Origin of the sequence: Phycicoccus sp. Soil803, from assembly GCF_001429685.1 — a bacterium.
In the GTDB taxonomy this organism is placed as follows: domain Bacteria; phylum Actinomycetota; class Actinomycetes; order Actinomycetales; family Dermatophilaceae; genus Pedococcus.
Genome location: NZ_LMST01000001.1, coordinates 2,299,753 through 2,355,853, shown reverse-complemented (window position 1 = coordinate 2,355,853; position 56,101 = coordinate 2,299,753). Strand labels below are relative to the sequence as shown.

55 protein-coding genes and 1 pseudogene (2 of these 56 running past the window's edge) are annotated in these 56,101 nt (G+C 71.5%); 21 read left to right on the top strand and 35 right to left on the bottom strand.

The features are described from left to right. Positions 1-633, bottom strand: partial view of a sensor histidine kinase gene (locus tag ASG95_RS10730; RefSeq protein ID WP_057377445.1) — the 5' portion only. Its footprint begins 330 nt before the window's first position; the window shows 633 of its 963 coding nt (coding positions 1-633); the start codon lies at positions 631-633; the stop codon falls past the left edge of the window. Between the two features lie 194 nt (positions 634-827). Between ASG95_RS10730 and ald the strand changes: the two genes are divergently transcribed. The 7 genes from ald to ASG95_RS10695 all read left to right on the top strand — a co-directional run bounded on the left by ald (position 828) and on the right by ASG95_RS10695 (position 6,753). Further along, positions 828-1,949 carry an alanine dehydrogenase gene (gene ald, locus ASG95_RS10725; RefSeq protein ID WP_056921046.1) on the top strand — a complete coding sequence of 374 codons (1,122 nt, stop codon included), beginning with the start codon at positions 828-830 and terminating at the stop codon, positions 1,947-1,949. Positions 1,950-1,999: 50 nt separating this feature from the next. Then, positions 2,000-3,532: an ATP-dependent DNA ligase gene (locus tag ASG95_RS10720; RefSeq protein WP_057377444.1), complete on the top strand. Its 1,533-nt coding sequence runs from the start codon at positions 2,000-2,002 to the stop codon at positions 3,530-3,532. A 101-nt stretch (positions 3,533-3,633) separates the two neighbouring features. Further along, complete coding sequence (locus tag ASG95_RS10715; RefSeq protein WP_056921048.1) at positions 3,634-3,822, top strand: hypothetical protein; 189 nt, start codon at positions 3,634-3,636, stop codon at positions 3,820-3,822. A gap of 57 nt (positions 3,823-3,879) precedes the next feature. Further along, positions 3,880-4,314, top strand: coding sequence for a MarR family winged helix-turn-helix transcriptional regulator (locus tag ASG95_RS10710; protein ID WP_057377443.1), 435 nt, complete (start codon positions 3,880-3,882; stop codon positions 4,312-4,314). A gap of 35 nt (positions 4,315-4,349) precedes the next feature. Further along, complete coding sequence (locus ASG95_RS10705) at positions 4,350-5,564, top strand: MFS transporter (protein WP_057377442.1); 1,215 nt, start codon at positions 4,350-4,352, stop codon at positions 5,562-5,564. A 29-nt stretch (positions 5,565-5,593) separates the two neighbouring features. After that, entirely contained in the window at positions 5,594-6,361 is a 768-nt protein-coding gene (locus ASG95_RS10700; RefSeq protein WP_057377441.1) for a HipA family kinase, read from the top strand. Then, positions 6,358-6,753, top strand: a complete 396-nt coding sequence (locus tag ASG95_RS10695; RefSeq protein ID WP_056921052.1) for a DUF3037 domain-containing protein — start codon at positions 6,358-6,360, stop codon at positions 6,751-6,753. Before ASG95_RS10700 ends, ASG95_RS10695 begins: the two co-directional genes overlap by 4 nt. Before the next feature lies 1 nt (position 6,754). Here ASG95_RS10695 and ASG95_RS10690 read toward each other — a convergent pair whose 3' ends face one another. Beyond that, positions 6,755-7,567, bottom strand: coding sequence for an RNA methyltransferase (locus tag ASG95_RS10690; RefSeq protein WP_056921053.1), 813 nt, complete (start codon positions 7,565-7,567; stop codon positions 6,755-6,757). Between the two features lie 132 nt (positions 7,568-7,699). Between ASG95_RS10690 and ASG95_RS10685 the strand changes: the two genes are divergently transcribed. Further along, on the top strand, positions 7,700-9,466 hold the full coding sequence (locus ASG95_RS10685; RefSeq protein ID WP_157581956.1) for an Ig-like domain-containing protein: 1,767 nt from the start codon (positions 7,700-7,702) through the stop codon (positions 9,464-9,466). Between the two features lie 24 nt (positions 9,467-9,490). On the opposite strand, the gene ASG95_RS10680 is transcribed toward ASG95_RS10685, so the two are convergent. From ASG95_RS10680 to ASG95_RS10665, 4 genes are all read right to left on the bottom strand, one after another. Then, positions 9,491-10,279, bottom strand: a complete 789-nt coding sequence (locus tag ASG95_RS10680; RefSeq protein ID WP_056921055.1) for a sulfite exporter TauE/SafE family protein — start codon at positions 10,277-10,279, stop codon at positions 9,491-9,493. Between the two features lie 90 nt (positions 10,280-10,369). Beyond that, entirely contained in the window at positions 10,370-11,527 is a 1,158-nt protein-coding gene (locus ASG95_RS10675) for an SPFH domain-containing protein (RefSeq protein ID WP_056921249.1), read from the bottom strand. Between the two features lie 11 nt (positions 11,528-11,538). Continuing rightward, positions 11,539-12,006 carry an NfeD family protein gene (locus tag ASG95_RS10670; RefSeq protein ID WP_056921056.1) on the bottom strand — a complete coding sequence of 156 codons (468 nt, stop codon included), beginning with the start codon at positions 12,004-12,006 and terminating at the stop codon, positions 11,539-11,541. Positions 12,007-12,053: 47 nt separating this feature from the next. After that, complete coding sequence (locus tag ASG95_RS10665) at positions 12,054-12,872, bottom strand: ABC transporter ATP-binding protein (protein ID WP_056921057.1); 819 nt, start codon at positions 12,870-12,872, stop codon at positions 12,054-12,056. A 32-nt stretch (positions 12,873-12,904) separates the two neighbouring features. Between ASG95_RS10665 and ASG95_RS10660 the strand changes: the two genes are divergently transcribed. Further along, the gene (locus ASG95_RS10660) at positions 12,905-13,672 is read left to right on the top strand and encodes a hypothetical protein (protein ID WP_057377439.1); all 768 of its coding nucleotides are present in this window, start codon (positions 12,905-12,907) and stop codon (positions 13,670-13,672) included. Between the two features lie 31 nt (positions 13,673-13,703). Continuing rightward, the gene (locus tag ASG95_RS10655) at positions 13,704-15,413 is read left to right on the top strand and encodes an FAD-dependent oxidoreductase (RefSeq protein WP_057377438.1); all 1,710 of its coding nucleotides are present in this window, start codon (positions 13,704-13,706) and stop codon (positions 15,411-15,413) included. Between the two features lie 17 nt (positions 15,414-15,430). On the opposite strand, the gene glgA is transcribed toward ASG95_RS10655, so the two are convergent. Beyond that, a complete protein-coding gene (glgA, locus tag ASG95_RS10650) occupies positions 15,431-16,621 on the bottom strand; it encodes a glycogen synthase (RefSeq protein ID WP_056921059.1) in 1,191 nt (396 codons plus the stop codon). Between the two features lie 76 nt (positions 16,622-16,697). Here glgA and glgC point away from each other — a divergent pair, with 76 nt between their 5' ends. Together glgC and ASG95_RS10640 are read left to right on the top strand one after the other, a co-directional pair. Beyond that, positions 16,698-17,951: a glucose-1-phosphate adenylyltransferase gene (gene glgC, locus ASG95_RS10645; protein WP_056921060.1), complete on the top strand. Its 1,254-nt coding sequence runs from the start codon at positions 16,698-16,700 to the stop codon at positions 17,949-17,951. Next, complete coding sequence (locus ASG95_RS10640; protein ID WP_057377437.1) at positions 17,948-18,763, top strand: LLM class F420-dependent oxidoreductase; 816 nt, start codon at positions 17,948-17,950, stop codon at positions 18,761-18,763. The genes glgC and ASG95_RS10640 overlap by 4 nt, the downstream gene beginning before the upstream one ends. A gap of 608 nt (positions 18,764-19,371) precedes the next feature. Here ASG95_RS10640 and ASG95_RS22415 read toward each other — a convergent pair. Then, positions 19,372-19,500, bottom strand: a pseudogene (locus tag ASG95_RS22415) (hypothetical protein); the annotation flags it as partial. 253 nt (positions 19,501-19,753) lie between these two features. Between ASG95_RS22415 and serB the strand changes: the two are divergent. Genes serB through cphA form a run of 3 tightly spaced genes read left to right on the top strand, consistent with a single transcriptional unit; the run spans position 19,754 to position 24,757 of the window. Further along, positions 19,754-20,977 carry a phosphoserine phosphatase SerB gene (serB, locus tag ASG95_RS10630; RefSeq protein ID WP_056921064.1) on the top strand — a complete coding sequence of 408 codons (1,224 nt, stop codon included), beginning with the start codon at positions 19,754-19,756 and terminating at the stop codon, positions 20,975-20,977. Positions 20,978-20,993: 16 nt separating this feature from the next. Then, positions 20,994-21,863, top strand: a complete 870-nt coding sequence (locus ASG95_RS10625) for a cyanophycinase (RefSeq protein WP_056921065.1) — start codon at positions 20,994-20,996, stop codon at positions 21,861-21,863. A 38-nt stretch (positions 21,864-21,901) separates the two neighbouring features. Beyond that, positions 21,902-24,757 carry a cyanophycin synthetase gene (gene cphA / locus ASG95_RS10620; RefSeq protein ID WP_057377435.1) on the top strand — a complete coding sequence of 952 codons (2,856 nt, stop codon included), beginning with the start codon at positions 21,902-21,904 and terminating at the stop codon, positions 24,755-24,757. Between the two features lie 7 nt (positions 24,758-24,764). On the opposite strand, the gene ASG95_RS10615 is transcribed toward cphA, so the two are convergent. The 3 genes from ASG95_RS10615 to ASG95_RS10605 form a co-directional block, all read right to left on the bottom strand. Beyond that, entirely contained in the window at positions 24,765-26,984 is a 2,220-nt protein-coding gene (locus ASG95_RS10615; protein ID WP_056921067.1) for a tetratricopeptide repeat protein, read from the bottom strand. A gap of 41 nt (positions 26,985-27,025) precedes the next feature. Beyond that, on the bottom strand, positions 27,026-27,784 hold the full coding sequence (gene fabI / locus ASG95_RS10610; RefSeq protein WP_057377434.1) for an enoyl-ACP reductase FabI: 759 nt from the start codon (positions 27,782-27,784) through the stop codon (positions 27,026-27,028). A 64-nt stretch (positions 27,785-27,848) separates the two neighbouring features. Continuing rightward, positions 27,849-28,559, bottom strand: a complete 711-nt coding sequence (locus ASG95_RS10605) for a beta-ketoacyl-ACP reductase (RefSeq protein WP_056921069.1) — start codon at positions 28,557-28,559, stop codon at positions 27,849-27,851. A 122-nt stretch (positions 28,560-28,681) separates the two neighbouring features. Between ASG95_RS10605 and ASG95_RS10600 the strand changes: the two genes are divergently transcribed. After that, positions 28,682-29,002 carry a DUF3099 domain-containing protein gene (locus ASG95_RS10600; RefSeq protein ID WP_057377433.1) on the top strand — a complete coding sequence of 107 codons (321 nt, stop codon included), beginning with the start codon at positions 28,682-28,684 and terminating at the stop codon, positions 29,000-29,002. Beyond that, a complete protein-coding gene (locus tag ASG95_RS10595; RefSeq protein WP_056921071.1) occupies positions 29,002-29,211 on the top strand; it encodes a hypothetical protein in 210 nt (69 codons plus the stop codon). The genes ASG95_RS10600 and ASG95_RS10595 overlap by 1 nt, the downstream gene beginning before the upstream one ends. Before the next feature lie 31 nt (positions 29,212-29,242). Here ASG95_RS10595 and moaA read toward each other — a convergent pair whose 3' ends face one another. Continuing rightward, on the bottom strand, positions 29,243-30,289 hold the full coding sequence (moaA, locus tag ASG95_RS10590) for a GTP 3',8-cyclase MoaA (RefSeq protein WP_082592490.1): 1,047 nt from the start codon (positions 30,287-30,289) through the stop codon (positions 29,243-29,245). Positions 30,290-30,321: 32 nt separating this feature from the next. Here moaA and ASG95_RS10585 point away from each other — a divergent pair, with 32 nt between their 5' ends. Next, entirely contained in the window at positions 30,322-31,119 is a 798-nt protein-coding gene (locus tag ASG95_RS10585) for an SURF1 family protein (protein ID WP_057377432.1), read from the top strand. A 13-nt stretch (positions 31,120-31,132) separates the two neighbouring features. Here ASG95_RS10585 and ASG95_RS10580 read toward each other — a convergent pair whose 3' ends face one another. The 10 genes from ASG95_RS10580 to ASG95_RS10535 form a co-directional block, all read right to left on the bottom strand. Continuing rightward, positions 31,133-33,001, bottom strand: a complete 1,869-nt coding sequence (locus ASG95_RS10580; RefSeq protein ID WP_057378857.1) for an ABC transporter ATP-binding protein — start codon at positions 32,999-33,001, stop codon at positions 31,133-31,135. A 195-nt stretch (positions 33,002-33,196) separates the two neighbouring features. Next, positions 33,197-33,988, bottom strand: a complete 792-nt coding sequence (locus tag ASG95_RS10575) for an enoyl-CoA hydratase/isomerase family protein (RefSeq protein ID WP_057377431.1) — start codon at positions 33,986-33,988, stop codon at positions 33,197-33,199. After that, a complete protein-coding gene (locus ASG95_RS10570; RefSeq protein ID WP_057377430.1) occupies positions 33,985-34,689 on the bottom strand; it encodes a sirohydrochlorin chelatase in 705 nt (234 codons plus the stop codon). The genes ASG95_RS10575 and ASG95_RS10570 overlap by 4 nt, the downstream gene beginning before the upstream one ends. Next, on the bottom strand, positions 34,686-35,978 hold the full coding sequence (cobA, locus tag ASG95_RS10565; RefSeq protein WP_057377429.1) for a uroporphyrinogen-III C-methyltransferase: 1,293 nt from the start codon (positions 35,976-35,978) through the stop codon (positions 34,686-34,688). Before cobA ends, ASG95_RS10570 begins: the two co-directional genes overlap by 4 nt. Further along, complete coding sequence (locus ASG95_RS10560) at positions 35,978-37,336, bottom strand: sulfate adenylyltransferase subunit 1 (RefSeq protein ID WP_057377428.1); 1,359 nt, start codon at positions 37,334-37,336, stop codon at positions 35,978-35,980. The genes cobA and ASG95_RS10560 overlap by 1 nt, the downstream gene beginning before the upstream one ends. Continuing rightward, complete coding sequence (gene cysD, locus ASG95_RS10555) at positions 37,336-38,265, bottom strand: sulfate adenylyltransferase subunit CysD (protein WP_056921079.1); 930 nt, start codon at positions 38,263-38,265, stop codon at positions 37,336-37,338. Before cysD ends, ASG95_RS10560 begins: the two co-directional genes overlap by 1 nt. Continuing rightward, positions 38,262-39,029, bottom strand: a complete 768-nt coding sequence (locus ASG95_RS10550; protein ID WP_082592489.1) for a phosphoadenylyl-sulfate reductase — start codon at positions 39,027-39,029, stop codon at positions 38,262-38,264. The genes cysD and ASG95_RS10550 overlap by 4 nt, the downstream gene beginning before the upstream one ends. Then, positions 39,026-39,229, bottom strand: coding sequence for a hypothetical protein (locus tag ASG95_RS10545; RefSeq protein ID WP_057377427.1), 204 nt, complete (start codon positions 39,227-39,229; stop codon positions 39,026-39,028). The genes ASG95_RS10550 and ASG95_RS10545 overlap by 4 nt, the downstream gene beginning before the upstream one ends. Then, on the bottom strand, positions 39,226-40,902 hold the full coding sequence (locus ASG95_RS10540) for a nitrite/sulfite reductase (RefSeq protein WP_057377426.1): 1,677 nt from the start codon (positions 40,900-40,902) through the stop codon (positions 39,226-39,228). Before ASG95_RS10540 ends, ASG95_RS10545 begins: the two co-directional genes overlap by 4 nt. 102 nt (positions 40,903-41,004) lie before the next feature. Next, the gene (locus tag ASG95_RS10535; protein ID WP_057377425.1) at positions 41,005-42,606 is read right to left on the bottom strand and encodes an ABC-F family ATP-binding cassette domain-containing protein; all 1,602 of its coding nucleotides are present in this window, start codon (positions 42,604-42,606) and stop codon (positions 41,005-41,007) included. Between the two features lie 152 nt (positions 42,607-42,758). Between ASG95_RS10535 and ASG95_RS10530 the strand changes: the two genes are divergently transcribed. Beyond that, complete coding sequence (locus tag ASG95_RS10530; RefSeq protein WP_056921083.1) at positions 42,759-43,685, top strand: neutral zinc metallopeptidase; 927 nt, start codon at positions 42,759-42,761, stop codon at positions 43,683-43,685. Positions 43,686-43,712: 27 nt separating this feature from the next. Here ASG95_RS10530 and ASG95_RS10525 read toward each other — a convergent pair whose 3' ends face one another. The 13 genes from ASG95_RS10525 to ASG95_RS10465 all read right to left on the bottom strand — a co-directional run bounded on the left by ASG95_RS10525 (position 43,713) and on the right by ASG95_RS10465 (position 55,020). Continuing rightward, positions 43,713-44,078, bottom strand: coding sequence for a hypothetical protein (locus tag ASG95_RS10525; protein ID WP_057377424.1), 366 nt, complete (start codon positions 44,076-44,078; stop codon positions 43,713-43,715). A gap of 7 nt (positions 44,079-44,085) precedes the next feature. Further along, positions 44,086-44,709 carry an acVLRF1 family peptidyl-tRNA hydrolase gene (locus ASG95_RS10520; protein ID WP_235543734.1) on the bottom strand — a complete coding sequence of 208 codons (624 nt, stop codon included), beginning with the start codon at positions 44,707-44,709 and terminating at the stop codon, positions 44,086-44,088. Beyond that, positions 44,643-44,972, bottom strand: coding sequence for a metal-sulfur cluster assembly factor (locus ASG95_RS10515; protein ID WP_056885213.1), 330 nt, complete (start codon positions 44,970-44,972; stop codon positions 44,643-44,645). Before ASG95_RS10515 ends, ASG95_RS10520 begins: the two co-directional genes overlap by 67 nt. Further along, a complete protein-coding gene (gene sufU / locus ASG95_RS10510; RefSeq protein WP_056921086.1) occupies positions 44,969-45,475 on the bottom strand; it encodes a Fe-S cluster assembly sulfur transfer protein SufU in 507 nt (168 codons plus the stop codon). Before sufU ends, ASG95_RS10515 begins: the two co-directional genes overlap by 4 nt. Continuing rightward, on the bottom strand, positions 45,475-46,773 hold the full coding sequence (locus ASG95_RS10505; protein WP_057377423.1) for a SufS family cysteine desulfurase: 1,299 nt from the start codon (positions 46,771-46,773) through the stop codon (positions 45,475-45,477). The genes sufU and ASG95_RS10505 overlap by 1 nt, the downstream gene beginning before the upstream one ends. Before the next feature lie 30 nt (positions 46,774-46,803). Then, positions 46,804-47,562 carry a Fe-S cluster assembly ATPase SufC gene (gene sufC, locus ASG95_RS10500; protein ID WP_056921088.1) on the bottom strand — a complete coding sequence of 253 codons (759 nt, stop codon included), beginning with the start codon at positions 47,560-47,562 and terminating at the stop codon, positions 46,804-46,806. Positions 47,563-47,619: 57 nt separating this feature from the next. Then, positions 47,620-47,976, bottom strand: coding sequence for a non-heme iron oxygenase ferredoxin subunit (locus tag ASG95_RS10495; protein WP_235543732.1), 357 nt, complete (start codon positions 47,974-47,976; stop codon positions 47,620-47,622). After that, on the bottom strand, positions 47,973-49,172 hold the full coding sequence (sufD, locus tag ASG95_RS10490; RefSeq protein ID WP_057377422.1) for a Fe-S cluster assembly protein SufD: 1,200 nt from the start codon (positions 49,170-49,172) through the stop codon (positions 47,973-47,975). The genes ASG95_RS10495 and sufD overlap by 4 nt, the downstream gene beginning before the upstream one ends. Next, on the bottom strand, positions 49,172-50,593 hold the full coding sequence (sufB, locus tag ASG95_RS10485) for a Fe-S cluster assembly protein SufB (RefSeq protein WP_056921090.1): 1,422 nt from the start codon (positions 50,591-50,593) through the stop codon (positions 49,172-49,174). The genes sufD and sufB overlap by 1 nt, the downstream gene beginning before the upstream one ends. Continuing rightward, positions 50,590-51,333, bottom strand: a complete 744-nt coding sequence (locus ASG95_RS10480; protein ID WP_369820375.1) for a helix-turn-helix transcriptional regulator — start codon at positions 51,331-51,333, stop codon at positions 50,590-50,592. Before ASG95_RS10480 ends, sufB begins: the two co-directional genes overlap by 4 nt. Positions 51,334-51,475: 142 nt before the next feature. Further along, complete coding sequence (locus tag ASG95_RS10475) at positions 51,476-54,517, bottom strand: AAA family ATPase (protein WP_082592488.1); 3,042 nt, start codon at positions 54,515-54,517, stop codon at positions 51,476-51,478. 13 nt (positions 54,518-54,530) lie between these two features. After that, the gene (locus ASG95_RS10470; RefSeq protein ID WP_057377421.1) at positions 54,531-54,725 is read right to left on the bottom strand and encodes a hypothetical protein; all 195 of its coding nucleotides are present in this window, start codon (positions 54,723-54,725) and stop codon (positions 54,531-54,533) included. A gap of 109 nt (positions 54,726-54,834) precedes the next feature. Then, entirely contained in the window at positions 54,835-55,020 is a 186-nt protein-coding gene (locus ASG95_RS10465; protein WP_056921092.1) for a hypothetical protein, read from the bottom strand. A gap of 170 nt (positions 55,021-55,190) precedes the next feature. Between ASG95_RS10465 and ASG95_RS10460 the strand changes: the two genes are divergently transcribed. Both ASG95_RS10460 and ASG95_RS10455 read left to right on the top strand, forming a co-directional pair. Then, entirely contained in the window at positions 55,191-55,901 is a 711-nt protein-coding gene (locus ASG95_RS10460; RefSeq protein WP_057377420.1) for an ABC transporter ATP-binding protein, read from the top strand. Beyond that, positions 55,898-56,101, top strand: the beginning of a protein-coding gene (locus ASG95_RS10455) for an ABC transporter permease (RefSeq protein ID WP_057377419.1). The gene runs 570 nt beyond the window's last position; only the first 204 of its 774 coding nucleotides appear in the window; it begins with the start codon at positions 55,898-55,900; the stop codon falls past the right edge of the window. The genes ASG95_RS10460 and ASG95_RS10455 overlap by 4 nt, the downstream gene beginning before the upstream one ends.

Genomic DNA, 56,101 nt, shown 5'->3' with positions numbered 1-56,101 from the left:
CGCCCGGATCGTGGACGGTGTGATGGCCCGCACGATGGTGGCCGCCGGGGCCGCGGGCAGTGGGGACGCGAACGCGGCGGCGCCCAGGTCGTGGCCGCCGTACAAGTCGTTGGTGCGGGCCAGGCCGTCGCTGTCCGCCACCCACGGGTGCGTGTGCAGGGCCTCCTCGACCACCTCGTCGGTCAGGGCGCCGACCTCGTAGGGGCAGCGCAGCCACAGGGGTGCCGTCGCGGGGATCGCGTCGTTGAGCAACGCCTCGTGCAGCTGGCACTCGGTCACCTCGACACCGGTGCGACCCGCCCAGAGCGGCTCGCCCACACCGCGTGAGGGCCGGTCACCCGCCTCCGCGACGAAGTCCACCCAGGCCTGGATGAGGCACGCCGGGTTGGCACCCAGCGTCTCCATCTCGGCGAACCGCACCTGTGCGGCGGCCTCCCCCAGGGCGGCCCGCACCGCCCGGAGGCGCACGGCGGGCAGGGCCACCAGCGCGAGCTCACCGGCCAGGACCCCCTGCCGCACGAAGTCCGCGGCGGCCCTGACGAAGGACCGCTGCCCGGACCACAGCATCACGTCGTGCACGTAGCCTTCGTGGGCGCGCCCCATCATCGGGCGGGGTGTGCTCGTCATGCTCATGATGACTCCGTGCGCGGGGGCGCCGGGCGACACCTCCCGGACTCCCGTCAGGGTACGCCCGTGCGAGCCGGCCCGAAGGGGAAATGGGAGGGCAGGAATCCGCCTCTCGCGCGCCTGCCGTCTGGGAGGCTGAGGTTGGCAGCGTGGCGCATCTCCGCCATTGTTCGAGGACCACTGCAACCCAGGAGGCTTTGATGAAGGTCGGCATTCCGCGCGAGGTCAAGAACAACGAGTACCGCGTCGCGATCACCCCGTCGGGCGTGCACGAGCTCGTCGTCCACGGCCACGAGGTCTTCGTCGAGAAGGACGCCGGCGTCGGCTCGTCCATCCTCGACGCCGACTACACGGCTGCCGGCGCCACGATCCTGGACACCGCCGACGACGTCTGGGGCACCGGCGACCTGATTCTCAAGGTCAAGGAGCCGATCGAGCCCGAGTACCACCGGATGCGCGAGGGCCAGACCCTCTTCACCTACCTGCACCTCGCGGCCGACAAGCCGCTCACCGAGGAGCTCGTGAAGCGCAAGGTCACCGGCATCGCCTACGAGACCGTCGAGCTCCCTGACCGGTCGCTGCCGCTGCTGGCCCCCATGTCCGAGGTCGCCGGGCGGCTCGCGCCGCAGGTCGGCGCCCACACGCTGATGCGGGCCCAGGGTGGCCGGGGAGTGCTCATGGGAGGCGTGAGCGGGGTGTATGCCGCGAAGGTCGTCGTCATCGGCGCCGGCGTCTCCGGCATGAACGCCGCGGCCATCGCGCTCGGCATGCAGGCCGAGGTGCTCCTGCTCGACCGCGACATCGCCAAGCTCCGCCACGCTGACGCGATCTACCAGGGGCACTGCCAAACGGTGGCCTCCAACACCTACGAGATCGAGCGGGCCATCGAGGACGCCGACCTGGTCATCGGCGCCGTGCTCGTGCCGGGGGCCAAGGCCCCCAAGCTCGTGACCAACGAGCAGGTCTCGCGGATGAAGCCCGGCTCGGTGCTGGTCGACATCTCGATCGACCAGGGCGGCTGCTTCGAGGACTCGCGCCCCACGACGCATGCCGACCCGACCTACCAGGTGCACAACTCGGTGTTCTACTGCGTCGCGAACATGCCCGGCGCCGTGCCGCACACCAGCACCTACGCGCTCACCAACGTGACCCTCCCGTATGCCGTGCAGCTCGCCAACCAGGGCTGGCGCGACGCCCTCTCGGCGAACCGTCCGCTGGCGCTGGGCCTCAACACCCACGACGGCGCCGTCACCTATGCCCCGGTGGCTGAGGCGCACGGGTTCGAGTCGACCGACCTGCAGACCATCCTCGGGAAGGCCTGACACCGGGGCTGTCCCCCGTCCCTGTCACCCGCCCCGACTAGCCTCGAACCGTGCTCTTCGCCGACGTCGTCGCCGCCTCGGCAGCAGCCACCGCCACCCGGTCCCGGCTGGCCAAGACTGCTGCCGTGGCCGACGCGCTGCGTGCGGCCGGGGCCGACGATGCGGCGACGGTCGCGGCATACCTCTCCGGGGTGCTGCCGCAGCGACGCATCGGCGTGAGCTGGCGTGGCCTGTCGACCCTCCCCGCGCCCGCGGCGGAAGCGAGCGTGACCGTCGCCGAGGTCGACGCGGCGCTGGGCGAGATCGCGGTGATCGCCGGCAGCGGCTCCGCAGCCGCCCGCACCGAGGCCGTGACGGCGCTGTTCGCCCGGCTCACGGAGCCGGAGCAGGACTACCTGCGGGCGTTGGTGACCGGTCAGGTGCGGCAGGGCGCGCTCGACGGCGTCATGCTCGCGGCCATCGCGCAGGCGGCCGACGTGCCGGAGGCCGCCGTGCGTCGAGCCACCATGCTGGCCGGGTATGCCGCGCCCGTGGCCGTCGCCGCCCTGACCGGCGGTGTCGCAGCGCTCGACGACATCCACCTCGAGGTCGGCCGGCCGATGCGCCCGATGCTGGCCGCGTCCGCGCCCGACGTCGGGGCGGCCTGGGAGCAGGTCGGTGACACCTCCGAGGGAGTGGTGGTCGACGGCAAGCTCGACGGCATCCGGCTCCAGGCCCACCGGGACGGCGACGACGTGCGCCTGTTCACCCGGTCGCTCGACGACATCACCGACCGGCTGCCCGAGGTCGTCGAGGCGGTCCTGGCGCTGCCGGTCACCACGCTCGTCGTCGACGGTGAGGCCATCGCCCTCGACGAGACCGGCCGCCCGCTGCCGTTCCAGCAGACCGCTTCTCGCACCATGAGCAGCACCGGTGTCGACGAGCTCCGGGCCGCCGTGCCGGTGACCCCCTACTTCTTCGACCTGCTGCATGTCGACGGCGACGACCTGCTCGAGCTCCCCGCGTCCGAGCGCTTCGGACGGCTCGCCGCGCTGGTCCCGCAGGCCAGCCTGGTGCCGCGCATCACCGCGGCCAGCCCGGCTGAGGCGACGGCGTTCTTCGACCAGCTCGTCCGCGACGGTCACGAGGGTGTCGTGGTCAAGTCGCCGAGCGCCCCCTACGCCGCCGGTCGCCGCGGTGCCGGGTGGGTGAAGGTGAAGCCACGGCACACCCTCGACCTGGTCGTGCTGGCGATCGAGTGGGGCAGCGGCCGCCGCAAGGGCTGGCTCTCCAACATCCACCTCGGAGCCCGGGATCCGGAGAGCGGCGGCTTCGTCATGCTCGGCAAGACGTTCAAGGGCATGACCGACGAGATGCTCCAGTGGCAGACCGAGCGCTTCACCGAGCTCGCGACCGACGGCACCGACGGCTACGTCGTGCCGGTGCGGCCGGAGCAGGTCGTGGAGATCGCGTTCGACGGGATCCAGACCTCGTCGCGCTACCCCGGGGGGATGGCCCTGCGGTTCGCCCGGGTGCTGCGCTACCGCGACGACAAGACGGCCGAGGAGGCCGACACCATCGACACGTTGCGCGCGCTGCGCTGAGTGCGAGTCGGAGGGCGGGCGCACGTATCAGGCGCGACCTCACCAGCCTCCTTGAGTCAGGACGTGCCGCGGGGGGCGGCACGGACGAGGGGGACAGAACCATGCGGACACACCACATCACCAGGGGCGACACCGCCCACCACCACCCGCACGTGCTGCGGGTCAACACCGGCACGTGGCGCTGGCAGTGCGACTGCGGGGGCGCCTCGTGCCGCAGCAGCGTCGTGCAGCTGAGCTGGCGCGAGGCCGTCATCGGGGCGCTCAACCACGCCACCTGCCTGGCTGCCTGACCCGGGAGTGCACGGCTCGACGTGCATTACATAGGTTTCCTATGTAATGTGGAAGCCATGACCGATCGCGACGAGCTGGGCAACAGCGTCCTGCGTTCCGCGGCACGGCTGACCCGCTGGGCATCGCGCAACGCGTCGTTCGACGTGCCGATGGCCCAGACCCGGCTGCTGGCCCTGGTCGAGGAGCTCGAGCCGGCCCGCATCAGCGCGCTGGCCACCGCCGACCACACCAGCCAGCCGACGATGAGCCTGCAGGTGCAGCGACTCGAGGCGGAGGGCTGGACCGAGCGCGTACCCGACCCGGCCGACGCCCGCGCCAGCCTGGTCTCCCTCACCGCCGCCGGGAGCGCCGCGCTCGGACGGGCCCGGCGGGCCCGGCTCGAGGCCCTCTCCCCCGTGTTCGGGCAGCTCGACGCCGAGGCCATCGCGCGGCTCGAGGTCGCCGTGGCGGCGCTCGACGACCTGCTGGCCCGGGCCGCCAACACCACCTGAGCCCACTCCCCCAGAGAAAGAAGCTTGCACCCACCATGTGGCGCCAACCCAAGACCGTCTGGTCCGTCGCCTTCGCCTGTGTCATCGCGTTCATGGGCATCGGCCTCGTCGACCCCATCCTCAAGCCGATCGCCGACGACCTCGGCGCCAGCGCGTCCCAGGTCTCGCTGCTCTTCACCAGCTACATGGCGGTGATGGGGGTCGCGATGCTGGTGACCGGCTGGGTGTCCAGCCGCACCGGCGCCAAGCGGACCCTCCTGCTCGGGCTCGTCGTCATCATCATCGGGGCGGGCCTGGCCGGGGCCCAGGACTCGATCGGCGGGATCGTCGCGTTCCGCGCGGTCTGGGGCCTCGGCAACGCGCTGTTCATCGCCACCGCGCTGGCCACCATCGTCAGCGCCGCCCGCGGCTCTGTGGGCCAGGCGATCGTCCTCTACGAGGCGGCCCTCGGCGTCGGCATCGCGACCGGCCCGCTGCTCGGCGGGTGGCTGGGCGGACACTCGTGGCGCTGGCCGTTCTGGGGCGTCTCCGCCCTGATGGCCGTGGCCCTGGTGGCGATCCTGACCACCCTGCCGGCGACGCCGCCGACCGGTCCCCGCAGCAGCATCTCGGCACCGCTCAGGGCGCTCTCGCACCGCGGCCTGCTGACCGTGGGGATCACCGCACTGCTCTACAACTTCGGCTTCTTCACGTTGCTCGCCTTCACGCCCTTCCCGCTCGGCATGGGCGCCCACCAGGTCGGGCTCATCTTCTTCGGCTGGGGACTGCTGCTCGCGTTCACCTCGGTGGTCGTGGCACCACGGCTGCAGCGCCGGTTCGGGACACTGCCCGGCGTGATCGGCGCCCTGGTCGGGTTCGCCCTCATCCTGGCGGCCATGGCCATCGGCACCGACCACAAGCCGGTGCTGGTCGTCGGGGTGGTCCTCGCGGGTGCCTTCCTCGGCGTCAACAACACGCTGATCACCGAGACCGTCATGAAGGTCTCGCCGGTGGAGCGCGGGGTGGCCTCCGCGGCGTACAGCTTCGTGCGGTTCGGCGGTGGCGCGATCGCCCCGTGGCTGGCCGGCAAGCTCGGCGAACGCTCGGTGCACGTGCCGTTCTGGGTCGGCTCGGGCGCGGTGCTGCTCGGCGTGGCCGTCCTGCTCACCGCACGACGGGAGATCACCGCCGTCGACCGGGAGCACGCCGACGAGACGGTCGAGCAGGGGCGGCCGCTCGAGGCCGCGGCGCTCACGGTCGGCGACGCCTGAGTCCGCTGCTTCCCCATAGGCTGGGCGTCGTGCTCGACCAGATCACCGCCACGCGCTACGTCACGCCCCTCAAGGAGGGCGGGTCGCTGCCGGGCATCGTCGAGGCCGACGACCTCGGCACCTACGTGCTGAAGTTCCGTGGCGCCGGCCAGGGCCCGAAGGTGCTCGTCGCCGAGGTGGTCGTCGGCGAGCTGGCCCGCGCGCTGGGGCTGAGCGTGCCCCGCCTCGCCGTCGTCGACCTCCAGGCCCCGATCGCCAAGTACGAGGCGGACGAGGAGGTCCAGGACCTCCTCACGGCCAGCATCGGACCGAACCTCGGGATCGACTTCCTCCCCGGCTCGTTCGGCTACGACGGCTCCCGCCCACCGGCACCCGACACCGCCGCCGACATCCTGTGGCTCGACGCGCTCACGGCCAACGTCGACCGCACCTGGAGCAACCCCAACCTCCTCGTCTGGCACCGCGACCCGTGGCTGATCGACCACGGTGCCGCGCTCTACTTCCACCACGGCTGGCCCAGCCGTGGTGCCGACCCGGAGCGCTTCGCGGCCCAGCCGTTCGACGCCAGCACGCACGTGCTGCGCGACGTCGCCTCCAGCCCGGCCGCCGCCCACGAGCGGCACGCCCCGGCGCTCACCCGGGAGCTCCTGACCGAGGTGGTCGCGGGCGTGCCCGAGGTGTGGCTGGAGCAGGCGCCCGGCCTCGACACGCTCGACGCCGTGCGCGCGGCCTACGTCGACCACCTGGTGGCCCGCGTCGCGCAGCCACAGGCCTGGCTCCCGGGCGAGGCGTCATGACCCGCCACGGCTACCAGTACGTCGTCCTGCGCTGCGTGCCACGCGTGGAGCGCGAGGAGTTCCTCAACGTCGGCGTGGTGCTCTACAGCCAGTCCGCCGACTTCCTCGAGGCCGCCTACCGCGTCGACGAGGCGCGCCTGCACGCCTTCGCCCCCCACGTCAGCGTCGAGGACGTGGACCAGGCCCTCGAGACGATCTGCCAGGTATGCCGTGGGGTCACCGGCGGCGGGCTGCCCACCCTCGGCGGGCTGGGCCGCCGGTTCGGCTGGCTCAGCGCCCCGCGGAGCACCGTCGTGCAGCCCGGGCCGGTGCACGGCGGCCTCACCGAGGACCCGGCCGCAGAGCTGGCCGAGCTGCTGCGGCGACTCGTCGACCAGGCCCAGCCGTCCTGACCTAGCGCTTCGGGCGCAGCGCCCAGGCGGCCACGGCGCCCGCCGCGGCGACGTTGAGGGAGTCCACTCCCCCGGCCATCGGGATGGTGACAGTCAGGTCGGCTGCCTCGAGCGTGTGGTGCGACAGCCCGTCGCCCTCCGTGCCGAGCACGAGGGCCAGCCGCTCCGGTGGGTCAGCAGCCAGCTGGTCGAGGCTCACCGCGTCGTCGGCGAGGGCCAGGGTCGCCACCGTGAACCCGGCGGCCTGCAGCTCGGTGATGCCACCCGGCCACGGGTCGATCCGGGTCCACGGGACCTGGAACACGGTGCCCATGGAGACCCGGATCGCCCTGCGGTACAACGGGTCTGCGCACCGCGGAGTCACGAGCACCGCGTCCACGCCGAGCGCTGCAGCCGAGCGGAACACGGCGCCGACGTTGGTGTGGTCGACGATGTCCTCGAGCACCAGCACCCGACGGGCGCCGGCCACCAGCTCCCCGACGCCGGGCAGCTCGGGCCGTTGCATCGAGGCCAGCGCGCCCCGGTGCAGGTGGAATCCGGTGAGCTGCTCGATGACGTCGTGCTCGCCCACGAAGACCGGCACACCGTCGGCCTCGGCCTCGGCCACGAGGTCGGCGAGGTCGGTCAGCCAGCGCTCCGCCATCAGGTAGCTGCGCGGTCGGTGCCCGGCTCGCAGCGCCCGGCGGATGACCTTCTCCGACTCGGCGATGTAGAGGCCGCGCTCCGGCTCGGTCCGGCGGCGCAGCGCGACGTCGGTGAGCGAGACGTAGTCGGCCAGCCGGGGGTCGGCAGGGTCGGTGATGGCGAGGGGCACGGCGAGCAGGCTAGGCCACCGCCGATTTCCGCGAAAAGCCTGCTGACGGCTGGGCCATCGGTCTACCGTTTGCGCAGCACAGCTGCGCCCGATGCAGGGTCGGTGACCGCGGTTGGGACGAGGGGGCTCGCGATGAGTGGACGTGGAATCTGGGCGCGGCTGGTGACCGGTGCGGTCGTGGTCGCGCCCCTCGCCGTGGTGGCCACCACGGCACCGGCCCTGGCCGCCGCGGAGAGCGAGACGTACCTGTCGTACGTCAGCGCCCCCGGCGACTACATCGGGCAGGGTCGGAGCGGCACCCTCGTCGCGCCCACGCAGTTCCGGATCAGCGGCACCGCTGGCTCGGTCACGGTCTCGGCCGACACCGGGTCGGAGTGGTGGGACGTCACGCTCGCCGCCCCCAAGGGCCAGCAGCTGACGACCGGGTCCTACGAGAACGCCACCCGCGCGCCGTTCAACAGCACGTCCGGCGGCCTCTCGGTCACGTCGACGGGGCGTGGCTGCAACCAGGTCAATGGTCGCTTCACGATCTTCGCCATCAGTGCGGACACCGCCGGGCGCATCACCTCCCTCGACGCGACGCTGACCCAGGTCTGCGACAACAGCACCGGAAGCCTGTCCGCCACCGTCAAGTACGCGGCGCCCTACGTCATCACCCCGGTGCTCACGTCCTCCAACCCCAGCGTCGTGGCCGACCAACCGGTCACGCTGACCGCGAGGACCTCGCCCGGCACGGCCGGGGGTGTCGTCTTCTACGACGCCACGACCCCCATCGGCCAGGGCTCCTTCGACACCAACGGCACCGCACGACTCACGACGTCCCGGCTCACCCCGGGCACGCACTCGCTCTACGCGAAGGTCGGGACCCTCACCTCCGCCCGGCTGGTCCAGGAGGTCGCCGTCCCGGCCACCTCGCTGTGGTTCGGGAGCCTGGCCGGGGACTACATCGGGCAGGGGGCGTCGGCCAGCTACGTGCCGCCGACAGCCGCCATCACCGCACGAGGCACCGCCGGGTACGCCACCGTCTCGGTGGACTCGCCCGGCACCGACCAGTGGTGGACCCTCGACGTCGCGGCGCCCCCGGGCCAGACCTTGCAGGTCGGTTCCTACACCGGCGCGGTGCGGGCCCCGTTCCGTGGGGCAGGTCAGCCCGGACTGGACTTCTCGGGCACGGGGCGTGGCTGCAACACCCTCACCGGCGACTTCACCGTGAACAGCATCGCGACCGACCCCACCGGGGCGATCACCAGCCTCGACGTGACGTTCCGGCAGTTCTGCGACAACGCCGTCGCCGCGATCTCCGGGCGGGCGCGGTACAACACCGTCGCGGCTGACCCGCGGGTGGCCTCCACGACCACCGTGACCGGTGGCGCGACCAGTGACGGCGGGGTCGCCCTCACCGCCACCGTGCAGGGCGGGACCGCGGTCCCGACCGGCCAGGTGACCTTCCGCGAGGGGTCGACGACGCTCGGGACGGTAGCCCTCGACGGCAGCGGCAAGGCCTACCTCCTCGTCCCCGGGCTACCTCGCGGCAGTCACACCCTCACCGGCGACTACGTCGGGAGCGCGACGCTCCTGCCGAGCAGCGGGGCGACGACAGTCGTCGTCCCGGGCGTCGCCACCACGACTTCGACCTCCGTCGCCAAGACCGGGAAGACCGGCAAGCCCCTGCCCGTGGCGGTCGCGGTGACCGCAGCCTCCGGCCCCCGCCCCACGGGCTCCGTGCAGCTCTACGACGGCGCCGAGCCGGTCGGGACCGCCGCCACCCTCACCGACGGCAGGGCCACGATCGCCTGGACACCGGTCGCCAGGGGCAACCACAGCCTGACGGTGCGCTACCTCGGGAGCTCCACGCATGCCGAGTCGGTGTCGGCGGTCACGGTGGTCAAGGTCACCTGACCGCAGCGTGGGCGTCGGCAGCCCTCAGCTGAACCACACGATCTTGATGATCCCGACCACCCCGATGACGACGATGAACCCGCGCAACACCACCGGTGGCAGTCGGCGGCCGACGGTCGAGCCGACCACCCCGCCGAGCAGCGACCCGACCGCGATGAGCAGGACGACCAGCCAGTCGATCAGCTCGTGGGCGACGACGACGAAGACGAGCGCTGCCACGGTGTTGACGACCAGGGCGAGCACGTTCTTGTAGCCGTTGAGGCGTTGCAGCGGCTCACTGCTGAGGACGCTGAGGACGCCCATGAGGATGACGCCCTGCGCGGCTCCGAAGTACCCGCCGTACACACCGGCCACGAACACGGCCGCCATGAGCAGGACCGTCGTGGCGCCACCGCGGTGAACCGGGTGGACCTCGTCCTCGCCCTCGCGCCGCGCGGCCGCTCGACGCTGGATCGCCGGACCGAGGACCACGAGCAGCACCCCGATCGCGATCAGCACGGGGACGATGGCCGCGAAGGCCGAGGCCGGCAGCACGCGCAGCAGGACGGCGCCGGTGATGCCACCAGCGAGGGACATCGGGACGAGTCGCCGGATGGCCGGGCCTGCGCCCCCGAGCTCGTGGCGGTACCCCCACGACCCGGTCACGCCGCCGCCGACCAGTCCGATGTTGTTCGAGATGTTGGCCGTGAGCGGCGGGTAGCCGAAGAACAACAGCGTGGGGAAGGTGATCAGGGTGCCCGAGCCGACCACGGTGTTGATGGTCCCCGCCGCGAGCCCCGCGAGGAAGATCCCGAGGGCTTCGAAGACGGACATCACGTCACCCTAGCGACGCCTCTCCCCCGCCCGGACACAGGTGTGCCGCCCGCGCACCTGCGCGGGCGGCATACCGAGGTGGGGTAGAGGTCAGGCCGGCGGCGGCTTGGGGTCCTCGTCGGTCTCCACGGGCGGGACCGCCGGCGGGGTCGGCGGCTCGAAGTCGGGCACCGCGTCGGCCGGCGGCTGCACCGGCGGCTGGACGCGCCGGACCGGGGCCGCGTGCTCGGTGGCCTCCTGGCTGGCCTTGCCGGCCAGCCCGCGGGCCTCGGCGAGGGCCTGCATCGGGTCCTCGAGCACCGTCTCGTCGAAGGCGTCGGCGAGCTGGCCGGGGTCGACCCACTCCTCGTCGCCCCCGTCGTCGGGGCCGTGCGGCTTGTCCGAGGCGCCGAGTGCTCCACCGATGCCGCGAAGGGCGTCGGTCAGCTCGCTGGGGATGATCCACATCTTGTTGGAGTCACCGCGCGCGATCTGCGGGAGCACCTGGAGGTACTGGTAGGCCAGCAGCTTCTGGGTGGGCTTGCCGCGGTGGATGGCGTCGAAGACCTGCTGGATCGCGCGGGCCTGGCCCTGGGCCTCGAGGATGCGGGCCTGGGCGGAACCCTCGGCGCGCAGGATCTGGCTCTGCTTCTCACCCTCGGCGGTGAGGATCGCGGACTGCTTGGTGCCCTCGGCGTAGAGGATCTGGGCACGGCGCTCGCGCTCGGCCTTCATCTGCTTCTCCATCGACTCCTGCACGGAGTGCGGCGGGTCGATGGCCTTGAGCTCGACGCGGTTCACGCGGATGCCCCACTTGCCGGTGGCCTCGTCGAGGACCCCCCGGAGCTGGGCGTTGATCTGGTCGCGGCTGGTCAGCGTCTGCTCGAGGTCGAGCGAGCCGATGACGTTGCGCAAGGTGGTGACCGTGAGCTGCTCGATGCCCTGGATGAAGTTGGCGATCTCGTACACGGCCGACTTGGCGTCGATGACCGAGTAGTAGATGACCGTGTCGATGTTGACCACCAGGTTGTCGCTGGTGATCACGGGCTGGGGCGGGAAGGACACGACCTGCTCCCGCAGGTCGACGTTCGCGCGCACCTTGTCGACGAAGGGCACCAGGAAGTGGATGCCTCCCTCGAGGGTGCGCGCGTAGCGTCCCAGCCGCTCGATGATCAGGGCAGTCTGCTGGGGCACGATGCGGACCGTGCGGAAGAGCACGATCAGCGCAAAGGCGACCAGGATCAGCAGGACGATGAAGCCTGCTCCGATGCCGTCCACGTCTACTCCGTTTTCTGACCCGCCGTGACGCCGGTGACGATCACGGTGGCCCCCTCGATTGATACAACCCGGACCTCTTGGCCGGGCTGGCATGTGGCATCCCCCTGCGGGGTGCGGGCGGACCAGGTCTCGCCGCCCACCTTCACGCGACCGTCGGTCGCGGTGACGGCTTGCAGCACGCGGCCGCTGCGGCCCACGAGCCCGTGGGCTCCGATGCCGTGGCTCGCCTCGGCCACCATGAACTTGCGGGTGATGACCGGCCGCACCAGGAGGAGCAGCAGACCGGCCACGACGACGGCGACCACGACCTGGGCCGGGAAGGGCACCCCGACCGCGGAGGCCGCGGCGCCGGCCGCGGCACCGCCGGCCAGCATGAGGAACACGAAGTCGACGGTGGCAGCCTCGATGGCCGCCAGGATCAGTGCCAGACCGAGCCATGCCAGCCACGGGTTGTCCGCGAACCAGTCCATGACACCCCTCCCTCTCAGCAGTTCCACCACTCAGTGGTCCAGCAACTCTAGGACGAAGGAGGGGCCTCTGACGTTCCTTCGGCGACCTTCAGTCGGGCCGTCCACCGGTCGCCGCGGCGCTCCAGCTCGAGCGGCATCCCGAAGGTCTCGGAGAGGTTCGCCTCCGTGAGGGTGATCTCGAGCGGCCCCTGGGCCACGATGCGCCCGTCGCGCAGCAGCAGGACGTCGGTGAAGTGGGGCGGGATCTCCTCGACGTGGTGGGTGACGAGGATCAGTGCGGGTGCCTCGACGTCTGCGGCCAGCACACCCAGCCGGCGCACGAGGTCCTCGCGCCCACCGAGGTCGAGGCCCGCGGCGGGCTCGTCGAGCAGCATCAGCTCGGGGTCGGTCATCAGCGCCCGGGCGATCTGGACCCGCTTGCGCTCCCCTTCGGACAGGGTGCCGTAGGTGCGGTCGGCCAGGTGGTCCGCCCCGAGCGCGGCGAGCAGCTCGGAGGCTCGGGCGTGGTCGAACGTCTCGTAGCTCTCGCGCCAGCGACCGACGACTCCGTAGGAGGCGGTCACCACGACGTTGTGGACCACCTCGTCGAACGGGATGCGCTCGGCCAGGGCGGCCGAGGCGAGCCCGATCCGCGGCCGGAGCTCGAAGACGTCGACCGCTCCCAGCACCTCGCCCAGCACGCCGGCCACGCCACGCGTGGGGTGCATCCGTCCGGCAGCCAGCTGGAGCAGCGTCGTCTTGCCGGCGCCGTTCGGGCCGAGGATGACCCAGCGCTGTCCCTCCTCGACCTCCCAGGAGACGTCGTCGAGCAGGGTCGCCTGACCCCGGACGACAGTCACTCCTGCGAACTCAAGGACGTCACTCATGTCACGGGACCCTATCGGCTTAGCATGACGGGATGCCCGAACTCCCTGCGTCCGTGCGGCTTTCGCTGTGGACCACCCACGCCTGGGCGACAGGGACCCCACTCGAGGACGCCCTCGCCCGCGCCCTGCCCGACATCGACCACGTGGCCGGCGACCTCGACCGCCTCGCGCTGTGGCACGACCTCGGGGAACAGGCCCTCCTCGTGGCGCTCCCGGCGCCGGGCGACCTGGTCGGCCTCCCGGGCGCGTCGGTCGAGGCCCAGGGTGCCGCGGCCGTGGGGGGCGAGTGCGTGTTCGTCCCCGGCCTCGGCGGGATGCTCGTGCCCACGATCTCGACGTACGGTGCCGGTCCCGAGGGCGGGCTGGACGTCGGCACCCGGGTGGACTGGACGGCATACGACGCGCAACCGGTGCCCCGGCACCGCGTGGAGGCGCTGGAGCCGTCACAGCTCGAACGACACCTGCGTGACGAGATCCGCACCGCCACCGAGGCCATCGACGCGGTGGGCGGGCAGCCGTTCGGCGCCACCGCTGCCCGCGAGCTCGCCGATGCCGCCATCGGTGGTCGCTGGGGGCTGCCGACTGGACTGCCGGCCCGCGCCGCTCGCGTCATCGCCCTGGCCGGCACGATCGACACCGTCGTCGACGTGGCCCTGGCGGCGGGCGACGGCGCCCTCACGGCGGCGGAGGCGGGCGCCCGGCACCGCCTGCTGCTGCGCCTCCAGCGGGCCTCGGAGCGCGCGCTGGCCGATGCCACGAACGCGGCCTGCGCGGTGCTGGCGGGCTGGCGACCGGGCTGAACCCGCGCGCCGCGGATTAGGCTTGGACACCATGGCGGACCCCGCAATCATCCTGGTGTCGGAACACCACGCCGACACGCTGCTCGAGGAGTTCCAGAGCAGGTACGCGCGCGACTACGACCTGCGCACGGCCGGCTCCTGCACGGAGGCCGAGTCGATCGCCCGCGAGATCTGTGACGGCGGCGACCACGTCGCCCTCTTCGTCACCGACTCACGGCTGCCCGACGTCGAGAGCGTCCACTACGCGTTCCACCGCTGGCGCCTGGTCGTCGCGACCGCGCGCCGGGTCGTGGCGGCCCCCTGGGACTACTTCCTCGCCGACGCGCCCGACCTGCGGGTCGGCATGGCCAAGGGCAAGTTCGACGCCTACCTCCTCATGCCGCGTGGGCGGCGGGACGAGGAGTTCCACAACGCCATCACCGACCTGCTGTCGGAGTGGACCTCCACGATCCCCCAGCCCGAGGTCGTCGTCGCGAAGGTCATCTCGCCGACCCATGACGCGCTCACGATGGCGATCCGCGACTTCCTCGACCGGATGGGCATGCAGAACCGGCTCTGGCACCCCGACACCCCGGAGCTGCAGGACTACCTCGCGGGGATCCGCGAGCAGCTCGGGGTCGACGAGCTCCGCTGGCCGCTGGTCGTGGCAGCCAACCGGGTGCCCGTCCAGGCGACCAGCGTCCGCGACGTCGCGATCGCGATCAACGGCGCCCCGCGCAACTTCGAGCTCGACGGTGTCGTCGACCTCGCGGTCGTGGGTGGCGGACCCGCCGGACTCGCCGCGGCCGTCTACGGCGCGTCCGAGGGCCTCTCCGTGGTCGTGCTGGAGGCCGAGGCGATCGGCGGCCAGGCCGGCACGAGCTCCATGATCCGCAACTACCTCGGCTTCCCCCGGGGCATCTCGGGCATGCGGCTGGCCCAGCGTGCGCGCAACCAGGCGCTGCGCTTCGGGACCGACTTCCTCACCGGGTGGGAGGTCACCGCGCTCGAGCCGGGCACCGACCAGACCCCACACCTGCTGCGCACGGACGGCGGCGAGGTACGGGCCAGGACCGTGCTGATCTCCAGTGGCGTGGCCTACCGCAAGCTCGGGGTGCCCCCGCTCGAGGCCCTCGTCGGGGCCGGCGTCAACTACGGCGCCGCCATGACCGCAGCCCGCGAGATGGAGGGGTACGACGTCGTGGTGGTCGGGGGCGGCAACTCCGCCGGCCAGGCCGCGCTGCACCTGGCGCGGTTCGCGAGCTCGGTGACGATCGTGGTCCGCCGCGGCGGGCTCGAGGAGACCATGTCGCAGTACCTGATCGACGAGATCGGCTACAACGAGCGCATCTCCGTGCTGCCCTGTACCAGGGTGGTCGACGGTGGCGGCGAGGGTCAGCTCGAGTGGGTGTGCCTCGAGGACACCACCACGGGTCGGCGCACGACGAAGCAGGCGCGGGGACTGTTCCTGCTGCTCGGCGCCGCGCCCCGGTGCGACTGGCTGCCACCCCAGCTGGCCCGGGACAAGCACAGCTTCGTGCTCACCGGACGCGACGTGCCGCGTGACCAGTGGACCGACGACGTGCCACCGGCCAACCTGGCCACGACGGTGCCCGGCATCTTCGCCGCCGGCGACATCAGGGCAGGGTCGATGAAGCGGGTCGCTGCCGCCAGCGGGGAGGGCGCCTCGGTGGTGCCCCTCGTGCACGCCTACCTCGCGCCCGCGACCGAGGACGAGCTGGCCTCGGCGCCGGTGTCGTAGCCGGGTCGAGGGTCGGCTCAGCCGAGCACGTCGCGGTAGACCTGGATGGTGCGGTCGCCGATGGTGGCCCACGAGAACGCGTCGACCGCGCGGGTGCGCCCGGCCAGCCCCATGGCGCTGGCGCGCGCCGGGTCACTGACCGCGTCGTTGAGCGCGTGCGCCAGGTCGGCGACGAACCGGTCGGCGTCGAGGGGTATGCCGCTGCCGTCCTGCTTCTGCTCGATCGGCACCAACCAGCCGGTCTCGCCGTCCACGACGACCTCGGGGATGCCGCCGGTGGCCGTGGCGACGACAGCCAGCTCGCAGGCCATCGCCTCGAGGTTGACGATGCCCAGGGGCTCGTAGATCGAGGGGCAGGCGAAGACGGTCGCGGCCGATAGCAGGGCGACCACCTCGGCGCGCGGCAGCATCTCGGGGATCCACACGACGCCCTTGCGGGTGGCGCGCAGCTCCTCCATGAGACCCTGCACCTCGGCCATGATCTCGGGGGTGTCCGGCGAGCCGGCGCACAGGACGAGCTGCACGTCGGGCGGCAGCTGCGCGGCAGCCCGCAGGAGATAGGGAAGCCCCTTCTGGCGGGTGATCCGACCGACGAAGATGACGGACTTGCCGTCCGGGTCGACCCCGTGCCGCCGGACGGTGTCGTCGTCGCGGTGCCGCTGCCACAGCTGCGAGTCGATGCCGTTGTGGACGACCTTCACCCGCTCGGGGTCGATCGAGGGGTAGCTGCGGAGGACGTCCTGGCGCATGCCCTCGCTCACCGCGATGACCGCGGCGGCGGCCTCGTAGGCGGTGCGCTCGACGAACGACGAGACCCGGTAGCCGCCGCCGAGCTGTTCGGCCTTCCAGGGCCGCATCGGTTCCAGGCTGTGGGCGCTCACCACGTGCGGCATGCCGCCGAGCAGCGACCCGACGTGCCCGGCGAAGTTGGCGTACCAGGTGTGGGAGTGGACCAGGTCGGCCCCGACGCAGTCGCCCGCCATCGCCAGGTCGACCCCCATCGTGCGGATCGCGGCGTTCGCGCCCGCGAGGTCCGGCAGGTCGGCATACCCGGTCGTCCCCTCCTCGACCACGGGCACGCCGAACGCGCGCACCCGCGCATCGACATCGCCCCTGTCGCGCAACGCGCGGACGAGCTCGGCGACGTGGACCCCCGCTCCGCCGTAGATGTTGGGCGGGTACTCCTTGGTCAGGATGTCGACTCTCACGCTCGCGAGCGTAGCCGCGTCGGCTCATCTGCGGACAGGGGTCGCCGCGCGGCGTCACAGTCCCTAGGGTCGACCCATGGCGTACAAGTCTGGTGGACCCAAGGTGCTGGCCATCGTCCTCGCGGGTGGGGAGGGGAAGCGGCTGATGCCGCTGACCGCCGACCGAGCCAAACCAGCGGTGCCGTTCGGGGGGATCTACCGGCTGATCGACTTCGCGCTGAGCAACATCGTGAACAGCGGCTACCTCAAGGTGGTCGTCCTCACCCAGTACAAGTCGCACAGCCTCGACCGCCACGTCACCAAGACCTGGCGGATGTCGACGATGCTCGGCAACTACGTGGCCCCGGTCCCGGCGCAGCAGCGCATCGACAAGAACTGGTACCTCGGCTCGGCGAACGCGATCTTCCAGAGCCTCAACCTGATCCACGACGAGAAGCCCGACATCGTCGTGGTGGTCGGCGCCGACCACGTCTACCGGATGGACTTCTCGCAGATGGTCGCCCAGCACATCGAGACCAAGGCAGGCGTGACGGTCGCGGCCATCCGCCAACCGATCTCGCTGGCCGACCAGTTCGGGGTGATCGAGGTCGACGACGGCGACCACCGCAAGATCGGGGCGTTCAAGGAGAAGCCCAAGGACGCCAAGGGCCTGCCCGACTCCCCCGACGAGGTGCTCGCGTCCATGGGCAACTACGTCTTCGACGCGGACGTGCTGATCGACGCCGTGACCCGCGACAACGACCGCGAGGGCAGCAAGCACGACATGGGCGGCGACATCGTCCCCGACTTCGTGGACAACGGTGCCGGCTACGTCTACGACTTCAAGGACAACGTCATCCCGGGCGCGACGCCCCGTGACCAGGCCTACTGGCGCGATGTCGGGACGATGGACTCCTACTGGGAGGCGCACATGGACCTCGTGTCCATCCACCCGGTCTTCAACCTCTACAACTACGACTGGCCGATCTACACCGACTACGGGCCGCTCGCGCCCGCGAAGCTCGTCCACGGTGCGGCCGGCAAGTTCGGCGAGGCGCACAACTCGGCGGTCTCCCCCGGTGTCGTCATCTCCGGCGCGACGGTCACCAACTCGGTGCTCTCCCCGCGGTGCCACATCCACAGCGGCACGACGATCGACGACAGCGTGCTGCTCGACGGCGTCGAGGTCGGACGGGGCTGCGTCATCAAGCGGGCCATCATCGACAAGGGGGTGCAGGTTCCCGAGGACACCACGATCGGCGTCGACCACGACCACGACCGCGCCCGCGGGTTCATGGTGACCGAGTCGGGCCTGACCGTCATCGCCAAGTTCCAGGAGGTCACTGCGTGACGGGCGACCGGCCGATCCGGATCGGGGTCCAGCTCCAGCCGCAGCACGCCGAGTACGCCGCGATCCGTCGCGCCGCGGCCGAGGCGGAGGAGATCGGTGTCGACATCGTCTTCAACTGGGACCACTTCTACCCGCTCTACGGCCAGCCCGACGGGGCGCACTTCGAATGCTGGACGATGCTCGGCGCCTGGGCCGAGGCCACTTCGCGCGTCGAGATCGGCGCGCTGGTCACGTGCAACAGCTACCGCAACCCGCAGCTGCTGGCCGACATGGCACGGACCGTCGACCACATCAGTGGTGGCCGGCTCATCCTCGGCATCGGGTCGGGCTGGTTCGAGCGCGACTACGACGAGTACGGCTACGAGTTCGGCACAGCGGGCGGGCGGCTGGACAACCTCGCCCGCGACCTGCCGCTCATCAAGCAGCGCTGGGCCAAGCTCAATCCCCCGCCGACCCGCGACATCCCCGTCCTCATCGGCGGCGGCGGCGAACGCAAGACGCTCAGGATCGTGGCCGAGCACGCCACCATCTGGCACGGTTTCGGCAGCGCGGAGACCATCGCTCACAAGCACGCCGTCCTCGACGAGTGGTGCGCGAAGCTGGGGCGCGACCCGGCCGAGATCGAGCGCTCCTCGGGCGTCTCCCCCAAGCCCGGCCGCCTCCCCGAGAACGTCAGGGACTACGTGGCCGGCGCCGAGGCCTTGTATGCCGTGGGCACGCGACTCTTCACCGTCGGTATCGGGGGCCCCAGGTACGACCTCGGACCGATCCGCGACCTGGTCGCCTGGCGAGACGCCCGCCAGGCGACCTGACCCTCATCGAGTCGCGCTGCTTCGCTCAGGTCGCGCAGGCGTGGTGACCACGACGATCGTGGTGGTCACCAACCCCAGAAGGCCGACTGCCAGGCTGACATTGCGGCCGATCGGGCCGGGGCCGGCGGTTGCCCCGCGAGCGTTGACGAAGGTGTGAAGGGCCGACTGTGTGATGTAAGCGGGAACGGCCACTCTGGAAATCAACCCTAGGAGGCCTCGCTGACGGCCAAGTACGGTCACGGCCCCCAGGGCCGCCGACGCCAGGCACGCCATGACGCCATAGGCGGCAACGTCACTCAGGAGCCCAAGGGTGTCGATCCGGGGTCCGCCGTAGGCTCCTTGGAGCAGATCGGCGAGGTAGTACGTGACGACTGCGGGGGCCAAGAATGCGAGACCCCGCAACGATGCCGCGCGCCATCCTCGCCCGCCCAGGCAGCACAGAGCCGCTACCGCCAGCCAGACCCAGCTGCTGCCCATCAGCTTCGACGAGTACTCGGACCATGGTCCAAGGCCGTGGTTCGTGGCCGACACCAGCCATCCGAACACGACTCCGATGCACACGAGGAGGCGCACCCATCGTGCCCTTTCACCTCTCAAGGCCAGTCGCCTCAGCTCGTCCGCCAGTACGCGCTGCACGTCGTGTTGGTGTACTTCGTGATCCGAGCACTCGCCAGGACGTTGGGACTCTTCAAACCTGAGTCAACGTAGTAGTCCATCCAGACCGATGCCCCGTGGCTCTTGGTGGGGTGCGGCCAGCCGGTAAGTCCTTCTCATGATTCCCCCATCGAATGTCCGGTCCGCGAATCGAGCCGGATGACGAAGGATAGGAACCCATGGACTTATACGCATGTGACCGCACGTGACTGGCCAGATTCATACTGATTCTTTACCTTCAGCACGAACCGAAAGACGGTTGCGCAGCCGTGTCCACGAAGGCCGGATGGCGAGACTGTCGCCGTGCTGGTGGAAGGGCGTCGATAGTGTGATGAGGTGCCCGACCTGACCGCGCAGACGCTCCTGGTGACCATCTCCGGTGAGGACCGTCCGGGCGTCACCAGCACATTCTTCGACGCCATCGCCGACGTGGGTGCCGAGGTGCTCGACCTCGAGCAGGTCGTCGTCCGTGGCCACCTCACCCTCGCGATGCTGCTCACCGCCGGCGAGGCCCACGAGCGGCTGCGCAGCGTGCTGACGAACGTCGGTCGCGACCTCGACCTCAAGGTGAAGATCAAGTCCGGCACCGGCGACAGCCGCAAGCGACGCGGCGGCCGGGCCGCGGTCGTCGTCCTCGGGGCCCCGCTGCGCGCCAGCGGCGTCGCGGCGATCACGGCCCGCATCGCCTCCCACGGCGCCAACATCGACCGCATCCGACGGTTGTCGCGCTACCCCGTCACCACGGTCGAGTTCGACGTCTCCGGCGCTGACGTGGACCGACTCCGTCGCGAGCTGGCCATGGAGTCGAGTGTCCACGGGCTCGACATCGCGGTCGCCGCCGGCGGCCTGGCCCGGCGCGGTCGCCGGCTGGTCGTCATGGACGTCGACTCCACGCTCATCCAGGACGAGGTCATCGAGCTGCTCGCCAGCCACGCCGGCCGAGAGGCCGAGGTGGCCGCCGTGACTGCAGCCGCAATGCGGGGCGAGCTCGACTTCGCCGACAGCCTGCGCGAGCGGGTCGCGGCCCTCGAAGGTCTCCCCGTCTCGGTGCTCGACGACGTGCGCGCCGCCGTCCAGTTCACCCCGGGGGCACGGACTCTCGTCCGCACCCTCAAGCGCCTCGGCTTCACCGTGGCCATCGTGTCGGGGGGCTTCATCGAGATCGTCGAGGACCTCGCCCGCGAGCTGGGCATCGACCACGCCCACGCCAACCGCCTCGAGGTGCGCGACGGCATACTCACCGGACGCCTGGTCGGGGACATCGTGGACCGGGCCGGAAAGGCAGCCGCTCTGCGCCGGTTCGCCGCCGAGGCCGGCCTCCCGCTGTCGCGCACCGTCGCCATCGGCGACGGTGCCAACGACCTCGACATGCTGGAGGCGGCCGGGCTCGGGGTGGCCTTCAACGCCAAGCCGGTGGTGCGCGAGCAGGCCGACACCGCGGTGAACGTGCCCTACCTCGACGCGGTGCTCTACCTCCTGGGGATCACCCGCGAGGAGATCGAGGAGGCGGACGAGGCAGACGGCACGCCGACCCCCGCTCCGCCGATCCCCACCCCCTGACTCCTAGGCTGACGCAATGGCAAGCACGCAGGGCCGCAAGGGTCGCAAGGTTCCGACACTGTTCATCATCGGCGGAGCAGAGGACCGGGTCGGCAAGGCGACCGTGCTCCGCCGCTTCGTGCGGCTCGCGGGTGGCAAGCGCTCGCGGATCGTCCTCATCCCCACGGCGTCGTCGTTCGAGAACGAGGTCGTCGAGTCCTACCGCGAGGTCTTCACCCGCCTGGGCGCCCCCGAGATCGCGGTGGTGAACCCGCCGAACCGCGTCTCGGCCCACGACCAGGAGCTCGTCGCCCTGCTCGACCAGGCGACCGGCATCTTCATGAGTGGCGGCAGCCAGCTGAAGCTCAGCCAGCGGTTCCCGGGCACCCCGCTCGGTGATGCCCTGAACCGCGCCCACGAGCGCGGCACCGTCATCGGCGGGACGTCGGCCGGCGCCTCGATCATGAGCCAGTTCATGATCTCGATGGGCGAAGAGGGCGTCACGCCCCGACAGCGCTACGGCCAGCTCACCGCAGGGCTGGGGCTGATCGACGGAGTGATCATCGACCAGCACTTCGCGCAGCGGTCCCGCTACGGCCGGCTCATGTCGATGGTCGCGGCCTCCCCCAACCTGATCGGCGTCGGCATCGACGAGGACACCGCCATCGAGGTGCGGGACCGACGCTTCTTCACGGTGCACGGGAGCGGAGTCGCCTTCGTCCTCGACTGCCGCAGCGCCGACTCCGACGCACCCGACGCCCGGCGGGGTGCACCCCTCATGGTCTCCGGCGCAGTCGTGCACTCGCTGCCCGCAGGCGCTACGTTCGACCTCTCCGAGGTTCGCCTCGTCGACTTCGTCGAGAAGCACCCCGATGTCGCGGTGGCCCTCGCAACGGCCAAGGCCTGACCCACCGCCTCGCACTGCCCGACCCGCAAGGAGATCCCATGGCAGATCGCCCCACCCCCACCGGTCCCGCTGCACCCGAGCTCTCGATCGTGGAGTCGCGGGTCTACCGCGGTGGGAACATCTGGTCGTACAGTCCGGCGATCCACCTCGTGGTCGACCTCGGCGTGCTCGAGGCGTACCCCACGGACACCATCGACGGGTTCACCGACCGGCTGGTCGAGCTGCTGCCGAACCTGCAGAACCACACCTGCTCGCGGGGAGTGAAGGGCGGCTTCATCGAGCGGATGCGCGAGGGCACCTGGCTCGGCCACGTCGCCGAGCACGTCGCCCTGCAGCTCCAGCAGGAGGCCGGGCACGACCTGCGACGCGGCAAGACGCGGGCGGTCAAGGGCCAGACCGGTGTCTACAACGTCATCTACGACTACGCCGACGAGGCCGTGGGCCTCGCCGCCGGCACGCTCGCCGTCCGGCTCGTCAACCACCTCGTGCAGGCCGAGGAGGGCTTCGACTTCTCCGAGGAGCTCGACGTGTTCCTGCGTCGCGCGCAGCGCACGGCGTTCGGGCCGTCCACCGGCGCCATCCTCGAGGAGGCGATCTCCCGCGACATCCCCTACATCCGCCTCAACTCGGCCTCCCTCGTGCAGCTCGGCCAGGGGGTCCACGCCCAGCGCATCCGCGCGACGATGACCTCGAAGACCGGCGCCCTCGCCGTCGACATCGCCAGCGACAAGGACATGACGACGCGACTGCTGGGCTCGGCGGGTCTGCCCGTCCCCAAGCAGGAGACCGTGCGCACCGCCGACGGAGCTGTGGCCGCCGCGAAGCGGATCGGCTACCCCGTCGTGGTCAAGCCGCTCGACGGCAACCACGGGCGAGGGGTCTGCCTCGACCTCACGACCGAGGAAGCCGTCCGGGCGAGCTTCGTCATCGCCGAGGGCGAGTCGCGGCGGGGCTACGTCATCGTGGAGTCCCACGTCACCGGTCGCGACTACCGCTGCCTCATCGTGGGTGGCCGGATGCAGGCCATCGCGGAGCGCGTCCCGGCCCACGTGGTCGGCGACGGCACCCACACCGTCTCCGAGCTGGTCGAGATCACCAACGCCGACCCGCGGCGCGGGGTCGGGCACGAGAAGGTGCTCACCCGCATCAAGGTCGACGACGCGGCGATCGGGCTGGTGCGCGACCAGGGCTTCGAGCTCGACGACGTGCCGCCCAAGGACCAGATGGTCAAGCTCGCCCTGACCGGCAACATGTCCACCGGTGGCATCTCGGTGGACCGGACCTTCGACGCCCACCCCGACAACGTGGAGATCGCCGAGGAAGCGGCCCGGATGATCGGGCTGGACGTCGCCGGCATCGACTTCATCTGTCCTGACATCGCCTCCCCCGTCCGCGAGACGGGTGGCGCGATCTGCGAGGTCAACGCTGCCCCTGGGTTCCGGATGCACACCCACCCCACCGTCGGTGAGCCGCAGTTCATCGCCAAGCCTGTCGTCGACCTGCTGTTCCCGCCCGGCTCCCCGTCGCGCGTGCCGATCGTCGCCGTCACGGGCACGAACGGCAAGACCACGACGTCGCGGATGATCGCCCACATCTTCAAGGGAATCGGCCACAAGGTCGGCATGACGTCGACCGACGGCATCGTCATCGACGAGCGCCTGGTCTACAAGGCCGACGCCTCGGGACCGCGCTCGGCGCGGATGGTCCTGCAGAACCCGCGCGTCGACTTCGCGGTGATGGAGGTGGCTCGCGGCGGCATCCTCCGCGAGGGCCTGGGCTACGACCGCAACGACGTCGCCGTCGTCACGAACGTCGCGCCCGACCACCTCGGCATGAAGGGCATCGACACCCTCGCGCAGCTGGCTGACGTCAAGGCCGTCGTGGTGGAAGCGGTGCCACGCAACGGTTTCGCGGTGCTCAACGCCGACGACGACCTCGTCCGCAAGATGCGCCGCCGCTGCTCGGGCGGGATCGTCTGGTTCTCGTTGCAGCCGCCCGGTAGCAAGGTCCGCGAGTTCGTCGAGGACTACTGCCGGCGCGGCGGACGCGCCGTCGTCCTCGACCACACCGACCGCGGCGACATGATCGTCATCAAGCACGGCCGCCGCTCGATGCAGCTCGCGTGGACCCACCTCCTGCCGTCGACCTTCGGTGGCACGGCGAAGTTCAACGTCGCCAACGCCATGGCCGCCGCGGGTGCGGCGTTCGCCGCGGGCGCCGGTCTGCACGAGATCCGCCAGGGCCTGCGCACCTTCACGACGAGCTACTACCTCTCCCCCGGTCGCATGAACCTCGTCAACGTGCACAACGTCGACGTCTTCGTCGACTACTGCCACAACGCCCCCGGCATGCGGGTGCTCGGCGAGTTCGTGGAGTCGTATGCCGACCAGAAGGCCGGTCAGTCCGACCTCGGCAAGGTCTCGCGGATCGGCATGATCTCCACCGCCGGCGACCGGCGGGACGACGACATGCGCGAGCTCGGGTCGCTGGCAGCCCGCCACTTCGACGTCGTCGTGGTGCGTGAGGACGAGCGCAAGCGCGGTCGTCCGGCCGGCCAGACCGCCGACCTCATCGCCGAGGGGGCCAAGGGCGAGATCGGCAAGGAGGGCGTGCGCTGCCGACAGGTCGAGATCGTCCTCAACGAGGTCGACGCCGTCCGGCACTGCATGGCGCGCGCCAACCCCGGCGACGTCGTGGTGCTCTGCGTCGACCAGCACGCCGAGGTGCTCGGCGAGCTCGAGCAGATGACCAAGCACGCCCAGGCCGGTGCCCACAACAAGGAGGGCATCGGCGACCCCGACCTCGACCCGGTCGAGATGCAGTCAGAGGCGCAGCAGTCCGGTGACGACGCCGCGGCGTCCGAGGCAGCCGAGGTCGAGCCGGCCACCACCTGAGCCGCCGCTAGCGGTCGCGCAGCTCCGCGGCATACCCCGACAGGGCACGCTGGTAGGCGAGGGCGTCCTCGTCGCCGGCATGGTGCAGCAGCACCTCGATCAGGTCGGCGACGGACGACTCGGCGTGCCCGCTGTCGACGCCCGCCAGGGCGCGGAAGGCCTCCACGGCGACGCTGCCGGGCCGTTCCGTGCTGAGCTCGGTCAGGAGCGAGTAGGCCAGCTCGGGCTGTCCCGCGACCCGCAGGCTGGAGGCCAGCTGGATCCGGGCACGGTGCCGCTGCGGCTCGCGCAGACCGGCTGCCAGGCAGTCACGGTAGAGCGGGATGGCGTCCTGCTCCTTGCCCGCCGCGTCGAGCGCACTCGCGTGCTCGAACACCAGGCGCGGGTCGGCCGGCCGCTGGCTGCGCAGCCGGGCCACTGCGTCGATCCGCTCCTGGTCGTCGGCCAGCTCCCACAGCTCGGCGATCTGGGCCTCGAACTCGTGCTCACCCCGCGCGGCCACCACCTTCCGGCGGATGTCGTCGGGGGTGTCGGCCCGGGCGCCCTGCTCGGCCAGCCAGGACGCCACCTGGGAGCGCTCGGCGTGGCACATCAGCGCCACGACGTCGCCGTCGGCGGCGCCGGGTACGAGCGCCTGCAGCCCGCCCAGCTCGGTCTCGTAGGACTCGATGTCGGACACCCCGGCCCGGGCGAGCCCGGTCCGCAGGTGCGACTCCAGCTCCTCCATCGTGCGCCCGCGCAGGTAGTGAGCCTTGTGGGCGGCCACGATCCGGTCGGCCCGCAGCCCCGCCACCTCGCCGATCGACTCGAGCAGGTCGTCAGTGCGGTCACCGGCCAGGCCGAGGCCCAGGTGCACCTGCCCACCGGGCACCTTGAGCCCGTGCGCGACGTCCATCAGCGCCTCGAGCCCCGCCTCGTTGTGGGCGAGGTCGACGATGACCGTGATCGCCGACCCGTCCTCGCGCCGCAGCGTGTAGGTGTTCATCCGGCCCGGGTTCAGCTTGTCGTCGGGAGCGAAGGTGCGCAGCCCCTCGACGACGGCCGCACGAGGCAACCCGAGCCCGAGGGCAGCCGCGGCGCCGGCGAGGGCGTTGGCGATGTTGTGGTGCGACAGGCCTGACAGCGTGGCCGGCACGTCGAGGATGCTGATCAGGCGGTCAGGGTCCTGCCCGTTCTGGAGGACGGTGACCGACCCGTCGAGCACGGTGATCGCCCGGCCGCCCAGGTCGAGGGACTCACGGATCGCCGGGGCGTCGGACCGCAGGGTGAAGACCCACGGCTTGCCCTTGATGCCGTTGCGCATGGCCCACACCCGGGGGTCCTCGCCGTTGAGCACGACCCAGCCGCCAGGCCTGGTGGCCTTGGTGATGATGGCCTTGACCTCGGCCAGCTGGTCGACGGTGTCGATCCCCTGCAGGCCCAGGTGGTCGGCCGAGACGTTGGTGACGACGCTGACGTCGTTGGAGGTCACGCCCATCCCCTTGAGGAGCATGCCGCCACGGGCGGTCTCGAGGATGCCCAGCTGGACGCCGGGGGCGGTCAGCACGCCGCGGGCACCAGCCGGCCCCGAGTAGTCCCCCGCCTCGATCACCTCGCCCTGGACCACCACTCCGTCGGTCGAGGACCAGGCCGTCCGGAGCCCGGCGGTCATCCCGATGTGGCCGAGCAGGCGGGTCGTCGTGGTCTTGCCGTTGGTGCCGGTGATCGACGCGACCGGGATCTGCGGCTTGAGGATCGACGGACGGTCACCGGGCTCGGTGCGCCCGACGACCAGCCCCTCCTCCTCGATCACGTCGCCACCGTCGAGCCAGGCCTGGAGGACCGGGCCGACACCGTGCCCGAGCGCGCGCGCCCGGGTGCGGCGGCGCCATACGAAGGCCATCACGACTGCCTCGGGGGCACTCCCTGGACGGACCCGCACACCGAGACGCGTGGTGCCGCTCGCGGCGGCCAGCCGGCGGACCGCCCGCTCGACGAGCCGCATGACGAAGCGCTGGCGCTGCTCGGTGCCGGGCGCTCCCGGGCGCGCGCTGCGCATGCCCACCCTGGTGGCCAGGTCGGTGAGCGTCCGCTCGTCGGCCGCGAGGTAGCCCGGCAGCTCGAGGCTCACCTTGATCGCCGGCTTGGCGAAGTAGAGGTTGGGCCCCTCCAGGACCCGGACCTCCGTCACCGCCACGGCGGGCGGGGTGAGGGATCCGGGCTCGGAGACGGCGGGGGAAGACGTCATGCGGCGAGCCTAGTTGTGGCTGCGCTGGCGGGCAGCGGTGGTCACTGCCCCATTGCGTGGACGCCGCCGTCGACGTGGACGATCTCACCCGTCGTGGCCGGGAACCAGTCGGAGAGCAGCACGGCGCACGCCTGGGCGGCGGGGACGGCGTTGTTGACGTCCCAGCCTAGGGGCGCCCGCTCGTTCCAGGTGTCCTCGAAGGTCTGGAAGCCGGGGATCGACTTGGCGGCCGTGGTGCGGATCGGTCCCGCGGCCACGAGGTTGCACCGCACGCCCTTCGGCCCCAGGTCGCGGGCCAGGTAGCGGTTGGTCGACTCGAAGGCGGCCTTGGCCACGCCCATCCAGTCGTAGACCGGCCAGGCGAACTTCGCGTCGAAGGTGAGGCCCACGATGCTCCCGCCGTCCTTCATCAGGGGGAGCGCCGCGACCCCGAGCGACTTCAGCGAGTAGGCCGAGGCGTGCATCGCCGTCGAGACGTCCTCGAAGGTGCCCTCGAGGAAGTTGAACGCACCCTGGGGGGCGAACCCGATGGAGTGCAGGACGCCGTCGAGGTGGTCGACGTGCTCCCCGAGCCGCTCCGACAGGCTGTCGAGGTCGTCCTGGCTGGTGACGTCCAGCTCGATCACCGGCGGGGTGGTCGGCAGCCGCTTGGCGATGGTCTGGGTGATCTTGAACGTGCGACCGAACGACGTGAGCACCACCTCCGCCCCCTGCTCCTGCGCGATCTTCGCGACGTGGAAGGCGATCGAGGAGTCCATCAGGACGCCGGTGATCAGGAGCTTCTTGCCCTCGAGCAGCATGTGGGGTGCCTTTCGCTGTTGGAAGTGATGGCGGTTTTCGTCTTGTGTGGTTGCCGGCTCGGGCTCAGTGGCCCATGCCGAGCCCGCCGTCGACGGGGAGCACCGCACCGGTGATGTATGCCGCGTCGTCACCGGCGAGGAAGCGCACCGCTGCCGCGACCTCCTCCGGCTGGGCGAACCGTCCGGCGGGGATCGTGGCCAGGTAGGTCTTCTTGCGGTCCTCGGGCAGCTCCGCCGTCATGTCGGTCTCGATGAAGCCCGGCGCGACGACGTTGGCGGTGATGCCACGGCCGCCCAGCTCACGGGAGATGGAGCGGGCCAGCCCGACGAGTCCGGCCTTGCTGGCGGAGTAGTTGGTCTGGCCGGGCGAGCCGTAGAGGCCCACGACGCTGGAGATGAAGATGATCCGGCCCTTGCGCTGCTTGATCATCCCCTTCACCGCGCGACGCGCGCACCGGAAGGCCCCGGCGAGGTTGGTGTCGATGACCACGTCGAAGTCCTCGTCGGACATCCGCATCAGCAGGGTGTCCCGGGTGACGCCGGCATTGGCCACGAGGACCTCCACCGGACCACCGAGGATCTCCTCGGCCTCCGTGAAGGCCTGGTCGACCGACGCCGAGTCGGTCACCTCGCAGCGGACGCCGCGCAGGCCCTCCGGGGGCTCCCCCGAGCGGTGGGTGATGACGACGTTGTCGCCGGCCTCCACGAGGGCGGTGGCGATGCTGAGACCGATGCCGCGGTTGCCGCCGGTGACCAGCACGTTGCGACCTGCCATGGATGTCCTCCGGGGGTTCTCGACGATGCTCCGGGCCGGGCGCCCACGCACGCTGCGCCTTCGCCGCGACCTTATCGACTACCCATGGGTACACCGCATCCGAGGACGCCTATCGTGGACATGTGCCCCGCCACCACCGCCACCACCACGACGAGCCCGTCGTCCAGTCGGTGACGTCGGTGCCGGAGTCGCTGGCCGAGGAGCAGGCCGGCCGGATCCGCCGCTACCTGGTGACCATGGGCATCCGCACGGCGTGCTTCGTCCTCGCCGCCGTGACCGCCACCCAGGGTGCCCCGTGGTGGCTCTGGGGCAGCTTCGCGGTGGCCGCCATCGTGCTCCCCTACGTGGCCGTCGTGCTGGCCAACGCCGTGCGCCCCCGGCTGCCGGGCTCCTCGGCGCCGGTGACCCCGCGCGGCGACGGTCCTGACCAGATCGGTCGCTGATGGAGTCCTTGGTCTGCAGCGCGAAGGCGTGCCGCAACTCAGCCACCTGGGCGCACCTCTGGAACAACCCGAAGCTGCACACCCCCGATCGTCGCAAGGTCTGGTTGGCCTGCGACGACCACCGCACGTCGCTCGGCGAGTTCCTGTCGATCCGCGGCTTCCTGGTCGAGACGGTGGCCGCGGACGCGATCCCCGAGACCGCCGGCTGAGCAGTCGGGCCGAGCCTTCGAGAGGGGTCGGTCAGCCGCCGATGGCTGACATCGGCCGGTCGGGCTGGACGAAGTCGGCCGTCCCGATGCCGTGGCCGGGGAGCTTGCGCCACATCTCGCCCTGGATGAGGGCGCCGAGCTCCTCGTCGCTGGCTCCGTCGCGCAGCGGTCCGAGCAGGTCGGTCTCCTTCTGCGAGAACAGGCAGTTGCGCACCTGGCCGTCCGCGGTGAGCCGGGTGCGGTCGCAGGCCGCGCAGAACGGCGCACTCACGCTCGCGATGATGCCGACCGTCACGGGACCACCGTTGACGAGGAACCGCTCGGCCGGCGCGCTCCCCCGGTCGGCGGCCGGCAGCGGGGTCAGCTCGAACCGCTCCTCGAGGCGTTCGTGGATCTCCTGGGCGCTGATCATCGTCGAGGCGTCCCAGCCGTGCTGGGCGTCCAGCGGCATCTGCTCGATGAACCGCAGCTCGTAGCCGCGGTCGAGGCACCACTGCAGGAGGTCAGCCACCGAGTGGTCGTTGATCCCCCGCATCGCGACGGCGTTGACCTTGACCGGTGTCAGCCCGGCCGCGGCCGCGGCCTTGAGCCCCAGCTCGACGTCGTGGAGCCGGTCGCGACGGGTGAGGTCGGCGAACTCCTGGGGGTCGATCGTGTCGAGGCTGACGTTGACCCGGTCGAGTCCGGCGTCGGCCAGCGGCTGGGCCAGCCGGTCGAGCCCGATCCCGTTGGTGGTCATGGCGATCCGCGGGCGCGGCTCGAGGCCGGCGACCCGTCGGACGACGTCGACCAGCGAACGGCGCAGCAGGGGCTCGCCACCGGTGAGCCGGATCTGCTGGACACCCAGCCCGACGAAGACCCCGATGACGCGGACCAGCTCGTCGTCGGTCAGCATCTCGGGCTTGGCCAGCCACGGGAGCCCCTCGGCCGGCATGCAGTAGCGGCAGCGCAGGTTGCACCGGTCCGTCACCGAGACGCGCAGGTCGCGCGCCACCCGGCCGAGCTGGTCGGGCAGGCCCACGGTCCCCGCAGGAGCGCGCGAGTCAGCGCGCACGCTCGGGAAGGGAAGGCCGGTCATGACCCCTAGCCTAAGCCGGGTACCGTGAAGCAGTGGTCAAGGTGCTCACATCGCGTCGGTGGCTGGGTGCCTTCGGGGTCGCCCTGGCCTTCGCGGTGGCCGCGTTCTTCCTCGGCCAGTGGCAGTGGCACCGCTACGAGGCCAAGGCGGCACGGGCCGACCGCATCCACAGCCACTACGACGCCAAGCCCCAGCCGGTCGCCGACCTGCTCGGTGCCGACCCCATGCCGCTGTCGCGCGAGTGGACCCGCGTCACCATGCAGGGCCGGTATGTCGCGGACGCCACCCTGCTCGTCCGGAACCGCCCGTTCGAGGGCACCTACGGCTACGAGGTGCTGGTGCCGTTCCGGGACGCAGCAGGTGGCACGGTGCTCGTGGACCGCGGCTGGGTGCAGAACGCCCAGACCGCCGAGACGCTGCCCGATGTCGTCCCGGCGCCGACCGGGGACGTGACGGTGACCGGGTGGCTGCGTCGCTCCGAGCCGTCCTTGGGCAAGTCACTCCCCCGCGGCCAGCTGGCCAGCATCAACCTCGCGGAGGCCAGCAGCCAGGTCGGCAGCCCACTGCTCGGCGCCTACGTCATCCTCGAGGTCGAGCGGCTCCCCGACGGGACCGCTCCCCCACGACCGACTGCGCTGGAGGCCCCCGACACCGACCTCGGCCCGCACCAGGCCTACGCGTTCCAGTGGTGGCTGGGCATGGTGGCGGGGTTCGTGCTGGTCTGGTTCGGGGCGCGGCGGGAGTACCGGGAGGGGCTCGAGCTGGCCGCCCCCGAGGGCACCCCGAGGCCCGTCAAGAAGGTGCGGATCTGGGACGAGGAGGACGCCTGAGCGGCTGGTTCCCTCAGGCGGGGACGTCGGTGCTGCGACTCTCTTGGTCGGCGAACTGGGTGGTGTAGAGGTCGTTGTAGAGCCCGCCGCGTTCGAGCAGCTCGCGATGCGTGCCGCGTTCGACGATCCGGCCCTGGTCGACGACGAGGATCTGGTCGGCCCCGCGCACGGTCGAGAGCCGGTGGGCGATGACGATCGCCGTCCGACCTTCGAGGGCGGTGTCGAGGGCTCGCTGCACCGCGGCCTCCGACTCGCTGTCGAGGTGAGCGGTGGCTTCGTCGAGGACCACCAGGCCCGGCCCCTTGAGCAGCAGCCGCGCGAGGGCCAGTCGCTGCTTCTCGCCGCCGGACAGGCGGTGTCCGCGGTCGCCCACGACGGTGTCGAGCCCCTCGGGGAGCGACCCCACCAGCGACCAGACCTGCGCGGCCTTGAGGGCGTCGACGAGCTGGTCGTCGGTCGCGTCCGGAGCGGCATAGCGCAGGTTGGCGCGGATCGTGTCGTGGAACAGGTGCGCCTCCTGGGTGACCATGCCGACGGTGCGGGTCACGGACTCCAACGTCGCGTCGCGCAGGTCGACCCCGTTGAGCCGCACCGATCCGGTCGAGGGGTCGTAGAGCCGCGCCAGGAGCGACGTGATGGTCGTCTTGCCGGCCCCGCTCGGGCCGACCAGCGCCACGAGCTGGCCCGGCTCGGCGACGAACCCGACGTCCCTGAGCACGACTCCCCCGCCCTTGCGGTCGCCGGTCGCGACGCTCTCCAGGGAAGCCAGCGACACCTCGTCGGCCGAGGGGTAGCGGAACGCGACCCCGGACAGCTCGACCCGCACCGGGGCGGTGGGGATCGGCTGGGCGTCGGTGCGCTCGGTGACGAGCGGCTGGAGGTCGAGCACCTCGAAGACCCGCTCGAACGACACGAGCGCGGTCATCACGTCCACGCGCACGTTGGACAGCGAGGTCAGCGGCCCGTAGAGCCGGGCCAAGAGGGCGGTGAGGGCGAGCAGGGTGCCGACGGTGAGCGATCCGCTGACCGCCATCAGCCCGCCGAAGCCGTAGACCATCGCGGTCGCCAGCGAGGCCACCAGCGTGAGGGCGACGAAGAAGATGCTGCGGTTGAGCGCGATCCGGACCCCCATGTCGCGCACCCCGGCCGCCTGCTCGGCATACTCTCGGTCCTCGCGGCGGGGCTCGCCGAAGAGCTTGACGAGCAGCGCGCCGGCGACGTTGAACCGCTCGGTCATGCGTGAGCCGAGGTCGGCGTTGAGCCCCATCTGGGCGTGGGTCAGCCCGGCGAGACGCCGGCCCATCAGCCGCGCCGGCAGCAGGAAGAACGGCACGAGGGCCAGCGAGGCGAGCGTGAGCTGCCAGGACAGCGTCGCCATCGTGACGATGATCAGCACCAGCGACACGACGTTGCTCACGACGCTGGACAGCACCGACGTGAACGCCTGCTGCGCACCGATGACGTCGCTGTTGAGCCGGCTCACCAGGGCTCCGGTCTGGGCCCGGGTGAAGAACGCGATCGGCTGGCGCAGCACGTGGGAGAAGACCTCCGTGCGCAGCGAGTAGATCAGCCCCTCACCGATGCGGCTGGAGAACCAGCGCTCGACCAGGGTGAGGAGGCCGCTGACGACAGCCAGGGCAGCTACCACGAGCGCGAGCTCGATGACGACGCCGCGGTCGCGGGGCGTGATGCCCTTGTCGATGAGCTCCTTGAGCAGGAGCGGGGTGGCGACGACCAGGGCCGAGTCGATGATGACCAGCACGAGGAACAGCCCGATCTCGCGCCGGAACGGCTGGGCGTAGGACGCGACGCGGCGCGCGGTGCCCGGCGCGAGCTTGCGGTCCTTGACCGAGTCATCGCGGGTCAGGGACCGCATGGCCATCCAGCCGGCATGGCTCACAGGGCTTCTCCTCTACTCACGGCCGTGGAACGCCGCCCGGGCGACGGCTCATTCCCCATGATGGGGCCGGGCACTGACATTGCGCCCAGCGCGCAACCGGGGATCGCCAGCGCGGCCCCACCCGACAAGGGTCGGCTCCACCCTGGAACCGTTTCGGGGTGAAGCCGACCTTTGTCCCTAGACCCGATAAAGGTGGGACGCGAGGGAGTGCAGGAGTCGACCCTGCGCCTCGCGCTCGAGCCGCAGCTGGGTCTCCCGCTCCGCCCCCACAGCGCTGCGCAGCAGGGGCTTGAGCTCGCGCAGCGCCGCCTCCGGGGCGGCGAGCAGGGCCGCGACGAGGTCGTCCGTGGTCTCCCGGAGCGCATCCACCGGCACCGCGACGTTGGCCAGCCCGATGGCGACGGCCTCGGACGCGCCGACGAACCGCCCGGTGGCGCAGATCTCGAGGGCCCGGGCCACCCCGACCAGGGCGACGAGCGGACCCGTGCCACCCAGGTCGGGCACCAGCCCGAGCGAGGTCTCCCGCATCGCGAACTGCACGTCGTCGGCCACCACGCGCAGGTCAGCGGCGAGGGCGAGCTGGAAGCCGGCGCCGATCGCATGGCCCTGCACCGCGGCCACGACCACGGCCGGCACCTCGGCCCAGGCGGAGAAGCCGCGCTGGAAGGACTCGATGGTCTCCGCGGCTCCTTCGGCGCTCTCGGCTGCCATCGCGATCATGTCGGTCTCGCCGGGCACACCACCGGGCGCCAGCATCGCCCGGTCGAGACCGGCCGAGAAGGACGGGCCCTCGCCCCGCAGCACGACGACCCTCACGTCGGGGTCGAGGCTCGTGGCGAGGTCCGCGAGGGCCAGCCACAGGCTCGGCGTCTGGGCGTTGCGGCGGTCCGGGTGGTCGAGGCTGACCGTGAGGACGGCTCCCTCGCGGACGACGGACAGGTGCGGGTGGGGCTGGGCTGCGTCGGTCACGCAGGCAGGCTATCCGCCCGTTCGAGGACGAGGTGGGCGACCGCCGACGTGCGGGCCAGGGCTCCGGGAACCATCGACACCCCGGCGCGGCCACACTGCTGGGCCATCCGGTCGCGGAGGACCCCCTCGGCCACCATGAACGACACGGCCACCGTGCGCTCGACCTCGTCGGGCAGTCGCCGCAGCACCTGGTCGAGCGTGGACCCGCCGTCGAGGGCGGCCACCCCCCACGGTCCCCACCCCTCGCGGGGGTGCTCGTCGAGGGTGTGGCCGACGGTCGCGACGGCTTCGCTGTCACTGGACCCGGCGGCATACAGCAGGACGGCGGTGGTGGGGTCGGGCGTGATGCCCTCGGCGGCGAGCAGCTCCTCGGCGGCCTCCAGCAGCAGCTCGTGCGGCCCCAGCGGAGCGGCCAGGGAGACCGAGGAGCCGGACGCGGCGGCGAGCTCGTCGACCGCGGCGGGGACGTCGACCTTGGCGTGGTAGGCGGGCGTGACCAGCACGGGCACGACCACCACGTGCTCACCGAGGTCGGCACCGGCCTCGGTCGCGTTGGGACCGTGGTGGTCGAGGTATGCCGTGTGGACCGTCCGGTGCGGAGCCAGCTCGCGCACGTGGGTGGCCAGGGTCTCGACGCCCTGGGCGTGCCGGGGGTCCGGCGAGCCGTGGGCGAGCAGCACGATGTCGGTGTCGGTGGTCACGCCGTGACGTTACTCCCGGAGAGGTCGCCGAGGTGCTCTCGCAGGGCCACGACTTGGCCGACGACGACGACCGCCGGCGCACGCACGCCGGCCGCCACCGCGTCTGCCGCCGCAGCGGCCAGCGTGGTGGTAGTCGTGCGCTGCTCGGGAGTCCAGCCGCGCTCGACGAGGGCCACCGGCGTGTCGGACGGGCGCCCGGCAGCAATGAGCGCCGCGGCGGTCTCCGCGAGCCGGGTGATCCCCATCAGGAGCACGAGCGTGGCGTCGGGGGCCGCGTCCGCCGCTGCCGCGAGGACGTGGTCGGCGCCCTCGTGCGCGGACGCGACGACGAACGACGCCGCCACCCCACGGTGGGTCAGCGGGATGCCTGCCGCCGCGGGGACGGAGACGGCCGAGGTCACGCCGGGCACGACCTCGACGGGCACGCCGTGCGCGAGGCAGTGCAGGGCCTCCTCGCCACCGCGACCGAGGACGAAGGGGTCACCGCCCTTGAGCCGGACCACCCGCTTCCCGAGCCGGGCGTGGTGCACCAGGAGCTCGTTGATGCGCTCCTGGCTGACCGGGTGGTTCCCAGGGGTTTTGCCGACGTCGACGACCTCGACCTCGGAGGAGAGCGTCCGCAGCAGCCCCCGCGGGCCGAGCCGGTCGGTGACGACGACGTCGGCAGCGGCCAGGAGGGCTCGCCCCCGCACCGTGATCAGGTCCTCGGCACCGGGGCCACCACCCACCAGCGCGACCCGACCGACGCTGACAGGTGCGTCCTGCGCACCGGCTGCCTCGGGGCGTCGCACCCGGCGGACGGGCAGGGTGCCGCTGTCGAGGGCCGCGAGGACGGCGTCGCGGACGGCAGTGGCGCGGCGCGGGTCGGCACCGGCACTCACCGCCACGGTGAGTCCCTCACTGGCCGTGCCGACTGACCCCCGCGCCACCGCAGGGGTCCACGCGGTCGAGGCCGTGGCGTCATCGGCCCGGACGCACCAGATGCGGGCGGCCTCGGCCTCCCGCGCGACCTGGGCGTCGACCTGCGCCTCTCCGGTGGCGGTGTGCACGAGCCACGCAGCGGTGGGTTCGAGGAGGTCGCCGGCGACGTAGTCGCGCTCCTGCCAGCCGAGCCGGTCGGCCGACACGAGCGCGGCCAGCTCCTCGCAGACGAAGGGGGCGATGACGTCGACCAGCGCGCCGGCCTCGACGAGGGCCGCGGCCTTCCGGGCCGCGACCGGCCCTCCCCCGACCACGACGACCCTGCGACCGGCGAGGTCGAGGGTCAGCGGGTAGGACGGCGAGCCCATCAGATGCCCTCACCGATGCTGCGGTCCGGCGCGTCGGCCATGCCGGCAGCCAGGGTCGAGCCGTCGGCGTCGTCGATGAGCAGGAAGGCGCCGGTCCGGCGCAGTGCGCGGTAGTCGTCGATGGCGATGTCGTCCGCGAGGCGGATGCGCACGCGGCCGATCGCGTTGAGCGCCAAGCCATCCGGGGCGGTCTGCTGCTCCATCGTCGCGATGTCGAGCTGGTCCACGACGTCGTCGACCAGGGCTCGGACGGTGCGCGTGCCGACCCTCAGCAGCACCCGGTCACGCTGGCGCAGCGGACGCTCCGACAGCACGGCGACGGTGCCGGAGAGGTTGCGGGTCGTCAGGCTCGGCTCGTCGGCCGCGGCCAACAGGTCGCCCCGCGACACGTCGAGGTCGTCGGTCAGCCGGAGCACCACCGACTGCGGCGCGAAGGCCACGTCGAGCGACTCCAGCGAGCCGTCGGCCCTGGCGCGGTCGATGCCGGCGACAGTGGTGCGCGCACCACCGGGCAGGACGGTGACCTCGTCGCCGGGGCGCACCACCCCGGAAGCCAGCCGACCGGCATACCCGCGGTAGTCCCGGTGCTCGGCGCTCTGCGGACGGATGACGTACTGCACCGGCATGCGCAGGGGCTGCGCCGACGGGTCGGTGCCGACGGGCACGGACTCGAGGTGCTCGAGCAGGGTCGGCCCGGTGTACCAGCCGGCCCGGTCGGTGCGGTCCACCACGTTGTCGCCGAAGAGCGCGGACACCGGCACGGCCACGACGTCGTCGATGCCGAACCGCGTTGCGTGGCGGGAGAACTCGGCCACGATCTCGTCGAACCGCTCCTGCGACCAGTCGACGAGGTCCATCTTGTTGACGGCCACCGCGACGTGGCGCACGCCGAGCAGCCCGGTGACCGCGAGGTGGCGGCGGGTCTGCTCGACGACCCCGTGACGCGCGTCGATGAGGATCAGGGCGAGCTCGGCCGTGGAGGCACCGGTGACCATGTTGCGGGTGTACTGGACGTGGCCGGGGGTGTCGGCCAGCACGTAGGAGCGGGTCGCCGTCGAGAAGTAGCGGTAGGCGACGTCGATGGTGATCCCCTGCTCGCGCTCGGCCCGGAGGCCGTCGGTCAGCAGGGCGAGGTCAGCGGCGTCCAGCCCCCGCTCCCGGCTCACCCGCTCGACCGCGTCGAGCTGGTCCGCGAGGACCGACTTGGTGTCGTAGAGGAGCCGGCCCACCAGGGTGGACTTGCCGTCGTCGACCGAGCCGGCCGTCGCCAGCCTGAGCAGCTCGTGCCGGTGCGCGGGTGCCGGGTCGTCGGCGGTGGCGAGGGTCACGGCAGCATCCGCCTCATGGGTCGCGGTCATCAGAAGTACCCCTGCTTCTTTCGGTCCTCCATGGCGGCCTCGGACATCCGGTCGTCCGCGCGGGTCGCACCGCGCTCGGTGAGGCGGGAGGCCGCGAGCTCGAGGATCACCCCGGCGACGTCGGTCGCGGCGGAGTCGACGGCACCGGTGCAGCTCATGTCGCCGACGGTGCGGTAACGGACCATCCGGGTCTCCACCCGCTCGGTGTCCTTGGGTCCACCCCAGTCCCCGGCGGACAGCCACATGCCGTCACGGGCGAAAACCTCGCGCTCGTGGGCGTAGTAGAGGTCGGGCAGGGCGATCCCCTCCCGCTCGATGTAGCGCCAGACGTCGAGCTCGGTCCAGTTCGAGAGCGGGAAGACCCGCACGTGCTCGCCGGGCGCGTGCTTGCCGTTGTAGAGGTCCCAGAGCTCCGGTCGCTGCCGGCGCGGGTCCCAGGCCCCGAACGAGTCGCGGAGGCTGAAGACGCGCTCCTTGGCGCGGGCCTTCTCCTCGTCGCGACGGCCGCCACCGAAGACGGCGTCGAACTTCCCGGCCTCGATGGCGTCGAGCAGCGGCACGGTCTGGAGCGGGTTGCGGGTGCCGTCGGGGCGCTCGCGCAGCCGGCCGTCGTCGATGTAGTCCTGCACGTGGGCGACGACGAGCCGAACCCCCAGGCGCTCCACGGTGGCGTCGCGGTAGTCGAGCACCTCCGGGAAGTTGTGACCGGTGTCGACGTGCAGGAGCGCGAACGGCAACTGCCCCGGCGCGAACGCCTTGAGCGCCAGGTGCACCATGACGACCGAGTCCTTGCCCCCCGAGAACAGGATGACCGGTCGCTCGAACTCCCCTGCCACCTCCCGGAAGATGTGGATCGCCTCGGACTCGAGGTGGTCGAGGTGGTCCAGGGTGAACTCGTCGGGCAGCGCCCGCGCGGCGGTCGTCGTCATGTGTGCAGCCCGCATTCGGTCTTGTCCTGGCCGGCCCAGCGGCCGGCCCTGGCGTCCTCGCCCTCGGCGACGGGGCGGGTGCAGGGGGCGCAGCCGATCGACGCGTAGCCCTCCTGCCGCAACGGGTTGAGGAAGACCCCGTGCTCGGCCACGTAGCGGTCGACGTCGTCGTCGGACCAGCCGGCGATCGGGTTCAGCTTGACCATCTCGCGCTTCTCGTCCCAGCCGACGATGCCGATGTCGGTGCGGGTCGGCGCGTCGACGCGACGCATGCCGGTGACCCAGGCCTGGTGGGTCGACAGCGCGCGGTTGAGCGGCTCCACCTTGCGCATCGCGCAGCACGCGTTCGGGTCACGGTCGTGCAGCTTGGCGCCGTACTTCTCGTCCTGCTGCGGGACGGTCAGCAGCGGCAGGATGGTCCGGATGTTCAGGGGCAGCATCGCCGCGTAGGCGTCTCGGGTGCCCAGCGTCTCGACGAAGTGGTAGCCGGTGTCGAGGAAGAACACGTCGGCCCCGGGGATGGTCGTCCCGACGAGGTGCACGAGCACCTCGTCACCCATCGACGACGCCACCGTGAGGTGCTCGCCGAAGGTCTCCTGCGCCCAGCGCAGCGCTTCGCGCGCCAGCTCCACCCGCTGTTCGTATGCCGCGGCGTCGCCCTGCGCCTCCAGCGCACCGAAGCGCTCCTCGGCGGCCGCAGCCAGGGCCTTGAGCTCCTCGCTGGAACGGGTGCCTGTCGTGGTGTCGGTGTCGGTCGGGCTCATGCTGACCCTCCTCGGAGCTCGGCTTCCTCGCGGAGACGACCCGGGATGCGGGTCGTGTCGATGGTGGCCATCTGCACGGTGAAGACGCGGGCACAGGCGTTGCAGCGCCATCCACCCCGAGGCTCCTCCACCGGCCGGAGGTCCTCCTCGGCGCAGAACGGGCAGTAGTAGATGATGCTGGCGCGGGGGCTGTCGCTCATCGCAGGTCGTCCTCCTCGGCGCGGTGCGCCCAGTGCGCGAACGACTCCTCGCCCTCGCGCTGCGCGACGAACCGGCCGGCGAGCCGCTCGACGTAGTCGGGCAGGTCCTCGGCCCGGACCTTGAGCGCGCGGGTCTTGCGCGCGAGCTGCGGCTCGGTGCCGAGCCCACCGCCCAGGTGCACCTGGAAGATCTCGACGAGGTTGCCGTCGTCGTCGGTCTGGACCATGCCCTTGAGGCCCACGTCGGCGACCTGGGTGCGGGCGCACGAGTTGGGGCAGCCGTTGATGTGGATCGAGAACGGCACGTCCCACTCCGGCAGGCGGCGCTCCATCTCGGCGATCACGGTGTGCGCCCGCGCCTTCGTCTCGACGAGGGCCAGCTTGCAGAACTCGATGCCGGTGCACGCCATGAGACCGCGCCGCCACTCGCTCGGGGCAGCCGGGAGACCGATCTCGTCCAGGGCCGTTGTGAGAGCTGCGACCTGCTTCTGGGGCACGTCCAGCACGAGCAGCTTCTGGTGGGCGGTGAGGCGCACCCGACCCGAGCCGTGCTTCGCAGCCAGCTCCGCGACCGCAGCCAGGGTCGTGCCGCTCACGCGGCCGGCGATCGGGGCGACGCCGACCCAGAAGTTGCCGTCCTGCTGGGGGTGCACGCCCACGTGGTCGCGGCGGTGGGCGCTCGGCGCGGGCGGCGCGGGTCCGTCGAGGAGCACCCGCTTGAGGTACTCGTTCTGGAGCACGTCGCGGAACTTCTCGGCTCCCCAGTCGGCCATCAGGAACTTCAGGCGGGCGCGGTTGCGCAGCCGGCGGTAGCCGTAGTCACGGAAGATCGAGACGACGCCCTTCCAGACGTCAGGGACCTCCTCGAGCGGCACCCAGGCCCCCAGGCGCTGCGCGAACATCGGGTTGGTGGACAGGCCCCCGCCGACCCACAGGTCGAACCCCGGGCCGTGCTCGGGGTGCTCGACCCCGACGAACGAGATGTCGTTGACCTCGTGCGCGACGTCGAGGCTGGGGCTGCCCGAGATCGCGGTCTTGAACTTCCGGGGCAGGTTGGAGAACTCCGGGCTGCCGATGTAGCGGTCGAGGATCTGGCGCACCGCCGGCGTGCCGTCGAGCACCTCGTCGGCCGCGATGCCCGCGACCGGGGAGCCCAGGATGACGCGCGGGGTGTCACCGCAGGCCTCGGCCGTGGTCAGGCCGACCGCCTCCAGGCGCTGCCAGATCTCGGGCACGTCCTCCACCCGGATCCAGTGCAGCTGGATGTTCTGCCGGTCGGTGACGTCAGCGGTGTCACGGGCGAACTCCCGGCTGATCTCGGCGACCGTGCGCAGCTGGTCGGCGTCGAGCGCCCCGCCGTCGCTGCGGACCCGCAGCATGAAGAACTCCGCGTCGAGCTCGCTGGGGTCGAGCGTGGCGGTCTTGCCGCCGTCGATGCCGGGCTTGCGCTGCGTGTAGAGACCCCACCAGCGCATCCGACCCCGCAGGTCCTCCCCCGGGATGCTGGCGAAGCCCTCCTTGGAGTAGACCTCCTCGATGCGGGCCCGCACGTTGAGACCGTCATCGGCCTGCTTGAACTCCTCGTTGGCGTTCAGGGGCGTGCGATCGCCGTCGGCCCAAGCGCCGGTGGCCTTGCCTGCCTGCCGCTGGGGACGGATGGGGGTCTGCGTCACCCCACCATTCTGCCCGTTCGCTTATGCATTGCATAACCGTCCATTATCCGACCGCAATCCCCACCAAACCGGTGGGTATGCCGTGCCGCCGGGGACGAGGGGTCAGGCCAGCGAGATGAGGTCGAGGTAGTCCTGGCCCCAGTGGTCCTCGACGCCGTCGGGTAGCAGCAGGATCCGCTCCGGCTCCAGCGCCTCGACCGCACCCTCGTCGTGCGTCACGAGGACGACCGCGCCCTTGTAGGTGCGCAGGGCGCCGAGGATCTCCTCGCGCGACGCGGGGTCGAGGTTGTTGGTGGGCTCGTCGAGCAGCAGCACGTTGGCACTGGAGACGACCAGCATGGCCAGCGAGAGCCGGGTCTTCTCGCCACCGGACAGCACGCTGGCCGGCTTGTCGACGTCGTCACCGCTGAACAGGAACGACCCCAGCACCTTGCGCACCTCGGTCTCGCCGAACGAGGCGGGCGCGGCCGACTTCATGTTGGCCAGCACGCTGCGGGACACGTCGAGGTTCTCGTGCTCCTGCGCGTAGTAGCCGAGCTTGAGCCCGTGCCCCGGCTCGACCTGGCCGGTGTCGGGCTCGTCGGCCCCGGCGAGCATCCGGAGCAGGGTGGTCTTGCCCGCACCGTTGAGGCCGAGCACGACGACCCGCGAACCGCGGTCGATGGCCAGGTCGACGTCGGTGAAGACCTCCTGGCTGCCGTAGGACCGCGACAGGCCGGAGGCGCGCAGCGGCGTCCGGCCGCACGGTGCGGGGTCGGGGAACCGCAGCTTGGCGACCTTGTCGCTGGTCCGCTCCCCCTCGACTCCCGCGAGCATCCGCTCGGCGCGCTTGATCATGTTCTGGGCGGCCACCGCCTTGGTCGCCTTGGCCCGCATCTTCTCGGCCTGCTCCATCAGCGCGGCGGCCTTCTTGGTCGCGTTGGCGTACTCCCGCTTGCGGGCCCGCTCGTCGGTCTCGCGCTGCTGGAGGTAGGGCTTCCAGCCGACGTTGTAGAGGTCCAGCTCGGCCCGGTTGGCATCGAGGTGGAAGACCCGGTTGACGACGGAGTCGAGCAGCTCGACGTCGTGGCTGATCACGACCAGCCCGCCCTGGTAGCCCTTGAGGTAGTCGCGCAGCCAGCCGATCGAGTCGGCGTCGAGGTGGTTGGTCGGCTCGTCGAGCAGCAGCGTGGCCGCCCCCGAGAAGAGGATCCGCGACAGCTCGACCCGGCGACGCTGACCACCGGACAGCGTCCCCAGGGGCTGGCCGAGCACCCGCTCCTCGAGCGACAGCGCGCTGGCGATGGTCGCGGCCTCGGACTCCGCGGCATACCCGCCCTCGGCGGTGAACTCGGCCTCGAGCCGCGAGTAGCGACGCATCGCCTTGTCCCGGGTCTCGTCGTCGGCGCTCGCCATCGCGCCCTCGGCCTCGCGCATCTGCGCGATGATCCGGTCGAGGCCCCGGGCCGACAGGATGCGGTCGCGGGCCAGGACGTGCAGGTCGCCGGTGCGCGGGTCCTGGGGCAGGTAGCCGACCTCGCCGGTGGCGGTCACCGAGCCGGCAGCAGGCTGACCCTGACCGGCGAGCACCTTGGTGAGCGTGGTCTTGCCGGCACCGTTGCGGCCCACCAGCCCGACGCGGTCTCCCGCGGCGATCCGGAAGGTCGCACCGTCGAGCAGGAGCCTGGACCCAGCACGCAGCTCGATCCCACTGGCGGCAATCACGACGGAACTCCAGACATCACAGGCGAGGGGTGGGGCGCTCCGACGAGTTGCGGATGCGCCGCTCAGAGGCTGAGATCGTTAGTCTAACTTGCAAGGCTGACTACCCAGGACAGCTGCACCGGGCAGCACCCGCCCACGACCGCGGAGGCCAGATGAGCTTCAACGACGACGTCAACATCGGCGGCTCACAAGTCGGGTCCGGCGGCAGCGGCGGCGGCCCCGGCGGCGCGGTCGTGGGGGGCGGCATCGGCGGCATCATCCTGCTGATCATCGCGCTCATCTTCGGCATCAACCCCAGCGACCTGCCGACGAACCCCGGCGGCGGCGGCAGCGACCAGGGCCAGGTCCAGCCGGGCGGCACCGAGCAGGACTCGGAGCTGGCCAACTGCAAGACCGGGGCCGACGCGAACAAGAACGACGCCTGCCGCGTCAAGGCCACCGTCCTGGCCGTCAACACGTTCTGGTCGCAGGAGCTGCCGAAGTACAAGCGGGAGTACACCCCCGCGACGACGATCCTCTACAACGGCTCCACGCAGTCGGCGTGCGGCACCGCGAGCAACCAGGTCGGCCCGTTCTACTGCCCGCTCGACAAGCAGGTCTACATCGACGCGAGCTTCTTCCAGATCCTCAGCGACCAGTTCGGCTCGAGCAGCGGCCCGCTGGCCCAGGAGTACGTCGTCGCCCACGAGTACGGCCACCACGTCCAGGACCTCCTCGGCCTGCTCGACGAGGCGCAGAAGGACCCCAAGGGCGAGCAGAGCGGCGGGGTGCGCATCGAGCTGATGGCCGACTGCCTCGCCGGCGTCTGGGCCAACCACGCCACCGAGACCAAGGGTGAGAGCACCAGCGGTGGTGAGGTCGCCTTCCTCAAGCCGCTGACCGACCAGGACATCAAGGATGCCCTCTCGGCGGCCTCCTCGGTGGGTGACGACCGGATCCAGGAGAAGACCCAGGGCCGGGTCAGCCCCGAGTCGTGGACCCACGGCTCCGCTGCCGCACGACAGAAGTGGTTCACCACCGGCTACAAGTCGGGCGACCTCAACCAGTGCGACACCCTGAGCCCGGACACCGTCGAGTAGTCGCGGCCACGCGCGGGTCGCTGCGACTCAGTCGTCCTTGGCGCCGGGATGCGCCTTGTCGAGCTCCTGCAGCAGGCGGTGTGCCGCCAGCTCGACGTCCTTGTGGCGCCACTCGGCGGCCCGGTAGACGCAGGCGATGAGCCCGCTGCGGTGGACCTTGGTGAAGTCCCCGTAGGCAAAGGCGTGCCGCGCCTTGGTCTGGTCGTTGGCGCCCTCGGTGAGCCCGAGGAACCACTTCGGGTAGTCGTCCCAGCCGTGCTCCTCGAGGAACGCGTTCTCGCTGTCCGCATCGGGCTGCACCGCGCCCCACTCGCTGTCGAGCACGACCTGGCCGGCCCTGATCAGCTCGCGGCAGTGCCGCACGGCGGCCCGGTTGACCTTGTACTTCGCCATGTCGCCATCATGCGACAGGTCCGTCCTCGATGGTCACCCGAACCGCCCGGCCCCGGCGCAGGGCGTCCTCCAGGACATCCCGTCGGGGGTCCGGCAGGTCGTAGAGCTCGCGTCGCGGGAGCGCGTCGAGGTGCGCCAGCCGCGGGTCGTCGAGGACCGCGCGCACCAGCGCCTTGTCGCCGCCGACGACCAGACCACGGGGTATGCCGCGGGGCAGGATCCGCAGCGTGTGCTCGGTGACGGCGCGCACCAGCTCGTCGGCCTGGTTGCCCCGGCGCCGCGCGAAGCGCTGCTGTGACCAACCGCCGGCGGCGGTCCGGGACTGGACGTGCCGCTTGCCCACCTTGGACTCGGTGAACGCCGGGCCGTCGGCCAGCCCCACGGCATACCCACCGCGGCGGATGAGGAGGACCCCGACCGGGTCGTGCGGGAACTCCTCGCGCGCCGTGACCCGTTGCGGCGACTCGCGCTCGGCGTTGTTGGCGGCGAACCGCTCCAGCCAGCCGTCGATCCGCTCGGGAGCGACCTCGACGACGCGCGGCCGGGAGTCAGCCGGGGAAGGGCTCAGAGGTTGAACCCGAGGGCCCGCAGCTGCTCGCGGCCGTCGTCGGTGATCTTGTCGGGGCCCCACGGCGGCATCCACACCCAGTTGACGCGGTAGGACGCGACCAGGCCCTCGAGCGCCTGGGCGGTCTGGTCCTCGATCACGTCGGTCAGCGGGCAGGCCGCCGAGGTGAGCGTCATGTCGAGGACGGCGTGCTTCTGGGCGTCGACCGTGATGCCGTAGACCAGACCGAGGTCGACGACGTTGATGCCGAGCTCGGGGTCGACCACGTCGCGCATGGCCTCTTCGACGTCGGCGACGTTGGGGGTGGCGGTGGTGGTGTCACTCATGACTCGTCCTTGCTGCTGCGTTCGATGATGGTGGAGTCGTTGCTGGTGCTGTCGGTGGTCGTGGTGTCGATGCCTGCTTGGTGCAACGCGTCGGTGAAGGCCATCCATCCCAGCAGAGCACACTTCACGCGCGCTGGGTACCTGCTCACGCCGGCGAAGGCCACGCCGTCACCGATCAGCTCCTCGTCGCCGGCGTCGGCGCCCTTGGAGGTGAGCATGGTGCGCATCGCCTCGTGGGTGGTCATCGCCTCGGCCACGGTGTGCCCGATGACCTCCTCGGCCAGCACGCTGGTGGAAGCCATCGAGATCGAGCAGCCGAGCGCGTCGTAGGAGATGTCGCGGACCACCGCATCGGCGCCGGTGCCCTCGACGTGCACGCGCAGGGTCACCTCGTCACCGCAGGTGGGGTTGACGTGGTGCACCTCGGCGCCGAACGGTTCGCGCAGCCCGGCGTGGTGCGGTCGCTTGGAGTGCTCGAGGATGAGCTCCTGGTAGAGGTCCATCAGCTGGCCACCCCGAAGATCGCGGGCACCCGGTCGAGGGCGTCGAGCATGGTGTCGACCTCGCTGGGCGAGTTGTAGGCGGCGAGGGTGGCCCGCGTCGTGGCGGTCACGCCCATCCGGCGGTGCAGCGGCCAGGCGCAGTGGTGGCCCACCCGGACGGCAACGCCCTGGTCGTCGAGCACCTGCCCGACGTCGTGGGCGTGCACCCCCTGCACGTCGAAGGCGACGGCGCCGACCCGGTCGACCGCGTCGGCGGGACCGACGACCCGGACCCAGGGGCGCTGCGCCAGGCCGGCGAGCAGTCGCTCGGTGAGGGCGTGCTCGTGGGCGGCGATGCGGTCGAGGCCGAGCTCGTCGAGGTAGTCGATGGCGGCACCGAGACCCACGACCTGCGCCGAGTTGGGCGACCCGGCCTCGAAGCGCTGCGGCGGCGGGGCATAGGTGGTCGCCTCCATCCGGACCATCTCGATCATCGAGCCACCGGTGATGAACGGCGGCATGGCGTGCAGCAGCCCGCTGCGACCCCAGAGCGCGCCGACACCGGTGGGCCCGAACATCTTGTGGCCGGAGAACGCCGCGAAGTCGACCCCGAGGTCAGCCACGTCGAGCCGCAGGTGCGGCGCCGACTGGCAGGCGTCGAGGACGGTGAGTGCGCCCACCGCCCGGGCCGCGGCGGTGAGCTCGCGGACCGGGTTGATGGTGCCGAGCACGTTGGACACGTGGGTGAAGGCGAAGACCTTGGTGCGCTCGGTCAGCAGCTCGCCGAGGGCAGGTCCGTGCACGCCCTCGAGGTCGAGCCGGCCCTCGTCGGTGACACCGATCCAGCGCAGCGTCGCGCCGGTGCGGCGGGCCAGCTCCTGCCAGGGCACGAGGTTGGCGTGGTGCTCCATCTCGGTGATGAGGATCTCGTCGCCGACACCGAGGTCGAGCCGGGGGTCCTTGGCCTGGCCCGCCACGGAGTTCGAGAACGCGTAGGCCACCAGGTTGAGCGACTCGGTGGCGTTCTTGGTGAACACCACCTCCTCGTCCGCTCCCCCGACGAACCGCGCGACCGTGGCGCGAGCACCCTCGTAGGCGTCGGTGGCTTCCTCGCTGAGCTGGTGGGCCCCGCGGTGCACGGCACTGTTGACCTGCTCGCTGAAGGCGCGCTCGGCATCCAGGGCACCGGCATACCGCTGCGACGTCGCCCCGGAGTCCAGGTAGACCAGCGGCTTCCCGTCACGCACTGTGCGCGACAGGATCGGGAACCCGGCCCGGATCCGGGCCAGCTCCGCGTCGGTGAAGGTCGTGGCGCTCATGTCAGGTGCCGGCCGGCTCGTGGTCGGCTCTCAGGCCTGGGTGGCGAGGTAGCGGTCGTAGCCCTCGGCCTCGAGGCGGTCGGCCAGCTCGGGGCCGCCCTCCTCGACGATCTTGCCGTCGACGAAGACGTGCACGAAGTCGGGCCGGATGTAGCGCAGGATGCGCGTGTAGTGCGTGATCAGCAGGACGCCGATGTCGGTGCCCTCCTTGGCGCGGTTGACGCCCTCGGAGACGATGCGCAGCGCGTCGACGTCGAGGCCGGAGTCGGTCTCGTCGAGGATCGCGACCTTCGGCTTGAGCAGCTCCATCTGGAGGATCTCGTGGCGCTTCTTCTCGCCACCGGAGAAGCCCTCGTTGACGTTGCGCTCGGCGAACGCGGGGTCCATGCGCAGGGCGTCCATCGAGGCCTTGACGTCCTTGACCCAGGTGCGCAGCTTGGGCGCCTGGCCGTCGATCGCCGTCTTGGCGGTGCGCAGGAAGTTGCTCACCGTCACGCCGGGGACCTCGACGGGGTACTGCATCGCGAGGAACAGGCCGGCGCGGGCGCGCTCGTCGACCTTCATGGCCAGCACGTCCTCACCGTCGAGGGTGACCGTGCCACCGGTGACGGTGTACTTCGGGTGCCCGGCGATGGAGTAGGCGAGGGTCGACTTGCCCGAGCCGTTGGGACCCATGATCGCGTGGGTCTCCCCCGACTTCACGGTCAGGTCGACGCCGCGCAGGATCTCCTTGGTGCCCTCCTCCACGTCGACGGTGACGGTCAGGCCGCGGATCTCAAGTGTTGCCATGGTGATTCGTTTCCTCAATCTGTTTCAGGACACTACTCGGCAGTCAGTGCAGGTCGTTCAGGCGTTCAGCGGGGTCGTGCCGACGAAGACCTCGTCGTTCTCGACCCGCACCGGGTAGACGTTGATGGGGATGATCGCGGGCGGGCCCGACGGCTCACCCGTGCGGATGTCGAACCGCGAGCCGTGCAGCCAGCACTCCAGCGTGCAGCCGTCGAGCTCACCCTCGGAGAGGGAGACGTTCGCGTGGCTGCAGGTGTCGTCCACGGCGTGGATGTCACCCGCCGCGGTGCGCACGATCGCGACGATGGTGCCGTTGATGTCGGCCGCGGCCACGCCCACCTCGGGCAGCTCGTCCACGCGGCAGACCCGCACGAAGTCGCCGTCGTCGGTGACCAGCTCGGGGGCGGCGCTCACGCGACGTCCTCGGTGGCGATGCCGGGCACCGCACCGAGCTCGGCGTCGATGACCTCCATCAGGTGCTCGGAGATCTCGGGAACGCCGATCCGCGCGACGATGCTCGCGAAGAAGCCACGCACGACCAGGCGGCGGGCGACGTCCTCGGGGATGCCACGGGCCTGCAGGTAGAACAGCTGCTCGTCGTCGAACCGACCGGTGGCCGACGCGTGTCCGGCACCGACGATCTCACCGGTCTCGATCTCGAGGTTCGGGATCGAGTCGGCGCGACCACCCTCGGTGAGGACCAGGTTGCGGTTCAGCTCGTAGGTGTCGGTGCCCTCGGCGCTGGCACGGATGAGGACGTCGCCCACCCATACGGTGTGGGCGGTGTCGCCCTGGAGGGCGCCCTTGTACTCGACGTTCGAGTGGCAGTGCGGCGCCTCGTGGTCGACGAAGAGGCGGTGCTCCTGGTGCTGACCGGCGTCGGCGAAGTAGACGCCGAGGCCCTCGAAGGAACCGCCCGGCCCGGAGTAGCGCGCGTTGGTGGAGACGCGGACGATCTCGCCACCCAGCGTGACGGCGATGTGGCGCAGCCGGGCGTCCCGGCCGATGAGCGCGTCGTTCTGGGTGACGTGCAGCGCGTCGTCGTCCCACTCCTGCACGGTGACGAAGGTGAGGTCCGCGCCGTCGCCGACCTTGATCTCGACGTTGGCACCGCACTCGGCGGAGCCGCGGTGCGTCAGCACGACGGTGGCCTTGCTGTGGTGGCCGGCGTCGACGACCAGGTGGCCGTTGACCCGCGCGAGGTCGGTCGCGGTGACCGTGATGCGCACGGGCTCGGTGAGCTCGGCCTCGGCCGCGATGCTCACCCGGGTGGCCTGCGCCTCGCCGGCGAAGGCGACGACTGACGCGCGGTCGGCGGGCACGAGCACGCCGGCGGACCGGGGGTCGACCTGCGACACGGTCACGCCGTCGGGCGACTGCACGTCGACCGTCAGCTTGCCGGTGTCGGTCGGCGCGACCTGGAACAGCGACGCGAGCCGGTCGACCGGCGTGAAGCGCCACTCCTCCTCTCGGCCACCGGGCACGGCGAAGTCGTCCACGGCATACGAGGTCTTGCGCTCGGCGCGCGACTGGTCGGGGACGAACGCGGCGGCAGAGTCCTCGTGGGACCCCGCCGTCGCTTCGGGGGTCTTCTGGGCCAGAAGGCTCATCAGCCGACGGCTCCTTCCATCTGAAGCTCGATCAGGCGGTTCAGCTCGAGGGCGTACTCCATGGGCAGCTCACGCGCGATGGGCTCGACGAACCCGCGCACGATCATGGCCATGGCCTCTTCCTCGGTCATCCCGCGGGACATGAGGTAGAACATCTGGTCCTCGGACACCTTGGAGACGGTCGCCTCGTGGCCCATCGTCACGTCGTCCTCGCGGATGTCGACGTAGGGATAGGTGTCGGAGCGACTGATGGTGTCGACCAGCAGGGCGTCGCAGACCACGCTCGAACGCGAGCCGTGCGCGCCCTCGAGGATCTGCACCAGACCCCGGTAGGACGTCCGGCCACCACCACGGGCCACCGACTTGGAGACGATGGTGCTCGAGGTGTTCGGGGCCGCGTGGACCATCTTGGCCCCGGCGTCCTGGTGCTGGCCCTCGCCCGCGAAGGCGATCGACAGCGTCTCGCCCTTGGCGTGCTCGCCGAGGAGGAAGACGGCCGGGTACTTCATGGTGACCTTGGAGCCGATGTTGCCGTCGATCCACTCCATCGTCGCGCCCTCGGCGGCGGTCGCCCGCTTGGTGACGAGGTTGTAGACGTTGTTGGACCAGTTCTGAATGGTCGTGTAGCGCACGCGGGCGTTCTTCTTCACGATGATCTCGACGACCGCGGAGTGCAGCGAGTCGGACTTGTAGATCGGCGCGGTGCAGCCCTCGACGTAGTGCACGTAGGAGCCCTCGTCGGCGATGATCAGGGTGCGCTCGAACTGGCCCATGTTCTCGGTGTTGATCCGGAAGTAGGCCTGCAGCGGGATGTCGACGTGGACGCCCGGCGGCACGTAGATGAACGAGCCACCCGACCAGACCGCGGTGTTGAGCGCGGCGAACTTGTTGTCACCGGCGGGGATGACCGACGCGAAGTACTCGCGGAACAGGTCCTCGTGCTCACGCAGACCGGTGTCGGTGTCGACGAAGATGACGCCCTTCTCCTCCAGGTCCTCGCGGATCTGGTGGTAGACGACCTCCGACTCGTACTGGGCCGCGACGCCGGAGACCAGGCGCTGCTTCTCGGCCTCGGGGATGCCGAGCCGGTCGTAGGTGTTCTTGATGTCCTCGGGCAGCTCGTCCCAGGTGGTCGCCTGCTTCTCGGTGGACTTCACGAAGTACTTGATGTTCTGGAAGTCGATGCCGGTGAGGTCGCTGCCCCAGTTGGGCATCGGCTTCTTGCCGAACAGCCGCAGTGACTTCAGGCGCAGGTCGAGCATCCACTGGGGCTCGCTCTTGCGACCCGAGATGTCGCGCACGACGTCCTCGTTGAGGCCACGCCTGGCGGTCGCGCCAGCGGTGTCGCTGTCGGCCCAGCCGTACTCGTAGCGGCCCAGGTCCTTCAGACCCGGGTTCAGCTCCTCGATGTGGGTGCTCATCGCGTGGACGACCCTTCTGTTGGGTGTGTGTGGGTGATGGCGGGGGTGGTGTCGGGGGTGGTGTGGTGCGTCGGCGCCGACACGGCACCGGTGGGGATGAAGGTGGTGCACACGTGCTCGCCGTGCGCCAGCGTCGCGAGGCGCTGCACGTGCACGCCCAGCAACCGCGAGAACGCATCAGTCTCAGCGTCACAGATCTCGGGAAATTCCCGAGCCGCGTCCTGCACGGGGCAGTGGCCCTGGCAGAGCTGTATGCCGGTGAACGGGCTCGTGGAGCCCGGCTCGCCGACCGGCCGGGCCGAGGCGGCGAACCCGTCGCGGGTCAGCGCGGCGACGAGGGCGTCGACCCGGGCGGCGCGGTCGGTGCCCGCGGCGGCGAGCTGCGCGGCATACCGGGTCTCGACCTCGGCGACGCGGCTCTCGGCGAAGCGGCGCACGGCCCCTTCGCCGGCCTCCTGCGCCAGGAAGCGCAGCGCCTCGGTGGCGAGGTGGTCGTAGTCGGACTCGAGCGCGTGGTGGCCCGCGTCGCTGAGCACGAAGGCCCGGGCCGGACGGCCGCGACCACGGATGCCGGGGGCCGGCTCGCGCTCGGTGATCAGGCCGGCCTCCTCGAGGTTCTCGAGGTGGCGCCGCACGGCCGGTGCGGTGAGGCCGAGGTCGAGTGCCAGCGTGGCGGCGGTGATCGGACCCCGCTCACTGATCGCCTGCAGCACCCGGTCGCGGGTGCGCGACTCGAGCACCAGTGGCACATCGTGAGCCCGCGAGTCCGTCGCACGGGGCGACACGGAGGCGGACGGGATATTCACAACACCAATGTTACGTAAATGCCGGGCTCGCTGCCTAGCAAGGTCTACCTAACCTCCAGCGCCCCCGCGGATCGGGTCAGTCGAGCAGTCCGCGGTCGCGGGCCACCGCCACCGCCTCGCCGCGCCCGGTGACCCCGAGCTTGGCGATGATGTTGGAGACGTGGACGCTCGCGGTCTTGGCGCTGATGAACAGCTGGGTGCCGATCTGGCGGTTGCTGCGGCCCAGCGCGACCAGCGCGAGGATCTCCGCCTCCCGCGCGGTCAAGGACTCGCCCTGCCGGGAGGCCGCCTTCGAGGTGGCCCGCGCTCCCCCGCCCTGCCGGATCTCGGCCCGGAGCGGGTCGGCCCCGAGTCGCTGGGCGACCTCGAGTGCGGCGGTGAGCTCCTCGGACCCGCGCGGGTCGCCGACCGACTTGAGGAAGGCGCCGAGCCGCGCCCTCGACCGGGCCGTCTCGTAGGGGTGCCCGTAGGCCTCGAACGCGTCGACCGCGGCCTGCCAGGCGGCGACGAGCCGAGCCGGGTCCACGTCGGCCCCGCCGAGCCACTGCAGGCGCAGCGACTCCGCGGCGGCGCGGGCGAGCCAGGCCGTCGACTCGGGGCCGTCGTTGCCCGGCCGCGCGGTGGCGCGGTCCCAGACCTGGGTGGCCGACTCGGCCAGCTCGACTCCCCGGGCCAGCAGGGCCGGCCGCTCGGAGCTCGGCACCCGCTGGATGTGGCTGCCGAGCTGACCGAGCAGGAGCGCGTCGAGCCGCAGCTGACCCTGGAACAACGGGTACCAGACCCGGTTCAGCACCTCGACGACCTCGTCGTGGACGGCGATGGCCTGGTCGAGGTCGTCGGCGTGGCCGTGCAGGTCGATGGCGGCGCTGCCGGTGAGCAGCGGGACGAGTCCTTCGCTCTCCCACCAGGGGCGGGACACCTCGTAGCCGGACACGGCCGAGTAGTCGCCCTGGGCGGCTGCGATGTACATCCGGGCCCCGAGCAGGAGCGAGCGGGCCGGCTCGGGCGGCACCTCGTGGGACACGTCGAGGATGTCGAGCGCCTCGGGCCAGCGACCCCGCTCGTAGGCGGCGATGCCGGCCAGCAGCCGGCCGTCGAACGCGTAGGGCGCCCACGGGCGTCCGGCTCCCCTGGCTCGCTCGACCCCGCGTCGGTAGACGTCGACGGCCTCGTCGAGCCGTCCCGCGCGGTGGTGCAGCCACCCGAGGTGGTGGTAGGCCCGGACCTCGGCCGGGTCACCCGGTGCCCTGGAGTCGGCGATGATCCGCTCGAGGCGGCGGCGCGAGGTCTCGGGATCGCCGGCGCGCTCGAGGATGCGGGCCTCGACGACGCGCACCTCGTCGGCCACGTCGCGCAGCCCGGCGGCCAGGGCCGCCTCGACGGACTCCTCCACCGCGGCGAGGGCCTCGCCGTCGCGACCCCGGTCGGCCAGCGCCTGGACCTTGGCGGCGAGCAGCCGGGCCCGGGTCTGCGGGTTGTCGAGGTCGACGGTGTCGAGCAGTCCGAGCCCCTCCTTGGTGGCGGCCAGGGTGTCGAGGGTGCTCTCGGTGATGCGGGCGGTGGTGGCCAGCGCTGCCAGCAGCTCGGCCCGACCGGCCGGGTCGGAGCCGGGCGTGCGACGCGCGAGCCGGTCCTCGAGCAGCTCGAGCGCCTTGAGCGTCTGGCCGACGGCAGTGGCCGCAGCGGCGGCCCGCAGGGTGACGGCGTCGACGTCGGCGTCGGTCTCGGACATCAGGGCCAGGGCGTTCTTGAAGTGGCGGAAGCCCTCCTCCGGACCGGCCATCCGCATCGCGGACTCGCCGGCCTGGACGCTGGCCTCGCGGGCCTGCTCGCGGAGCCCGGCTGCCGTGGCGTGTCGGGCCAGCTCGGCCCAGGTGCCGAGCGTGCGGTCGTCGGCCAGCGCCGCGGCATACCGCTCGTGCGCCCTGACCCGCTCTCCCGGCAGGAGGTCGTCGTAGACCGTCTCGCCGAGCAGCGCGTGGCGGAAGGCGTAGCCACCGCTGTCGGTGGGCACGAGGACGTGGTGCTCGACGGCGTCGCGCAGCCCGGCGTCGAGCTCGGCCTCGCCGAGCCCGGCGACCGCGGCCAGCAGCCGGTGGGAGACATGGCGCCCCGCCGCGGAGGCCACCCTGACCACGTGCTGCCCGGCGGTGTCGAGCTGGTCGAAGCGCACCAGGAGCAGCCGCGAGAGGTCTTCGGCCAGCCCGGAGCCGCCCAGGGCCGTCGCGGCGACGAGCTCCTCGGCGAAGAACGCGTTGCCCTCGGCCCGGGCGACCACCTCGCGCACCTGGGTCTCGGGCAGGGGCTGGGACTGCAGGCCGCGGACCAGCTCGCGCACGGCACGGTCGGGCAGGGGCGGCAGGTCGAGGCGCTCGACGTTACCGAGCCGGGCCCAGTGGGCCAGCGTGGTGCGGAGCGGGTGGCGCCGGTGGAGGTCGTCACTGCGGTAGGAGGCGACGATGCTGACGCGGCGCGAGAAGCCGCGGGTGAAGAGCAGGGTGAGCAGGTCACGGGAGGACTGGTCGGCCCAGTGCACGTCCTCGACCACGAGCAGGAGCGGTGCGTCGCTGGCGAGGTCGTCGAGGGCCGCGTGGACCGCCTCGACGAGGTCACCGCGGTCGACCACCTCGTCGGCGGGGTCGTCGGGGTTCGGCTCGTGCCGGCGCGACGGGACCAGCCGGGTGAGTCCGGGGTGGGCCGACAGGACCCGGTCGAGCAGGTCGGGCGAGGTGTTCTCGAGCCGGCCGAGGACCTCGATGAACGGGAGGTAGGGCAGCGCCTGACCGGCCTCGCCCAGGCAGTGCCCGGTCAGGACCGCCCAGCCGGCCTCGCGGGCTCGTCCGGCGACCTCGGCCAGGATGCGGGTCTTGCCGATGCCGGCGTCTCCGGACAGCAGCACCAGGCCGGTGCCGTCGGGGTCGGAGATGCCCAGCAGCCGGGCGAGCTGGGCCGCCTCGTCGTCACGTCCGACGAACAACCCGGCTGCCGAACGCTCGAAACCCACGGCACCGATTATGTCGGAGTCGTCCGACACGGTGTCGTGGGTTTCGGTGTGGAGCGCGGTCGCCATCGGGGTGTGGAGCGCGGTCGCCATCGGGGTGTGGAGCGCGGTCGCCATCGCGGCGGCCGGCTCAGGCGACGCGAGCCGCGGGCTGACGGGCGGCGTGCCGGCCGGGTCCGTGCGGGTGGCGTACCCGCTGGATCGCGGCGCGGATTGCGTGACCGTGGTGCCGGCCCGACGAGGCGTGGGCCAGTCCGGCCGAGAGGTTCTCGGTGCGCCACTGGACCTCGGCGGCGACGAACAGCGGGTCTGCGTTGATGCTCATGGTGTGCTCCTTCTGGTGGTCTCTCGTGATGTCTCAAACCTGATGCCCTGAGGTGGGCGCCCACATGGGGCGAGTGCCTTATCTCTGTCCGGCCGCCCTCCAGGGGGCCTTAGACGGGACGCGGCGTGTGCCGGGTCAGCGCTCCCAGCGGCCGGGGCAGGTGCCAGTCGGTGCGGGGACGACGGGCCCGGCGACGCCGGCTGGACCGCTGTGCGGCGAGGTTCGCGCCGGAGAGGCTCTCCTGCTTCCACTGCTGCTCGGCGAGGACGACGTAGGGGTGTGCGGTGAGGCTCATTGCTCTGCTCCTTCGGGTGGTACTGGTCGGGTCGTGCGGATGACTCCACAGTTCGCTCCTGAGGTACCCCCCGGCATGGGGAAGTCGCCCATGACTGCCGCGCGGTCGGGGCGTCTGAGGCCCCCGGGCCCGCGACCGGTGCACGGGGCGCCGCGACCTACACTCAGTGCGTGCCACCCGCCGTCCACGTCTCCGGTCTCGCCAAGCGCTACGGCGGTGTGGTGGCCCTCGACGGCGCCACCTGGCAGGCCTCAGCCGGAGCCGTCACGGCCGTGCTCGGACCCAACGGCGCCGGCAAGACGACGATGGTCGAGTGCTGCGAGGGCCTGCGACGCCCCGACGGTGGCCAGGTGCGCGTCCTCGGCACCGACCCCTGGAACGCGTCACCCGAGCACCGGGCCAGGGTCGGCGTGATGCTCCAGGACGGTGGCCTGCCCGCGTCCGCGCGGCCCCTCCGGCTGCTGCGCCACCTGAGCGCGATGTATGCCGCCCCCGCGCCGCTCGACCCGATCGTCCAGCGGCTCGGGATCGACCGGTTCGCCGACACGACGGTGCGTCGGCTGTCCGGGGGGCAGCGGCAGCGGGTGGCGCTCGCGGCCGCGTTGGTCGGTCGCCCCGAGGTGGCCTTCCTCGACGAGCCCAGTGCCGGCCTCGACCCCCACGCCCGGCTCGACGTCTGGGAGCTGGTGCGGTCGCTGGCGGACGACGGGGTCGCGGTCGTGCTGACCACGCACTCCTTCGAGGAGGCCGAGCGGCTGGCCGACCACATCGTCGTCGTCGCGGGTGGGGCGGTCGTCGCCGAGGGGTCGCTCGCCGACGTCACCGAGGGCGACCGGCTCGAGGACCGCTACTTCGCGCTCACCGGCAGGTCGGTCGCATGACGACCGTCGACCCCGCCGTGACCTCGACCGGCCCCGCGTCTGCCGCCGCGCGGGTGCTGGCCCAGGCCCGCTTCGAGGCGACGACCCTGCTGCGCAACGGCGAGCAGCTCCTGGTCGCCGTCCTCCTCCCCGCCGCGGTGCTGGTGGCCCTGGTGCACGCTGAGTCGATCTCGCTGGGCGACGGGCGCCGGGTCGACCTC

Coding starts and splice junctions, on each gene's coding strand:
- ald (WP_056921046.1), top strand. CDS start 828: ATGAAGGTCGGCATTCCGCGCGAGGTCAAGAACAACGAGTACCGCGTC.
- ASG95_RS10715 (WP_056921048.1), top strand. CDS start 3,634: ATGCGGACACACCACATCACCAGGGGCGACACCGCCCACCACCACCCG.
- ASG95_RS10710 (WP_057377443.1), top strand. CDS start 3,880: ATGACCGATCGCGACGAGCTGGGCAACAGCGTCCTGCGTTCCGCGGCA.
- ASG95_RS10705 (WP_057377442.1), top strand. CDS start 4,350: ATGTGGCGCCAACCCAAGACCGTCTGGTCCGTCGCCTTCGCCTGTGTC.
- ASG95_RS10695 (WP_056921052.1), top strand. CDS start 6,358: ATGACCCGCCACGGCTACCAGTACGTCGTCCTGCGCTGCGTGCCACGC.
- ASG95_RS10685 (WP_157581956.1), top strand. CDS start 7,700: ATGAGTGGACGTGGAATCTGGGCGCGGCTGGTGACCGGTGCGGTCGTG.
- ASG95_RS10680 (WP_056921055.1), bottom strand. CDS start 10,279: ATGTCCGTCTTCGAAGCCCTCGGGATCTTCCTCGCGGGGCTCGCGGCG.
- ASG95_RS10670 (WP_056921056.1), bottom strand. CDS start 12,006: ATGGACTGGTTCGCGGACAACCCGTGGCTGGCATGGCTCGGTCTGGCA.
- ASG95_RS10665 (WP_056921057.1), bottom strand. CDS start 12,872: ATGAGTGACGTCCTTGAGTTCGCAGGAGTGACTGTCGTCCGGGGTCAG.
- ASG95_RS10660 (WP_057377439.1), top strand. CDS start 12,905: ATGCCCGAACTCCCTGCGTCCGTGCGGCTTTCGCTGTGGACCACCCAC.
- ASG95_RS10655 (WP_057377438.1), top strand. CDS start 13,704: ATGGCGGACCCCGCAATCATCCTGGTGTCGGAACACCACGCCGACACG.
- glgC (WP_056921060.1), top strand. CDS start 16,698: ATGGCGTACAAGTCTGGTGGACCCAAGGTGCTGGCCATCGTCCTCGCG.
- ASG95_RS10625 (WP_056921065.1), top strand. CDS start 20,994: ATGGCAAGCACGCAGGGCCGCAAGGGTCGCAAGGTTCCGACACTGTTC.
- cphA (WP_057377435.1), top strand. CDS start 21,902: ATGGCAGATCGCCCCACCCCCACCGGTCCCGCTGCACCCGAGCTCTCG.
- ASG95_RS10615 (WP_056921067.1), bottom strand. CDS start 26,984: ATGACGTCTTCCCCCGCCGTCTCCGAGCCCGGATCCCTCACCCCGCCC.
- fabI (WP_057377434.1), bottom strand. CDS start 27,784: ATGCTGCTCGAGGGCAAGAAGCTCCTGATCACCGGCGTCCTGATGGAC.
- ASG95_RS10605 (WP_056921069.1), bottom strand. CDS start 28,559: ATGGCAGGTCGCAACGTGCTGGTCACCGGCGGCAACCGCGGCATCGGT.
- ASG95_RS10595 (WP_056921071.1), top strand. CDS start 29,002: ATGGAGTCCTTGGTCTGCAGCGCGAAGGCGTGCCGCAACTCAGCCACC.
- moaA (WP_082592490.1), bottom strand. CDS start 30,289: ATGACCGGCCTTCCCTTCCCGAGCGTGCGCGCTGACTCGCGCGCTCCT.
- ASG95_RS10580 (WP_057378857.1), bottom strand. CDS start 33,001: ATGGCCATGCGGTCCCTGACCCGCGATGACTCGGTCAAGGACCGCAAG.
- cobA (WP_057377429.1), bottom strand. CDS start 35,978: ATGGGCTCGCCGTCCTACCCGCTGACCCTCGACCTCGCCGGTCGCAGG.
- ASG95_RS10560 (WP_057377428.1), bottom strand. CDS start 37,336: ATGACCGCGACCCATGAGGCGGATGCTGCCGTGACCCTCGCCACCGCC.
- cysD (WP_056921079.1), bottom strand. CDS start 38,265: ATGACGACGACCGCCGCGCGGGCGCTGCCCGACGAGTTCACCCTGGAC.
- ASG95_RS10550 (WP_082592489.1), bottom strand. CDS start 39,029: ATGAGCCCGACCGACACCGACACCACGACAGGCACCCGTTCCAGCGAG.
- ASG95_RS10545 (WP_057377427.1), bottom strand. CDS start 39,229: ATGAGCGACAGCCCCCGCGCCAGCATCATCTACTACTGCCCGTTCTGC.
- ASG95_RS10530 (WP_056921083.1), top strand. CDS start 42,759: ATGAGCTTCAACGACGACGTCAACATCGGCGGCTCACAAGTCGGGTCC.
- ASG95_RS10525 (WP_057377424.1), bottom strand. CDS start 44,078: ATGGCGAAGTACAAGGTCAACCGGGCCGCCGTGCGGCACTGCCGCGAG.
- ASG95_RS10515 (WP_056885213.1), bottom strand. CDS start 44,972: ATGAGTGACACCACCACCGCCACCCCCAACGTCGCCGACGTCGAAGAG.
- sufU (WP_056921086.1), bottom strand. CDS start 45,475: ATGGACCTCTACCAGGAGCTCATCCTCGAGCACTCCAAGCGACCGCAC.
- ASG95_RS10505 (WP_057377423.1), bottom strand. CDS start 46,773: ATGAGCGCCACGACCTTCACCGACGCGGAGCTGGCCCGGATCCGGGCC.
- sufC (WP_056921088.1), bottom strand. CDS start 47,562: ATGGCAACACTTGAGATCCGCGGCCTGACCGTCACCGTCGACGTGGAG.
- sufD (WP_057377422.1), bottom strand. CDS start 49,172: ATGAGCCTTCTGGCCCAGAAGACCCCCGAAGCGACGGCGGGGTCCCAC.
- sufB (WP_056921090.1), bottom strand. CDS start 50,593: ATGAGCACCCACATCGAGGAGCTGAACCCGGGTCTGAAGGACCTGGGC.
- ASG95_RS10475 (WP_082592488.1), bottom strand. CDS start 54,517: ATGGCGACCGCGCTCCACACCCCGATGGCGACCGCGCTCCACACCCCG.
- ASG95_RS10470 (WP_057377421.1), bottom strand. CDS start 54,725: ATGAGCATCAACGCAGACCCGCTGTTCGTCGCCGCCGAGGTCCAGTGG.
- ASG95_RS10465 (WP_056921092.1), bottom strand. CDS start 55,020: ATGAGCCTCACCGCACACCCCTACGTCGTCCTCGCCGAGCAGCAGTGG.